Here is a 57671-nt window from a genome sequence, read left to right as displayed (position 1 = left end):
TAATTTCTTCTAAATATAAAATTTCTGAATTATCTACTACTTCTCTAAGCTTTTCTAAACCATTTTTATCACTTGCTATTTCTGCTGCCAATAAAAATAAATTATTTTGTATAGTATTTAAAATCTTTTTAATTTCTTTATTTTTAATTAAGGAATATGCCACTCCTATCATTGAATTTAATTCATCTATTGTTCCATAACAGCTTACTCTTAAGTCATCTTTAGAAATTCTAGTACCTCCATACAATGCTGTTTCTCCATGGTCACCTGTTCTAGTATATAATTTAGTCATTACATCACTTCCTTATTGATTTACTTCCAAATGGTCTACAATACCTACTATTGCTTTATCTGTAGGTATATTCTCATTTTCAAATACTTGTCTAGCTGAACTACCTGCTGAAATTAAAACGATTTCTCCTGCTCCAGCTCCAACAGAGTCCACAGCTATCTCTATCTCTCCAATAGGATGACATTGGGCATTAACTTGTTGCACTATCAATAACTTTTTTCCAATTAGACTTTGATTTTTTTGAGTGGAAACAACATTTCCTACAACCCTAGCTAAATACATATTTATCCCACCTAATCAAATTTCCTCACAATTTCTATTCCAGTATCTCTAGCAAGCTCTTCTGCCAATGAAGTTATAATACAATCCTTTCTAACAAAAACTTTCTTTTTTTTATTTTTTAATTTTATTAGATCTTCTCTAGTAATAACTTTTTTATTGAGTTTACAACTTGAATCATCCTCTAATTGCACCGCAAATTTATTACGTATACTAGAATTTATAGTAGTTTTATAAAGTTGATTAGCTCTGACTAACTTTATACCATAATCCTCCAATCTTTTAAGATGATTTTTTATCATATTTACATAAGCTTTAGGGGCTTTACTAAAACTAAAAGAATCTCCTACTTTGCATGAATCTTTAGCTGCTATTATTGGAATTCCTTTAATTATAGCAGAAGATATTATATATGTTGTTAAGCTATCTCTTATTCCCATAGCAATTTTAGCAGCAGTATTAATAGTTAATATTGGAACAATAATAATTTCTATATCATTTACTAAATTATTTACATCTTTAATATCTATATCTGTTAAACCACAATCTATTCCAAGCTTTCTTTTAATAAGTTCCGCAGTTAGAAGTTTTTCTGCTCCCCTCGATAACAAAACAGTTAAATCCCAATTACTTCTAAGTAATTTCTTAATTTGATCGTTAGCTTCTTTAAACCCTATACTCCCTCCAGTATATATAACTAAGCCCCTCTTAGGCTCATTTTGAAGTCTGTTTAACACTTCTTTAACCAAGAAATTAACTAATTGCTCATAATTCAATACGTTCACCTCACTTTTCACAGCTTTGAGCTATACCCAATGGAGTAACTAAGAGGGGTCTTTTGGGTTTAACTGTCTCTATTCCCAATTTATTAGAAAATATATTTTCGAACTGGGCAAAACTACATGCACCACCTACCACATAAATCTTGTCAATTGAATATCCTTCTATATGTTTTTTCACAATAGATACCATTTTTTCAATTACTGGTCTAACTACATGAAATATTTCCTTCTCCCTTCTACGGTCTTTTTTCATTTTTTCAGCCTCATCAAAAGAAATATTATAACTACCAGCCAATACTAGACTCATATGAACCCCGCCTGTTGGTTCATCTGCTGTATGGATTACTTTACCATCCTTTAAAATACTTATACCTGTTGTTCCTCCCCCTACATCTACAACTACACCATCCATAATTCCTAGAACCTTGGCAGCAGCTGTAGGTTCATCTATTATTTTTATAACTTCCATTTCAGCAGCCTCTATAACATTAGCAATAACTTTAGCATTTCCATCAATTGTTCCTGGTGGAACAGCTGTAGCTGAATATTCTAAATTGACCCCTAACATTTTTTCTATTCTCAACTTTAATTTTTTTACTATTTCTACAGCTTTTATATAATCAACTACCAAGCCATCTCTAACAACAGATGCGGGGTATAACATCCCAGTAATCGGTTTATTATTTTCATCTAACACTGAAATTACTATATTAGCAGTTCCTAAATCAACACCTACTTTCAAGTTTTGTGATAAATTTTCTATTTTTTCTTCTTTATTAATTAAACTGTAAAAACTTTCAATATATTCATTTACTCTTGATACGTCCATTTTAGATCCCCTTTAATTTTTAAGTATTTTTACTTTATCACCATTGCTTAATCCACAACAGTTAGCCTCATCAATATCTATATGCATTTCCAGATTGTATTTATCTGAAACTCTAATTAAAACATTATGAAAGGTAACTTTTCTTATATTGTTATTTATTACACTAACCATTTGCTTATCCTTAAAACCAAATTTTGCAGCATAATCTTTTGGCATATGTATATGTCTTAATGCTGCTATTACCCCCCTTTTTAACTCAACAACTCCCTTTGGTCCTTTAACAAAAATTCCTGGAGTATTTTCTAAATTTCCTGATTCTCTAACTGGTGGCTTAACTCCTAACTTAAAACCATCATTTAAGGAAATTTCTACTTGAGTGTTATTCCTTAACGGTCCTAGAATTCTTACATTCTCAATAATACCTTTAGGTCCTATTATGGTCACTGTTTCTTTTGCTGCAAACTGACCTGGCTGGTTTAAATCCTTTAATTTTGTTAATCTATACCCTAAACCAAAAAGTAGATTTAAATCTTTTCTACAAAGATGAATATGTCTATTTGAAACTCCTATAGGAATATAATTATTACTTTCATATTTTTTAATTTTTTTTAGAACTTTTTTGGTAACTTCATTAACTATCTTCTCATCACAATAACTCATATTTTTTATTTCCCTTCTTTAGTAGTTTTTTTATTATCTCCTTGAGGTAATATTTTTTCAGTGTCCATATGAGGTCTAGGTATAACATGTACTGAAGTTAACTCCCCTACTTTATCGGCAGCTGCTGCCCCTGCATCTGTTGCTGCTTTTACAGCTCCTACATCTCCTCTTACCATCACTGTAACAAGACCTGAACCAATCTTTTCATAACCTATAAGTTCTACGTTCGCTGATTTAACCATAGCATCACCTGCTTCAATAGCGCCAACTAAGCCTTTTGTCTCAATCATACCTAAAGCATCACCCATTATTTACTCCCCCTTCTTTTTTAAAATGTATACATTTTATTTTTAACTCACCCTTTTTTCTTGGACATTTTGGATCACCACATAGGTTGCAAATTTCATTTGATTTATTTGCATCATTCAATTTATTTTGTTCATTTTCTAGTTCTTCCTTATTGGCACCTACTTCAACTTGTTTTTTTGTGATTTCTTCTTTATTTTTAATAGTTAAATTTGTGCACTTTTTATTTTTTTTAGTTAAACCGATAGTTTCTTTAGTTTGTATAAGTATGCTTAATTCTTTATGAGGCCTAGGAATAACCTTTTTACTCCATACTTTATTAACTCTTTCTGCCGCTTTAACCCCTGCTTTAACTGCTGCATTAACAGCTCCTATATCTCCTTCTATTTTGACTGTTACCAATCCCCCACCCCTTGACAACTCATATCCTAGGAGTTTAACATTAGCAGATTTAACAGATGTATCTGCTGCTTCGATTGCCGCTGCAAGTCCTACAGTTTCAATTATGCCTAATGCTAATTTCAATGATTATCACCTCCTTTGAGGTACTTTTCTTGAGGTCAATTTATCAATTCTTTTTAATGTAATAGTTTTCTCTTTTTGAGAAAGAAGAATTTTTAATGCTTTAACTTTTTAGGACTTTAAACGGAACCCCTTTAACCAATCTAGCAGCATTTGATCCCAAAATTCTTAAAATATTAATATTATCCTTTGTATCTATGTTAAATAATGGCTTTTTCAGAGGTAATTTTGCATAATGAACTACAACCTTTTCATCACATCCAATACCTATTCCAACATTTAACTGTGAACTTATGCAAGCTTCATACCCAAGCTTTACAGCTGATGTCTCTGATTTTTTTACTATTTTATATGGTATTCCTTCTTCTTCAATTCCTAATAACAATTGTTGAAATTTTAAAATATTATTTAATTTTGTTGAATAATATATATTTATGCATACTTTATTTTTGGTCATATGAATAAATCCCTTCTTTATAAACCAATATTAACCCAGTAGCAACTGCATTTCTAGGTCCTTCTTTCCCTCTTACATTTGCTCTACCTGCTACTATTCCATATCTTGATAATGCATCAGTTACTAATTGAGGAATTTCAAAATCTAGAGCTGATCCCCCCACTAATACTACATATTCAATATTTTTAATATTACCGGTTGGTGATACTTTCTCTAAGGCCCTAATGCAATTAGTAACAAAAACTTCTTCTTTTGCTTTTTTCCTTACTGATTTAATCTTTTCTATAGAAATTTCCTTAGGAATAGGTATCATTTTATCTTTTTTTAAAATTATAACCTTTGCAAATACCTCAGGTGGAAGAGGTTCTTCAAAGAATTGTATTGAACCATTCTCATGTCTTATGTGAAATAAACTTTCAACTTTAGCCAATGGATATTTTTTAATATTTTCAGCTAATTCTATATCTTCCAATCCTAATTCTGTATTAATAATCATGGTGACCATATTCCCAGCTCCAGCTAAATGTATTGATTGAATTTCTCCATCTCTATTTATTAAAGATGCATCAGTTGAACCTGCTCCCATATCTAATATAGCTAAAGGAACATTGCTACCTGGAGTAGTTAAAGCACCTCTTATAGCCATATCAGCTTCTACTCCTCCTACTTCAACCTCAATATTTAGTTTTGACTGCAATATATCTGCAATCACTTTCATTTGTAGTCTATCAGCCTTTACCATAGCTGCAATCCCTACAGCATTTTCCATAGAAAATTCTCCAGCAAGTCCTCCTTTAACTATCTGAGGAATGAAAGTATCAACTGCTAATAGATCTTGTATTTTAATTGAATTAGGATGTTGTTTTGTAAGCTTTGACATCACCTGTCTTACACGTTCTAACATTCCACCTGCATTTGTACCAGGTTCACCTTTTATGTCGATAATTGGAGAACATGTTTTTAGTATTTTCATTATTGTACTAGCACCATCATCAACATTAACTGATTTTCTCCTTTTTTGTCCAATAATATGTATTTTTCCAGAAGGTATTCTTCTTTCCTTAACATCACCTTTAGGGGTTTTTATAACAACTGCTGATCTATTCCCAATAAGTGCTCTAGCAATAGGTACTACCATTTTGGTTTCTGATGAATCAAGATCAAAAACTGTTGCAATGCCATAGGGGTTAGATAAAACTTCAACAACTCCACCAGTAGGGGCTACTTCTATTGCAGCTTTCATTCCTATGGGAACTTTTTCAATTAGTTCTACTTCATCAACTATAGGAATTTTTCTTTCTATTCTATTACTAATAAGTACTCCGTCATCTTTTTGTACTATTGCACCTTGAATATCTATTCCATGCTTAAAAGCTTTATTTAAAATTCTCGCTGCATCACTAAAATCAATATTTTTTGATATAACCACTATGTATGAATCATTACCTTGCTTATTTATTAAATCCTCTATTCTAATTGTGCAACCTACACCAAGTCCCACACCACCAGGTGTAGAGGGATTATGCCCAATCATTGTAGATTCAGTTATTATAGTTTCTGTTATAGTCTCCATTGCAACATCACCTATAACTGGAGCTGCTTCATTAATTCTGATCAAGTCAATATCTGATATTTTTAGATTAGCTTTGTCAACTACTTGCTTTAATGAAGAAAATATTCCATGTATATTTTCTTTTGTTCCTTTAATACCAGTTGTCTTAACTATGCCACTTGCAAGAAAACTAACATTACCAAAGTCATCTATTTTAGCTAACGATGTCTCAGTTGTGTCATTTCCAATATCAACTCCTGCTATCAGTTTCATGTTTATACCTCCTGGATAGTAATAGTTATTCCAGTTTTTCTACTCCTTTTTTAATCTGTTCCTTTTTTCATATATTTCTGCAGCTTCTCTAATAAATTGACTATTTATTTTAGCATCATACTTTTCTTCTAATTCATCAGCTATTTCCATTAATTCCTCTTTAGTAGAACGGTAGGGTCTTAAAGCATTATATATTTCAAGAATTCTTTCATCAGGAATCTCTATTAATTCAGCTGCTCTTTTTAGATTCCTAGCAAATGCATCTCTACCTACACTTTCAGCTATTTTAGCTTGTAACTGTAATGTTTCTTTTGAAATTCTTACATCTGTAGGTCTTATATTTCCATTTAAAATCCCTTTTATAGTAATTTCATCAAGACTTTTATTTGTAGGGGTTTTTATTAAGTCAGGTCTTTTAGTTGCTAAAGGATAATCTCTTTTTGCATCAATATTAGGCTTTTCTTTGATTTTTCTTTTTGGATGTTCCATAGTTTTCTCTTGTGCTTCATTATCTGTCATTGACTTTAATACTTCCCTTACAATTTCCTCTATCCTCTGCTCTTGAATCATAATATTCACCTCCATTAATCAAGATTGAAGTTCAATTCTATCGGTTTTTTTTCAGGGTCAACATATTGAGTTTCCTTTATATGTAATAAGGCTGCTATGGCCTGATATTTTGGTCTAGCCATTTGGTCATTTTTTGTTGGTACAGGATTAGGTGATTCACCCTTTGCATATTTAGCTGCATTTTTACCTATCATCCTATAAACTTCTTTACTTAATAAAGGTGCTTGAGGGAAAAGTTCTAAATTACTTAATAATAAAAGGTCCTTTTGATGAATTACTGTTGTACCTTTAGATTGTAATCCTATCCCTATTCCTGACCCACTTAATTTAGATGCATCATGGGCTATAGCTGCTACATCTGATGTTCTTAAAATTCTCACAACTCTTGCTTTTAATCCTTCTTCTTCAATACCAGCAATAACTTCCCTTAGTACATCAGTGTGAGGTAAACCTATAATTGTTTTATTCTGATATTTTCCAAAGGCTGGTGCTATACCTATCACAACTTCATCTTTTCTTTTTCCCTTTTTAGCTACTCCTACTTCCTTTAGTTGAAAATTACTTTTTCCTCCATAATTTTTCTCTAATTCAATTTCTGATCTCTCTTCCTTTTCCTTGTCATTAAACTCTGTTAATACTTCCTCAACAATTTGACGAATTAATTTTTCATCAATTTTCAAACTATTTTCCTCCTTTCTAATCGCTTTTTATTCAAAATCAGTTGCGCTTTTCGCATTTGGGATATCTTTTATTTCCTTCCATCTTTCTTTGCTAATTCTATATCCTGTACCTGGTCCCTTATAATCATTACAATCATTAACTGCACTTATAACATTAAAATCCTTATCTATAATAGCTGATGTATGAAGATAATCTCCTGATATCCTTTGTTTAAGCATATTTAGTATATTTTCTGCTACATCTTCAAATCCATGTTTACTTAATGCTTTAACGACATCTAATCCAGTAATGCCTTTATTCATCATATCTTCAGCTGCCTTAAGATCTTCAATGACATTTCTCTCAGGCATATCTTTACTTCCATGAGCGTATGTAGCAGCTTCTACTTCTTCATCTGTAATAGGAGGTAATCCTAATTCATCGAAAACAACTTGTAATGCTTTCGCAGCTTTATTTCTTATTGCAATAACTTCTTCTTCTGTCACTGGTTTTAATCCACCATCCACCATTAAATCTCTTTGCAAGATGTTGTAGTCATCAAAATCTTCAGCATCAAAATTAGAACCAGCAAACATATTATCGTAGTTTGGAACAGCACTATAGCCTGAAAAAATAAAATCAGTACCTGGTAACATCTGCATAAGCGTCCTAGCTGTTCTTCTAATGTCAGAGTGTGAAAATGTTTGGTCATTACCAGAGGCTACTTCAAGATCTAACATTGTAGTTATAAGATTTTCAGCTAGTACTGCCCTAATTCCTGATGGAACTGCACCTGGTACACCAATACAACTTATTGATCCGTTTTGAAGTCCTTGAACACCAGCTGCCTTTGTAATATAAATACATCTAGCTTCTAAATAAAGCATAGATTTACCTTCTGCAAATCCCATTAATACTTCAGATCCTGTTCCTGATGTAAACCTCATCTTTAAACCTCTTGATGCATATGCAGAAGCTAAAAATGCTTTTGACCAAGGTGTATCGTCTCCATCTATAAATACTTGTTCAGTTCCATAGACAGATACGGTTTCAGCATAAGAAGTAAGTCCTCTCATCCCTAATAATAATTCAGTAGCTTCTTCAATTGCACATTGGGTAAGAACCCCTCCCCGTCCAACTTGAGAACCAACAAGTAGAGCTAATGCATTAAAAGGAGCATATCGAACAATACCAACTGTAGTTTCTTGTTCGTCAAAACCTCTTATAGCAGCTTCTGCTGCATCGGCTGCTATTTGAACTGGATTATCTTTTAAATTAGTAACATGACATTGATTAGATGGTGTTTTCCTAGCTCTCATTTTTTGAAGTGCCATCATCATCTCAACTACATTAAGAGAACTTACAACCTCTACAATCTTAGCAGGTGTCATTGCTGTAGTTAGTTCTATTATTTTTTCTCTTGGAACATTTATATCAACAAGCATTTTTGCTAACTCGGTAGAATCCATTTTAATTACTTCTTCAGCTATATCTATATTAATTCCATAATCAGCAATAAAACGATCTATCATATCAAATTCTTCTCTTTTTTTTCCGTCTAATTCAACAATTCTACCATTTTCAATTTTAATACTAGGTTTAGGGTCATTAGGGCTATTCATAGCAATCATGCCAACTTCAGGCCATTCTTTAACAAAGCCATCTTGATTTACAGGACGTTTTTCTAATATTTCAAAACGTTTAGATCTCATATAATATTCCCTCCTTTTTCTTTATTCTCTAAATATAAGGTTGTGTTAGAGAAGGAGCTTTGCCTCCAAGAGCTTCAAGCAAAGGTTTGCCTATTTCTCTAGCTGCTATTAGTGACTGTCTTACTGCTCCTGAGTCTCCACTAATAAATAAAATAGCCTCATTTGTAAAACTAGTTCCATTACCTGGAGATGCATAACCTATAACCTCAACATTAGCAGCTTTAACTGCTGTATCAGCCATTAAAACTCCTATTGCTGCTGGAGCACCTACTATTAATCCAAAAGCTTTCCCTATAGGAGCTTTAAAGGCTTTATTACATGCATAACTTGCTCTTGCTGTATATTGAAACTCTAAATGACCTGCTTCATTTGCATATACATCTCCAAATGTCCTTCCTAACTCATCTAATGCAACTTCAACAGCTCTCCTAGCATCTGAAACATCTTCTGCTCCGAATATAATTAATGATCCATGGCCAGCACCACCTTTTGTGTCCCTTGGAAGCTCAATTGCTATTATTTCGGTATTTGTAGCCTTTACAGCTTCATCTGCTGCCATTATCTGAGGACCGGCACCAGTTCTTCCACCTATAATTCCTATTGAACGAAATTTTTTATCTAGTTTCATAAATTCATGAAGATTGTAGTCAACATTTGCAATTACAAGACCAATGGTATCTCCTATAGCTGTTCCCACAAATTCAGTTATTCCACATTCTTTATTTTCAATAGTTATAGAGTTTTCTTCTGTATTTTCTTCATTTATTTTTGTCTCTTTAACTTTTTTCATTACTTCCTCCATAATCTTTTCCATTAATTGTTCTTGCATTATAACACCTCCAATTAAAATTATTTAGGTAATATGTCTTCCACTTCTTTATGTGGTCTAGGAATAACATGTACTGATATAATCTTACCAACCTTTTCAGCTGCAGCTGCACCTGCATCAGTTGCAGCTTTTACAGCTCCAACATCTCCTCTTACCATAACAGTTACTAATCCTGATCCAATTTTCTCGTAACCAACTAAAGAAACGTTTGCTGCTTTTAACATTGCATCAGCTGCTTCAATACATCCTACTAGTCCTTTTGTTTCAATCATACCTAATGCTTCATTATTCAATATGATCCCCCCTTATTTTTAAAGTTGTATCCTAAAATTTAGAAATGAATTTAATTAAAATAGGAAATAAATCTAAGATATGTATATATTTAGAAATGCAGTTTTGGGTAGAGTCTTTATGTTATTACAAATTTATTAGATATCTACTCATTATATATCGAATATTTGCTATACTAATTTATTTAATTGATGTAAATATTTAAAATAATTTTTTGTTTTATCTATAATTTTTTGCAAAATAAAATTAGCGGCTATATTAAGCCGCTAATTTTATCAAAAAATATTTATTGCTTATAAGTTTATTAAAAATAAATTATATAGTTTTGTAATATTTTTATTATACGTAGTATTTTTTATTATTAAAAATATATCTATTAGTCTGTAATCTGTTATATTTTTTTGTCATTTCCTTTCTAACCTTTTTTCTATATTGTGAAGGGGTTAAGCCCACTATCTTTTTAAACACTTTTGTAAAATAATTGGGTTCTTTAAAAGATAATTCTAATGCTATGTTAGATATTGGCATATCTGTGTTAGCTAACAAATCTTTTCCCTTTTCAATCTTCCTTTCAGTAACATAAGTTATAAAATTTATTCCCAGTTCTTTTTTAAATAACCTACTTAAATAATAAGGGCTTAATCCAATATAGTCTGCTACTTCTTTGAGAGTTATTCCTTTATGGTAATTTTTTTCAATATAATTCAAAACAGCAACTATTTCACTGTTACAATTGTACTTTTTATTTTCAATTAAATCATCAAACATTTCATACAATAACTTTAATAACATTTCCTTTTGTAACCATTCATTTTTAGTCTTAGATATTTTCTTAATATAATCTTTTTCTTTTATTTCTAACATCATATCATCTGCTATTTTAATTAATTTAAATGCTATAAACTGAATATCATTTTTTAATTTCTTCCTATTATCCTGATTAATTAAAAACAAATACTTTAAAAGTGAATTTAGTTTTTCTTTTGAGGATTTATATTGCTTAAGCTTAATACTTTTCTCTAAATCATTTAATTTTCTACTAAAAATACTCTCTTTACTACTAATTCTTTTTGTAACTTTATCTATAGATGTCATGATTTGTTTTGGAGTTGCAGGTTTTAATATGTAATCATCTACTCTAATTCTTAATGCTTTTTGAACTAGTGCAAAATCATCATATGCTGTAATAATAATAATAGCTATATTGTTATCTTTTTCTCTAATCCTTTCAGCTACTTCTATACCATCAATACAAGGAACTTTTATATCTATTAACATAATATGAGGGCACAATTCTTTATATAAACTAATAGCTGAACTTCCAGTCGTAGCTTCTCCAGCAATTGTTATTTCATTAGATTTTTCACTTAAGATTAATTTTAAAGCCTCTCTTTCAAGATACTCATCTTCAACTATTAATACTTTATACATTTATTACTCTCCTCTTTCCTTTGGAATCAAAAGCTCAACCGTAGTTCCTTCGTTTATTTTACTTTTAATTTTAATTTTATAATCTGGCCCAAAATAATGTATCATTCTTTTATTAGCATTACTTATACCTATTCCATTTAAACTACTATTTCCATTCCTATTCATATTCTCAGACATTAAATTTTGTAACTTTTGTTCCGAAATTCCTACACCATTATCTGAAATTATTATTCTTGCATGTTTTTCAATTGAATATCCTTTTATTTTTACATATCCTTTCCCTTCTTTTGGTTCTAAGCCATGAATTAATGAATTTTCTACAAAGGGTTGGAGTATCATAGATGGAATTTTAATTGATCTAATTTCATCAGACACATCTATTAAATAGTCTATTTTATCACCAAATCTAACTAACTGAATTTTAAGATATTTTTCTATATATTCCAGTTCTTTATCTATTGAAACCATTTCTTCATTATTTTTCAAAGTATATCTTAATATATCTGATAATGAATAAACTATCTCTTGGGTTTTTATAGCATGTTCCATTAAAGCTAATCTTCCTATTACATTTAAAGCATTAAATAAAAAATGAGTATTAATTTGTGTTTTTAATACCTTTATTTCTAGATCTTTTATCGACTTTTCCAATTTTGACTTAGCTTTCATTTCTTCCATTAGTTTCATATTTTTTTTATTTAATTCTTGTTGTATATAATTAAGCATACCTTCCTCTACAATATAATTTGAAACTAAAAACATCATTTGTGCTGCAGCATTTAATTTATCATAAGGTATTTCGACAATTTCATCATATGCTTTAAATATTTCCTCTTTATTTTTCCAACTGTTTGTTTCTTTTCCAACTATATCAAGTGATTCTAATTTATCTTTTTCTGTTTTAACTTGTCCTGCTAAAAATGACCCTAAATATTGTCCTTTAGCTATTATTGGAACAGCAATATCTATCAATCCACTATGACATCTGTATATATAGGGCTTTCCAGTTCTAGCTGCTTCTAAACCACCATGTGCATCTGATTGATAACATGCCTCTCTACATTTGTTATCATTTCTTAGTAACTTGCAAAACTTCGAAAAATTACTGTACTTTGTCATCGGATTCCCTTTGTAATCTACAGTAACTGCTGCAAGTCCTGTTGCTTGAGCAAATTGGTTTTGTATTTCTTGTAAAATTTCTATATCAATAATATCACTTAAAAGTATTAAATTATCCATTTATTTTCCTCCCAAGTCAATTTTAGACTTGTAAACCTTGCTTAATTTATAAATATTTAACTTCCTTAGGTTATATTCTAAATTTTCTGAACTTTTCTTCTGTTTTTTAATTAATAATTTTTTAGCATAACAATATATCTTTAGGGTATATATAATTTAAATATTTTATAAAAGGAGGATTTTGATGAATTATAATATCTTAATTGGAGGTTCTGCTGGCCAAGGAATAGTTACCTTAAGTCAATTATTGAGTAAAATACTCAAAAGAAAAGGGTATCATATATTTCTTAACAAAGACTATATGTCAAGAATTAGAGGAGGACATAATTTTATTCAAATACGATTTGGAACAGAGCAAATCTTTTCCCATTCTCCTTTCATCGATTTGATTATAGCCCTTGATAAAAATACTGTAGAAATCCATAAAGAAAAACTTAATGAAAATGGAAAGATTATATGTGATGAATCAATAGATGTAAGTTCTGATAACCTTTTTAAGCTTCCTTTAAAGGAAATTGCTAAAGAGGTTGGTAATTCTAAAGTATTCGGTACAGCTGCTATCGGAGCAGTACTTAAACTATTTAGCATCCCATTAAAAGATATAAACAAAATATTTGATGAATTTTTTGATAGTGATTTAAGTAATAAAAATTATCAGGCTTTAATAAGGGGATATGAGTTAATTAATAATCATTTCGAATATGTTGAACCACAGGATAAAAATCATATTATGATAAATGGTAATCAAGCTGTAGCATTAGGTGCTTTAGCTGCAGGGGTAAGTTTTTATTCAGCATATCCTATGACTCCTTCTACAGGAATTATGACTTATTTAGCCCATAAAGAAGAGGAAGCAGGAATAGTAGTTGAACAGGCAGAGGACGAAATTGCGGCTATAAATATGGCTATTGGTGCATCATTTGCAGGTGTAAGAGCTATGACTGGTACATCAGGTGGTGGTTTTTCATTAATGACTGAATCTTTAGGATTAGCTGGTATTACAGAAACACCATTAGTTGTAATTGACGTCCAAAGACCAGGACCTGCCACAGGTTTACCTACCCGTACTGAACAGAGTGATTTAAGCTTTGTGTTAACAGCTTCCCATGGTGAAATACCTAGAATGGTAATATCCTTAAGAAGCCCTGCTGATGCCTTTTATCAGACTGCAAGGGCCCTTAATATAGCTGAAAAGTATCAAGTATTAGTAATATTATTAAGTGATCAATATTTAGCCGATTATGTTCAAACAATTGAACCTTTTGATTTTAAGAAAATTACTATTGAAAGAGGTATAGCAGATGCATCATCTGTCAAAGAAAATGAAGATTATAAAAGATACAAACTTACAGAAACTGGAGTATCTCCAAGACTTATACCAGGCCAAATAGAAAATAAAACTGTCCTTGCTGATAGTGATGAGCATAATGAATGTGGTCATATTACTGAATCAGCTGAAGTTCGTACAAATATGATGGAAAAAAGAATGAAAAAGCAAGAATTGCTCAAAGAAGAAATACAGGAACCAGAATATTTAGGTGCAGAATCACCCGATATATTGTTAGTAGGATGGGGTTCAACCTATGGTCCTATAAAAGAAGCTGTAGAAAGATTAAACAGTGAAAATATCAAAGTAGGTGCCTTAATTTTTGGAGATGTTTGGCCACTACCTAAGGAATCTTTAGAAAAATATGCAAAGAAAGTAAAAACGATTGTAAATATTGAGCAAAATTATACTGGCCAACTTGCAAAATTAATTAGACAGGAAACGGGCATTAAATGTGATAAGAGTATTTTAAAGTATGATGGAAGGCAAATTAATTTTTATGAAATTTACTCAAAAATAAAGAGTGAGGTGTTATAGATGACTACAGATATTAATTTATTTAATTCTATGGATGAAAATGCATGGTGTCCCGGCTGTGGGAATTTTGGAATACTAAATGCCTTAAAAGAGGCATTGTCTGAACTAGATTTAAAGCCCCACGAAGTTCTTATAACATCAGGGATTGGTCAGGCTGCAAAGCTACCCCATTATATAAATGTAAATGGATTTAATGGATTACATGGAAGGGCTGTACCCCCTGCTGTTGGAGCAAAAATTGCTAACAAAAATTTAAAGGTAATAGTAAATACAGGTGATGGTGATTCATATGGAGAAGGTGGTAATCATATTATTCACAATATTAGAAGAAATATTGATATAACGCATTTTGTCCATGATAATCAAATATATGGATTAACAAAAGGTCAAGGCTCACCAACTACTGCTAAAGGTCAAAAAACAACCCTACAATTAGAAGGAGTTAAGGTTGACCCCTTTAATCCTATATCCTTTGCCATAAGTCTAGGATGTAGTTTTGTTGCTAGGGCCTTTTCTGGTGATAAAGAACATCTGGTATATGTTATGAAAGAAGCGATAAAACATAAAGGCTATGCCCTTGTAGATATATTGCAACCTTGTGTCTCATTTAATAAAGTAAATACCTATAGATGGTATAAAGAAAGGGTATATAAACTTGATAAAAATTATGACTGTACAAATAAAGAAGAAGCATTTAAGAAAGCATTTGAATGGGGAGATGAAGGAATCCCTATTGGTATTATTTATAAGGAGAAAAAAAGCACCTATATAGATAGAACCCCTCAATTAAATTCAAAACCTCCTCTAATAAATAGGGAATGGAAACCAGTATATGCAGAAAAATTTATGGAGGATTTTATTTAAATAGTATTTAAATATTAATACAAACTCGTCCTTACATTCCGAAAACGTTTTTGTTATAATATAAATGATTGTGTAATAAAAAAGGGGGGTTAATATGAGTAATGTAAAGGCTTGTATATTTGATTTAGATGGAGTAATAGTCGATACTGCTAAATATCATTATTTAGCATGGAAAAGATTAGCTAATGAGTTGGGATTCGATTTTACTGAGAAGGATAATGAAAGATTAAAGGGAGTTAGTAGGATGGAATCCCTTGAAATTCTGCTTGAAATTGGCCAAGTAGAAGTTGATGAAAAAACTAAGGTTGAGCTTGCAGAAAAGAAAAATGGATGGTACAGGGAATACATTACTAAGATGGATGAATCAGAAATACTACCAGGTGCTAAAGAATTTATTGAGACTTTAAAGGAAAATAATTTTAAAGTTGCAATAGGTTCATCAAGCAAAAATACTATGACAATTTTAGAAAGTATAAATATGGTAGATTATTTTGATGCTATAATTGATGGTAATAAAATAACAAAGGCTAAGCCTGAGCCTGAAGTCTTTCTTTTAGGAGCAGAAGCTTTAGGGATAAATCCTAAAGAATGTGTAGTTTTCGAAGATGCAAAGGCAGGAATAGAAGCTGCTAAAAGGGCAGGAATGTTTGCTATAGGAGTAGGATCCCCTGAGATACTTAAAGATGCTGATAAAATAATCCCAAGTATGAAAAACTTAACATTAGATATATTAGATTTTTAATAAAAAGTTTAAGCGCAGACTAAAGTCTGCGCTTAAACTTTTTATTAAACTTAAATATCATCCTTTCATACCAGTAGTAGATATTCCTTTAATAAAGTTTTTCTGGAAAATTAAGAATATTATAATTGAAGGAATAGAAAGTATCATTACACCAGCCATTACTTGGTCCCAAAATTGATAGTATTGTCCTTGGAAAGAGTTAAGACCTACAGGTAAAGTATACATTTCACTTGATTTTGCTAAAAGACTTGGCCATAGAAAACTATTCCAGTTTCCATTAAAGGTTATAATAAATTGTGTAGCTAAAGCAGGTTTAGCCATTGGCAATACTATTCTAAAAAATATACCAAATCTACCTAATCCATCTATAGTTGCTGCTTCTTCAATTGATTTAGGCATACTTAAGAAAAATTGTCTCATTAAAAAAATTCCAAATAAACTTGTTAAAAATGGAATTGTAAGACCTTTATAGGTATTTACCCATCCTAATTTTGTTAAAAGCATAAATGTTGGAACCATAACTATCTGACCTGGCACCATCATCATACTTAATACTGCAAGAAATAATGCTTTTCTTCCTGGAAAGTTGATTCTTGCCAGTGCATATCCTGCTAGTGAATTAAATAATACATTACCAATACTAACAATAGCTGCTACTATAACGCTATTTAAAAACCATCTCCCAAAGGGGAACTTTTTCCAAAGAAACGTATAATTTTTAAATGACAGTGTTGAAAAATCTATAGAAAAATTATTAACTTCACTTGTGGGCTTTAATGATGTAATAAAGGTCCAAATATATGGTCCTAATGCAATTAAAGCATAACCTATAATTATAAGATAAAATATTATTCTTGAAAATTTAATACCTTTTTTCTTTTCCATTTCTGCACCACCTACATTTTGGTCTCTTCACCAAAGAATTTTTTCTGAATTAAAGTAAGTATAAAAATAATTACAAATAATATAAAACCTATTGCACAGGCGTATCCCATATCAAATTCATCAAAACCCATTTTATATAGGTAAAGTACAACTGTCATTGTTGAGTTTAATGGTCCACCATTTCCGTCTGAAATTACATAAGCTTGGTCAAATATCTGGTAAGCACCTATTAATGAAACTACTAGGTTAAAGAAAATTGTAGGTTTAAGCATTGGTATAGTAATATATATAAGCTGCTGCCATTTACTTGCACCATCTATACTAGCGGCTTCATACAAAGAATCGGGTATATCCTGTAATCCTGCTAGAAATATTATCATATATAAACCAATTGATGACCATATTGCCATAAGCATAATTAATGGTAAAGCCAAATATATGTTATCATACCAAGTATATGGATTTACTCCAAAAAGACCTAAAAACTTATTTAATACTCCATCAGATTTAAAAAGGAACATAAACATTATAGCTACAGCAACAGTTGAAGTTATAGTAGGTATATAGTAAGCAGTTCTAAAGAAAGTTTTTCCCTTTATTTTTGAATTTACTACTAGGGCTAGTGCTAGGGCTATTACTAGCTGTGTAGGTACAACTCCTATTGCATATATTGTTGTATTTAGTAATGCTTTACGAAATACTGGGTCTTTAAAGGCCCTAATATAATTACTAAAGCCTACCCATTCTGCATCTAGTATTGATCCATCTAAAAATGAGTACTGCTTAAAACTTAGTAAAAAAGCTACAATTAAAGGTCCGATAAAAAACACTAATGCTGATATTACAAATGGTAATGAAAATAACCATCCATCTATCGCTTCTCTTATTTTAGCCTTTTTAAATGTATTTTGAGTTGGACCTTTCCCTTTCATATCATTTTTTTGTATTTCAGTTTTTGATAAACTGGGCAAATTTCACACCTCCAATAGATATAGGAAGCACATTTGTGCTTCCTATATTTACTTAAGATTGTCTGCTGCTATTTTTAGAGACTTAAGTGGATCATTTTCAACACCTTTTTGTAGCCTTTGACCAGCATTATTTAATTCATCTATTATTTTTTGTGATTTTACTCCAAATTGATAAACCTTTGAATATTGAACCATATCAACAAGAGGCTTTCTTTCTGGATATTTCTCAGTAAACACCTTGGCCATTGATTTTCTAGATGGTATTGCAAGTCCACTTTCTGCTACCATTTTTTGAGCTTTCTTACCTGTTAAAAACTTAATAACTTCAGCAGCTGCTTCTTTATGTTCAGTGTTTTTACTCATAACATATGCAACTGTAAATGCTAAATCACCATGTTTTTCTCCCTTTGGTAACTTAGCAATTCCATAATTAACATCTGGACCTGCTTGTTTCATAAATGGTATCATCCATCCACCTTCAATACACATTGCTGCTTTCTCTTGAGCTAAAGCATCGCCGTTCCAGCCTACACCAAGATTTTGTGGCGTATCTGCATATCCCTTTTCAAATAATGAATAATAGAAACCTAGTCCCTTTGCCGCTGCTTCACTATCAAAGGCTATGTTTCCATTTTTGTCAAGTACTTTTCCTCCAGCTTGATATATAAATGGTATAAACCTTGCAGCATCATTGCTTAAAACAATACCTTTAACTCCATCTTTAGTTAATTTTTTAGCTGCTTTTTCTAGTTCTTGCCAAGTTGTAGGAACTTCAACACCAGCTTCTTCAAACATATCTTTATTATAGAATAATGCTAAAGTATTATAATCTTTAGGTAATCCATATATCTTTCCATCTTTCATAAAACCATTTAGAAGGTTTTCTTCAAAGTCCTTAACATCTTCTTGATCAAGGTATTCATCAAGAGGTAGTATTACTTCCTTCTCAATAAATGCAGGTGCTTGATAAACATCTAAATAATATACATCTGGTTCTGTTTTTGCAGCAATATTTGCTTGTAATTGTTGCATATAATCATCTGTATATACTTCCTTTTCAATATTAATGTTTGGATGAGTCTTTTCAAACTCTGCAATTTGGTTATCAATTAATTCAGTTTCAGCTGGTGAAGATGACCACATACCAAGTTTAATTGTTACAGTTTCCTCCTTTGACTCAGATGAAGTATCTTCACTAGCTCCACCACCACATCCAACTAGTAAACTAGTTGTTAATAATAATACAACAAGTAAAAGTGATAATTTTTTCATAAAATTTTCCCCCTTTAATTAATCTTTTATTTAAATAATTTAATTATTATAAGCTAAAGCTTTTATAGTTAAATCTTTATTAGGCTCTACAAAATACTCTTTGTCAAAAACCTTTATTTTCACATTGTCTGTACTATTTACTCTAATATCTTCTTGAGTAATTGCAATATCTAAAATTGCACCTCTCCAATTAATTTTGAAAGATAACTCTTCCCACTTTTCTGGTATCCAAGGCTTTAAGGATAGACATTCATCCTTATCAACATATAGTCCTCCAAATCCAAATACAGCACACTGCCATGATCCACCTGTAGATGCAGCATGTAGTCCAAGTCCTGCATTTCCTTGGTTATCTTCCAAATCAGTTAATACTGTCTTCATGAAATATCTGTAAGCATTTTTGGTATCTCCAACAGTTAGTCCCATTATTGAATACATTGATGGACTCAATGATGATTTGTGCATTGTCCTTTTTTCGTAGTATTCATAATTTTCTTTTTTAGTTTCTAAGTCAAATTCATCCCCTAATACAAGCATTAACATTACAACATCAGGTTGCTTTATAAGCTGGGTTTCTCCAAGTTTACATCCTTCCATATCAGGCCATTTTGGCATTCCATTTTCATCATATTCTTTTATAGTAATATCCTTAAGCTTGAAATATCCTTCAAATTGTTCAATTAGCTTACTTTTTTCATCTTTAGGAATATATATTTTTGACTCAATTTCTCTCCATTTATTAATATCATCTTCACTTATATCTAGTTTGTTTAATAATTTTTCATAAATATTAGTATCTTCTTTTTTAAGCCATTTAGCAAGTTCAATTCCTTTTTTTATGTTCCATTTTGCTAAATAATTTGTATAAACATTATTATTTACATGCTCATGGAATTCGTCTGGTCCTATTACCATGTTTATTTCATATCTATCAAATTCTTCATTGTATTCTACTCTACTACTCCAAAATTTTGAAGTATCTAATACTATTTCAATTCCGTAATTCATCATAAAATCTTTATCTTTTGTGGTTCTGTAATACTCCCATACTCCAAAGGCTATATCAGAGCTTATATGAAATTCTTCATCTCCTGTCCAAATTCTAACTGGATTACCGTCATAATCAACTCCCCATTTAGGAGTTACTTCTGTTCCATCATCTGCAGCTTCCCAAGGAAATTGAGCTCCTTCATATCCGTTTTCACGTGCATTTTTCCTAGCTCCATCGATAGTATTATATCTATACATTAGTAATGTTTTAGCAACTTCAGGGTTTGTATATATGAAAAATGGAAGCATATAAATTTCAGTATCCCAGAACACGTGACCTTTATAACCTTCTCCATGTAGTCCCTTTGCTGCAATACTTATTCTGTCATCCTTTTCATAAGCTGAAGATGATAATTGAAAAAGATTAAATCTTATGCCAGTCTGTGCTTTTTTATCTCCTTTTATTTTGATATCAATCTTGTCCCAAAGCTCTTTCCACTTATCTCTATGTAGATTAAGTTCTTTCTCTAGTCCCTTTTCAAGATATGACTTAATATCTTCTTCTAAAAGATAATAAGGGTCTTTATCTGTGTCTCTGGATGTATAAGTTACTCCATACTTTTCTATAGTGTAATCTTTACCTTCTTTAACCCTCATCTCGTAGATTTCTCTTACCTTTTCTCCGAAAACTCCATATTTTCTATTTTGTAAAATATCTCCTATACCTCTTACAACTGTTCCCTCTACTATTTCAATCCCTTTATCTTTAGTAACTACTTTTATTGCAATTCCTGTATCCAAATCGTATCCCTTTTTAACATCTAGATGTTTTACCTTTTTAATAGGCTCAAATTCATTGTTTGTTATGCTGCCATCTATTATATTTTCAATAAAAAGTTTACCTGAATAGTTAATAGGAGTTATAGTGTATCTTATACCCCATCTATGTACATTACTTCTACTTACGAATCTTTCAGAAGCTATTTTTATAATTTTTCCTTTTTGAGTTTTTAGTTTAATTTCTGAATAGAGAATGCCTTCCTTCATATTTAATTTTCTTGCAAAATCTAATACTACACATCTGTCAATATCTAATTTTTCATTTTCAGTATAAATATTAAATACTAATGGGTTGGGACAATTTACTAATTCTGTAGTTTGGCTATCAGCTTTATCAAATACTCCTGCAATTAAGTTTCCTGGAAATCCATAATTTGAGAATTCTAACCAACCTCTAAGTCCCCTATATCCATTGGCTAAAGTAAAAACTGTTTCATATTTTGGGTTTTCATATGCCTTGTAATTACTTTGTTCCACAAACCACAGTTTTTCATCCATCATTTGCAACCCCCATTTGTTATTTTCGTAAACGTTTTCGTATGTTTTCATTATATAATTATATACCCTTTCTTTCAAGATTAAATTCTAATTTTTTATATTTTTTTGAAAAAAATTAATTTGCCTTTAATTCTCCATTAAATTGTTAACAGTTTGTAGTAATTAGACAAAAAAGCTGTAGCAGAGATTTTATCTCCACTACAGCTTTTTTTGTTTTCTCACTTTTATACCTTAATTTTTTGTACTTTGTCTTAAAACTAATTCTGGTTCTAAAATAATTTGATTAATATTTTGACCATTTATAAGATTAATTAAAAGTGTGGCTGCTGAAACACCTATTTTATAAGAATTTTGTCTTATAGTCGAAAGTTTTGGTGTAATATATGCACTAAGATCTAAATCATCAAAGCCAATTATTTCAACATCATCTGGTATTCTTTTTCCCATCTTCTTAAGCTCTTTAATTGCCCCTATAGCCATAAGGTCACTTGCAGCAAAAATTGCTGAAATATCCCTATGTCTATTAAATAATTCCCTTACACCTTCTTTTCCACTTTCTTCTGTAAAGTCTCCAAAATAGATTAATGTTTTATCTATTGTTATATCATTTTTCATTAAAGATAAATAATATCCATCAAGTCTTTGAAGACTAACATATGCATTTTCATGGCCATTAATAAATGCTATTTTTTTATGTCCATTTTTTACAAAATGTTCTATAGCTAGACTTGCTCCTTTTATGCTGTCTGTACCTACAAAACCTATTTTTCCCCTTTTAATTGGAATATCAAATAAAACACAAGGAAATTCTCCCCTTAAAGCCTGTTTATAAAATTCATCACTTAATTTTAATCCTACTAAAAAGACACCATCTAGGTGATAATCCTTTAATATTTGGACTAATCTACTTTCTTGATATTTTGATAAATTAGGTAAAAAGACTACTTCATATCCTCTTTCTGAGGCATATTCCATAAACCCAACAAGTATTCTATAAGTAAAAGAATATGTGGGTTCATTTTCATCATAATCCTCAATAGCAATGCCTATTCTATTGGCTTTTTCAGCCCTCATACCCCTAGCTAGTATACTTGGTACATATCCTATTTCCTCAGCAATTTTAAATATTCTTTCACGGGTTTCTTTATTAATATCACTATATCCGTTAAAGGCTCTAGAAACTGTACTTACAGATACACCAGCTTTTTTAGCTACATCTTTAATTGTAACATTCCTATTCTTATTCATTGAAAACCATCCATTCTTAACATTTAATTCTTGCATTCAATTAAATTATATAGATAAATAAATATATATGTCAAATTTCGAAAAAAGTTTCACTAAAACGTTTTAGTCTAATTATACTATATAAGCTTTTTTATTGCAACAATTGGTAGGTACACTTCTTAATACCTTTGCTGCTTGTTCTGGTGCTACTGTATTAATATACATACCTGAACCAAGTTCAAATCCAGCCTGATTAGAAAGCCTAGGAGCTATTTCCATATGCCAATGGTAAGTTTTATTATGGTTTTCTTCATCTTTAGGAAGAGTATGTAAATACATATTAAAAGGAAAATCACCTAATAATCTACCCATTCTATTAAAAATATCAAATAGTAGAATTGCTAGTTCTTCAATTAATTTATTATTAATTGTTTCAAAATTTGATTTATGTTCCTTAGGTATAATTTGAGTATGGTAACTATAAATAGATGCATATGGAGCTAAAACTAGAAAGTTTTTAGTTTCAGTTATAATCCTCTCATTATTATTTAGTTCTTCTTTTATTATGTCACAATAAATACAGTTTCCTTCTTTTTCAAAATAGTTTTTGCTTCCATGTAGCTCTTCTTTAATTAATTTGGGCACAAGGGGTAAAGCTATCGCCTGTGAATGGGGATGTTCTAATGAAGCACCTGCTTCTTTTTTATAGTTTTTGAAAATACTTACATATTTTATTCCCTCTAAATTTATTAAATCTTTATATCTCTTTTTATACATTTTTAACATATATTCAAACTCTTTAATATCCATATAAAAAAAGCTTTTATTATGTTCTCTACTTTCTATTATTACTTCATGTTTCCCTTTTCCCTTTTCTTTTTTAAATAGTATTGAATCGTTTATATTACAAGAACTTTCCATTGAAACTGCAGGGTATTTATTAGGTACTACCCTTACAGTCCATTTATCTCTTCTGTTAATTCTTGAAATCTCAGGTGGTGTTTTTTCTTCATTACCTGGACAAAAGGGACATGAATCTTCAATCTTTTTTACTTTTTTTTCTGGTAAAACAGATTTTAAATCTGTAGGTCTTTTTCCCCTTTCAGTTGCTATGATAACCTGATTACCAGTTACAGGATCTGTTCTGATTTCAGTCATCAACTATCACCACCTAAATATGTTTCTTTTAACCAATCTAAAGACACTGGTTCATTGTTTAATGGTTCTTTAAAAAATGGATGTATTTTTAATTTGTTAAATTTCTTTCCCTTTTTCATCTCATTTAATTTTCTCTTTATAACTTCTATATATCCTTTGGCAGTACTATTCCAAGTATATTTACTGAATACCCTCTCTAATCCTTTTTGTTGATATTTTTTATAGGTTTGTTCATTTTTTAATACTTTTAGCAGTCCCTTAGCTATATCTTTTGGATTATTGGGATCAACTAATACGCCAAATTCCTCTCCATTTTCAGATAATACTTCAGAAGGACCTCCATTTTTAGTAACAACAGCTGGTAAACCACATGCCATGGCCTCAATTGGAGCTAATCCAAAGGGTTCATAAAGTGCTGTTAATGAAAATACAGATTTTCTTTTTGCAAATTCCCTATAGCAGGCTGCTAATTGCTTTTGACTATTTAAGCTAAACATACTTACTTTACCTTTTAAATTATACCCATCAATTATTTCCATTATTTCATCTAGTATAGTTTTTTCTTCACTCTTAGCCATGGAATAATCCTCAAATGGATTATCTATACCCCTTAATGTTATAACTAGATTGCACTTTTTTTGAAGCTCTTTACACTTAGCATATGCTTTTACTAATCCTATATGATTCTTTTTAGGGTCTAATCTACTTGCAGCAATAATAGCTGGTAACTCTTGTCTATTTTCATCTAAATCTCTTTTAAAAACCTTATTTATTTTTTCCCTAACTACTTCTTCTTGGTCATTTTCTTTTTCTTTATTAAATAGTTCAGTATTAACTCCTGGAGGTATTATAGCAAATTTGGAATCATTATTTACATCTACTGCTCCCTTATATCCTTTATGACTATATTGTTCATATCTTTCTTGACTAGTACTAACTATGTTTACTGCTGAGTTAGCCATACTGATTCTTTCAGCCATTAATCTTAATGAGAAGTTATACTTTTTATTTAATTTTTCTATATTTTCAGTAGATACATTTAGTTTGTCCATTTTTTGAGCACCTAATGAATGTCCAGTAAATGTAAAAGGTATTCCTGTTTTTTCATAAAGAATTGCTCCTGCTATTCCACCATCTCCATAATGGGTTGTAAAAAAGTCTGGCCAAGTATTTTCTTCTTCATAAAATTTTATAATTTCATCTACATATTTATATATATATGACCATAATTTTTCTTTATTTAAGAATTTTTCCCCACCAAAGGGCAATCTTACTATTCGTACTCCATCTACTCCTTCATACTCATCAAATTTTTCCTCAAACCCCGGCCATTCATCATCAATAATCTGTCTTGTTATAATATCTACTTTGTGTCCCTGTTTTGCCATAGCTATAGCAACTTCCTTTACATACACTAACTGTCCTCCAAAATCGGGATGTTCTGTCCAGTATAAATCATTTTTATCAAAGTTTCCCTGTGGATTTAAAAAAGCTATTCTCATAATCTAATCCCCCTATATTCTATATTTTTTTTCAATTTCTTCAACTCTAGGTAACTTAACTACTGCTCCAACCTCTTTTAGTTTACAGGCTGAAACAGCACTTCCTAATAAAGCTGCTTTTCTTATTGTCTTCCCCTTAAGAATTCCTGCATAAAACCCTGACCAAAATGCATCTCCTGCACCTGTTGTATCAACTACTTTTGTAGCAAGTGTAGGTATTCTTATGGTCTCTTCACCATTAGAGACTATTACACCATCTTCGCCAAGTGTTAACATAACAAGTTTTACACCAAATTCTAGAAACTTATTTATATACCCTTCCGGAGTATCAGAACCAAATATATGAAATGCATCATCCTCTGAAGGTTTTACCATATCAACATCCTTTAATAATTCTTTTATAAAATCAACACCATTATGTCCTTTTTCCCACAAAACCTTTCTATAATTGGGATCAAAACTTATTATTTTCCCATTATCTTTAGCATATTTTATTAATTCAAGAGTAGTCTTTCTTGCTGGTTCATATGATATGGGCCATGAAGTAAAATGGACAATTTTTGAATCTTTAATTAGGCTTATTAATTTATCATTTAGTTTAAGGTTCTTATCTGCATCTCTATAGGCTATAAAACTTGGGCTCTTTTTACTCTTTGAAACTACAACAATAGATGTATTGTGCTCATCATCTATTGTTATACCATCTACATTTACTGTGTTTTCCTTAAGAGTATTAATTATAAACTTTCCAAAACTATCATTCCCTATGTTACTTATTACTGCTGACTCTCTTCCCAATCTTTTTAGATTAATTGCTAAATTTCCTGGAGAACCCCCAAAATATTTATGGAAAGAACTAAACTTAAAATCATCATCATAATCGTGTGATATCATATCAATTAGTAATTCACCTATTGTAACAACATCTATATTGCCCTCAGGAATTTTCATATTATTATCTAGTCTGAACATAATACCATTCCCCCTAAGAACTTAAAACCTTGAAAATTCACTTGATTGAATTCAATTAATTTTCTAATTTATTAGACATATATAAATAAATTATACTTAGTAATTTAAACTGAAAAACATCATTAAATACTCTTAAGTCAAATCCAATATCCTTTTTAATCTTATCTAAACGATAAATAAGAGTATTTCTATGGACATATAATTTCCTAGCAGCTTGACTTATGTTAAGATTGCAATCTATAAAGGTATTAGCTGTTTTCAATTCTTCTCCACTTAATTTGTCAATTCCTAAATCAATTGCTTGTCTATAAATTCTTTTTATCTCATTATCTGATAAAGATAAAACCAGTCTAAAGATAAATAGATCCTCATAAAAAAACATATTTCCAGGTAATTGAAATTTAACACCAATATCTAAAGCTTGTTTACCCTCTTCATATGCCGTTTTTATTTTTTCTATTGAATGTGGTTGACTTACACCTATTTTTATTCTTTTAAGTAGTTCAGTTTCAATTGCATCAACAATAAGCTTGGGAAAACTTAATGTTTCCTCACCATTTTTTTGGTATATTATGCATATTAAATCTTCATCAATTTTTACTGTAATAGCCCTTTGGGAGTCTATATTTTTTACTAAAGAGTCAATTTCTCTAATATCATTATCTTCATAGGATTTTAAAAGAATTACTACAATATCTTTATCTTCTAAAAAACCAAAATTACCAAATATCTCTTTAATCTTATCTTCCTTAATATCATCAAATAATAACCTTCTTATTTTTTTCTCACTAATATCCGAATAATAGTTGTCTTCCTTTGATGTTATTTCCTGAATAAAAAATTTTATTATGTTTTTTTCCCTTTCTGTTAATGTATTACTAGGATCAGTAGTTATAATATACTTTTCACCATTTATACTTATATGTGTAGTGTTATCACTTACATTAGTTCCATTAGTTATATTTAAGTCAAAACCAATTATCTTGCTTAATCTATCTGAAAGATCCTCTAATTTATAATTTTTACTCATATTATCACCCAGTTATTATTATAAAATATTTCTAGAAAAAAGCAGAAGAAATACTGAAGTATTTCTTCTGCTTTTGTTTTAGTTTACTATAGCCATCTCAGTATCTTTGTCAAATAAGTGCATTCTGTTCTTATCAAAGGCTAATTCAATTTTATCTCCTGGATTTACTTTAGTTCTAGCATCTACCCTTGCTATTACATTGTTACCTTCAATATCAAGATATAAGTACGTTTCTGAACCCATCATTTCTGTAACATCAACATATGCATTAACAACACTGTCTTTAGATGATTCAATAAATACTTTTTCACTATGAATATCCTCTGGTCTTATTCCTAAAATAACTTCTTTTCCAAAATAGCCTTTTTCTTTAACTATTTTAGCTTTACCCTCTGGCAACTTAACCTTAGTATCTCCAAATTTTAAGTGGCAATCTTCTATACTTTCTCCTACAACTTTCACATTAATAAAGTTCATTTGAGGACTTCCTATAAAGCCACCAACAAATACATTAGCCGGTTTTTCATAAACTTCTTGAGGTGTAGCTGCCTGTTGTATACGTCCATCTTTCATTACTACAATCCTATCTCCCATAGTCATAGCTTCTGTTTGGTCGTGTGTTACATATATGAAAGTTGTTTGTAACTTTTTATGTAATTTTATAATTTCAGTTCTTGTTTGTACCCTTAATTTAGCATCTAAATTTGATAAAGGCTCATCCATTAAGAAAACCTTAGGTTCCCTTACTATTGCTCTACCTAATGCAACCCTTTGTCTTTGTCCCCCTGATAAAGCCTTTGGTTTTCTATCTAGTAATTGCTCAATACCAAGTATTTTAGCTGCTTCCTTTACTTTTCTATCTATTTCGTCCTTTGGAACTTTTCTAAGCTTTAATCCAAAGGCCATATTATCATAAACAGACATGTGAGGATATAATGCATAATTTTGGAAAACCATTGCTATATCCCTATCCTTTGGAGCTACATCATTAACTAATTTATCTCCAATATATAATTCACCCTTTGATATCTCCTCTAAGCCTGCCACCATCCTTAAAGTTGTAGACTTTCCACAACCTGAAGGTCCTACTAATACTATAAACTCTTTATCTTCAATTTCTAGATTAAAATCTTCAACAGCAGTAACATCACCTGGGTAAATCTTCCATATATTTTTAAAAGTTAAACCTGCCATTAAATTTTCCCCCTTTATAGTTAATTTATGGTATAATCTTTTCCTATATATAAGTCTACTATATTAATCCATTATTTTCTATTAGCATTATGTCCAAAATTCTGAAAACGTTTTTAGTTGTTTTGCATAAATATATAAAAAATGAAACGAGAACTAGGGTCCCGTTTCATTTTTAAGCTTAATGATTATCATATAATATTTATTTTGACAACCTACTTTTTGTTTTATTAGCCCTATAATTTAAATAGCCAGCCATTATAATTAGGGTTCCTCCCAATATGCTTAAAAAATCAGGAATTTCCGCCCAAATTATTAAACCTAATATTGTTGAAAAGATTATGTTCATATACGTATAAATTGCCAATTCACCAGCAGGTGCATATCTATAAGCATGGGTCATTAAAAATTGGGCAGTTGTAGCAAAAACTCCAAGACTAATAAGTTTTAGTAGTTCTACAGGGCTAGGTATAGCAAACCCTCCAAATATCATAAAAGGTATCATTGTAATAGTAGATATTACAGTAAAGTAAAACACTATAGTTTCCGGGCTATCTGTGTGTCGTAAATATCTTATGGTTGTATATGCTGAACCTGCAAAAAAAGCTGATAAAAGTGCTACTAAAGCTGGGATTACTGTATAATTAAATTCAGGTCTGATTACAAACCCTGCACCTAAAAGGGCTAATATTAAAGATACAAACTGAAGTTTTTTTATTCTTTCCCCTAAAAAGATTGCAGATAAAACCATAACGAAAAATGGAGACATCTTGTTTAGTATAACTGCATCTGATAAAGCTATATTTGATAATGCATAAAAGTAAGCTGCAACCCCCATTAAACCAAAAAAGCTTCTTAAAAAGAGAAATTTACGATTATTTCCTAAAATAGGCTTTTTATTTTTTATAATTATATAAGTAGCAACAATAAATCCAATTAAATTTCTAAAAAATATCTTCTCATAAACTGGAATATTTCCTAATGACTTAACAGTTGCTGCCATAAGGGCAAAAAATAGTGCTGAAAGTAATATTAGTATAATACCTTTTTTCCTATTTTCCATATTTTGTACCTCCTCATTTTGACATACACATTTAGTTTACATTAAAATAAAATTATAATAAAGTCCTTTAAGAAATAAAATTCTTATGGTAAAATATGAAAATACGTTGTATCATGTTAATATATATAAAAGAAAGGAGATGATTTAATTGAAAAAATCTTTAATAGCAATTGCTGTAGTACTGTTACTTTTAATTGTTATACCATCCGTTACCCTAATAGGAACATATAATAATTTAGTTCAGTTAGAAGAGAATGTTAATTCAAAATGGGCTCAAGTAGAAAATCAATTAAAAAGAAGGGCTGACTTAATCCCTAATTTAGTAAACACTGTAAAGGGATTTGCAAATCAAGAAAAGGAAGTTTTAATAGGTGTTACTGAGGCTCGAAGCAAATTGCAAAAGGCAACCACTCCAAAGGAATATGCTGAAGCTAATGCACAAGTAACAACAGCTTTAGAGAGATTAAATTTTGTAGTTGAAAGATATCCAGAACTAAAGTCTAATGAAAACTTTATTAGACTACAAGATGAACTAGCAGGAACTGAAAATAGAATAGCAGTGGCAAGGAGAGATTATAATGAAGCTGTAAAAGGGTTTAACAGTAAAATCAGGAAGTTCCCTACTAACATAATTGCTAATATGTTCGGATTTGAAAATAAAGAATATTTTGAAGTAGACCAAAAAGACAAAGAAGTTCCAGAAGTAAACTTTGAATAGGGTGTTTTAAATGAAAAATAAAATAAAGTTTTCTCTAATTTGGATAATAGTTTTAATTTGTATTACAAATTCCTATGTGATTGCCGATGACTTAAACCTTCCACAGCCAAGTAGAGAATTTTATGTATATGATGAAGCAAATATCTTAGATGAAACAGTAGAAAATTATATAGTGGAAACTAATGAAAGTTTACATAGTAAAACTGGAGCTCAGATAGTAGTTGCTACTGTTAATTCACTACAGAATAGAAGTATTGAAGAGTATGCCAATAGACTTTTCAGATATTGGGAAATAGGAAGTAAGGAAAAAAACAACGGCATTCTCTTTTTAATTGCACCAACTGAAAATAAGATGAGAATTGAGATAGGGTATGGACTAGAAGGGGCAATTCCTGATGGAAAAGCTGGAGAAATTAGAGACAAGATGATAATCCCTTATTTTAAAAAGGGGAATTATAATAAAGGTACCTTAGAAGGTTTTAAAGCATTAGTTAAAGAGGTTAAAATAGAATATAATATAGACTCAAATTCAAATGAGCATAAAAGGTTTATTTTTGAACCAAACAATGAACATTCTCCACAAAAATCTAAAGAGGGTATAGCTAATCTATTTGATTCAGTAAAAAAGATTATTATTATAATTGGAATAATTATTTTCTTGATAATTGACTTTACTTTCTTTGATGGATTCTTAACCTTCACCTTTATAAGGATTGCCTCAAGGGGAGGCTTTAACTTTAATGGAGGTGGAAATGATAACCATGGTGGGGGAGGTTCCTCCGGTGGTGGTGGAGCCAGTGGAGGCTGGTAATATTTTCTTTAGTTTTAAGGGGATAAAAATGAAAAATAGCTTTATTGACTACTCTAAAAAGAGTTTTAGACTAATCTTTGATAATCCTATTTTATTTGTACCTGCTTTAATTCAGATTTTTTCGTTATTGATAACAATTTTACCCTTAATAAACTATATTGGAGATAATAACTCTTTTAATACATTTACACCTGCTTATTTTCCTGCCCTATTAATTTTAATTTTCTTTTTAGTAATTATAAATCTATTAATTGAAATAGGAGTATTATTTATGATTAAAGAGGTTGTTTTATATAATGAAACTAGTATAAGAAGTTTATTTAAAGGGATAAAGAAATATTTTGTAAGAATTTTCTTTGGAAGTATAATAATAGCTGTGGTTTTTGGAATTTTAAGCGCTATTATTGCAGTACCATTATTTATTTTAACAAATTTAAGGATTCTTTCTTTTATTGTAATTTTTATATTTATTTTAGCTTTATCCACATTTATTTATATGTGGGAAACTATTTTAGTTTATGAGGATTGTGGCGTATTTAAGTCTATTGACTTAAGTTTTAGGTTTGCAAAGATGAATTTTGGTCTACTTTTTCTTGTAAACCTACTAGATGCTATTTTAACTGGGGATAATAAATCAAAATTAAATAGTAATCAGCAGCGTAAACCAATTAACATTGACCTTCCAACTCCCTTTTTTATAGATTTAATAAAACCTTTATCTATTACTTTAATAGTATTACTATCACTTATATCAATAGTTTTAGATTTATTTTTCCTTACTCTTGCCTTTGTAATTTATGATGATAGAAGAGATATGTTAAGGTCAGAAATAGAATTGACAAAAGAGTAGACACTTTGTCTACCCTTTTGTGGCCATTTCATATACCCTCTTGTATAATGGATTATCTCCCATATTTGCATCCATGTAACTTAAATACATGTTAATATCATTTCCTGCATACTCAATTATTTTTTCTGCTAGAAAATCTATTACTTCAGGTTCTTCACATTCAGATACTACTTCAAATATTTCTGCCATATTGTTTGCCAATTGAGATTCTACGCTGCCATTATTTTCATAGGAAGGTTGTATATTATTTCTAACCATCGTATCAAGGGCATCACATAAAACCCATCCTGTTCCCTCAACTGTTTTTAACAAATTAAAACGATGTTTATGTTGATCCATTATCTTAATCACCTCTTTAAATAGTTTTTCAAAAATAGTATTTGTAATTATCTAAATAATAATTAATAAACCAAAAAGATTTTTTGTAATACTTAAATGTACTTCTACCTTTTCGACATTTTTCCCAAGTTATGCAAATCGGGACGGTTCTCTTTTTCACCATTTATTTCCATTTAGGTGTGGTAAGATTCTATTTAATCATAAAAAATGCGTTCGTAATACGAACGCCTAACATTCAAATTTATATTTAATTTCATAATAAATTTATTTATTTAAATTCCATAACTTTTCGGCCATTTTTGCCCATTCCTTTGATATCTCTTGGCATTTTTGGGTTAAATTATCTACAGATTCATTATCGATTAATTGGGTTGACTTAGCCTTTGAATTATGTACCATTTCTCTTAATTTATCTGGATTATCTAATAGTGGACATGGTCTTAAGTGATTATCATTAAAGGGCATCATTTTTTTATACTGCATAAATAAAGGAGACTTTAATGCTTCTAATAGGCTAACCTCTTTTATATTAACATTAGCATAATGAATAAATGCACATGGTTCAACATCCCCATTTGCATTTATATGTAAGTATTTCTTTCCTCCAGCAATACAACCTTTAGTATACTCACCATCATTCCAAAAGTCTAAAACAAATATAGGCTTTTCTTTTCTCATTTTCCTAACAAAATTATACATATGAGCCCTTTGTTCTGGTGTTGCAAGTAAATCCAAAACAGCATTTTTCCCTAATGGTATATATGTAAAATACCACCCAAATAAACAACCTTTTTTGACCATAAAATCTAAATACTCTTCAGAACCAACAACCTCAGTATTTTTTTTATGATAACAGGTAGAAAATCCAAAAATTATTCCTTCTTTTTTAAGAATATCCATAGCTTCTAAAACTTTATTATATGTTCCCTTTCCTCTTCTTAAATCAGTTTCTTCTTCAAATCCCTCAATACTTAGCGCTAATGCAAAATTACCTACTTTAGCTAACTGTTTAGCAAATTTTTCATCTACTAAAGTACCATTAGTAAAGGCTAAAAACATACAATCATTATGTTTATGGGCTAAGGCAATTAAATCTTCTTTTCTAATTAATGGTTCTCCCCCTGAATAAATGTACATATATATTCCCAGTTTCTTACCCTCTTGAATAATCCTATCTAAAGTTTCATTGTCTAAAAAACTCTCTTTATCATATTCAGAAGCCCAGCATCCTTTACAATTTAAGTTACATTTTGAAGTAGGGTCCATTAAAATAGCCCATGGTATATTACAATTATGTTTTTTTTTCATTTTCTTCTATTATAGGTATACCAACAAGAGTAGAATTAACAAAAAAATTAATTAAAGATTTTTTTCTTACATTATTATTAATATCTTTAAATATTTTATTAATTAAAATGTAACCATTTGAATTAGAATCATCGACCATTTCTTTTAAAAGGTTTATTGATTTCTTATGATTAGCTTTTTTAGCTAATTTTTCAGACCAGTTAAGTAATTTTGAAAGATTGTTCATAGGGTCCTTTTCTAAATATGTTAAACATTCATTCAATAGTACTGAACTAATTATTTGTTTTGCTTTCCCCACAGTGCCTCCCCCTCAACATATCTTTTATATAGACATATTCCTTTTTATTGACATATATGTCAATAAAAAGGAAACTTAATATTTTAATCCATCAACTAGTATATTTATTACACTAAAATGCTTCTTTGTATCAATATTTTTATCTATTGATGCTTGTAAAAGGGAAGATTCTATTAATCCATATAATACATATGACATCATTTCTTTATTAATTGGCTTAATTTCATTTAAATTTTCAGCTTCTTCTAGAAGAGCTTTAAATACTTTTCTTAATTCTAATGCATGTTCTTGAATTTCTTGTGCTATTTGATTATTTTCCCTTTTCAATATTAGCCATAAATCTATCAATATAAGTAACATACTATCCTCATTGTATTTTGTTATAGTTTGATATATAATCTTTTTTATTTTTTGTAAAGATGAAATTTTAGGGTCTTTTATAATTAAGTTTAAGTCTTTTTTTATTGTTTTTATTGTGTATTTGATTACATAATGAAATATTTCTTCTTTATTCTTAAAATATTGATATAATGTAGTCCTTCCCATTCCACATTCTTTGGCAATATCAGATAGTTTAGTATTGTAGTAACCTTTTTTTATAAATATTAAAATCGCTTTTTTTATAATTTCTTCCTTTTTTTTATCATAATCAATGATTTTAGGCATCATTTAACCCCTTTTCTCTAAAGTTTTATATTAATATATATAGAACTAATATAAAAAATATGCTTTATAAATGTGTTATAAAAAAGGGTAGCATCCACTTTATGGATGCTACCCTTTTTTATAGTTTGATATTAAAAAATTTATTAAGGTTCTATTTCTATTACTTTCATACTATTTAAAGCGTTCTCTATTAATTTTTCACTATCTAATAATGACTCTGATTCCTCAATTTTTTCTAATTTAGGTCTTGTAACAGGATGTTTTGGTAAAAATACAGTACAACAATCTTCATATGGTAGTATTGATGTTTCATAGGTCTCTATGTCTTTTGAAACCTCTATTATATCAGTTTTATCCATTCCTATTAATGGTCTAAATACCGGTATGTCTACTGAAGAGTTAGTCACATTAAGTGATTTTATAGTCTGACTTGCAACCTGTCCAAGACTTTCTCCTGTAATCAAAGCATCAATCCCTTCTTTTTTAGCAATCCTTTCAGCTATTTTCATCATAAACCTTCTTGATATTATTGTAAGTTCATCTTCAGGACATTTCTCATTTATAGCTTTTTGTATGTCTAAAATATTTACACTATATAATTTAAAACTTCCACTATATATTGATAATATACGAGCTAATTTTTTTACTTTCTCTTCAGCCCTTTCACTTGTAAAAGGGTAACTATGGTAGTGAATTGCATCTAATTTTATTCCTCTCTTGGCCATCATAAATCCTGCCACAGGACTATCTATTCCACCTGATAAAAGAAGAAGTCCTCTCCCATTTGTTCCTACAGGTAACCCGCCATATCCTTTAATTTTTTCAGTATATATGTATGCATAATCATTTCTTATATCTACATAAACATAAAGGTCTGGATTATGAACATCAACCTTAATATTATTTACATTTTTTAAAATGGTACCGCCTAACATTCTTGTTACTTCCATTGAGCCTATTGGAAAGCTCTTATCAGCTCTTTTTACTTTTACTTTAAATGTCTCAATATTTCTCCTACTTTTAGCTTCCTCAACTGCTAATATTGCCTTCTTTTTTATATCTTCAATATCTTTGTCCATTCTAAATCCTGGTCTTACTTGAATTATTCCAAAAATCTTTTTTGTTCTATTAACTAAACTATTAATATTATCATCTGTAGCTTCTATAAAGATTTTGTTCATATCTTTATATACTTTCGGACTACCTAAATCATTCACTGCCCTTTGTATATGATGAAGAAGCTTGTTCTCAAAGTATGACCTATTTTTCCCTTTTAAGGCTGCTTCTCCTAAACTTATACTTATTATCCTGTTCACCATCTATCACCTCATAGTTATTTTTCTTATTTCTTTAACATGCTTTTGCAATCTATCTACAACATAATCTATCTCTTCAACATTATTAGAATAGGCAAAACTGAATCTCACTGTTCCATCTATCTCGTCATGTTTAAGACCTATAGCCTGTAGTACATGGCTTTTACCCTTATTTTTTGAAGAGCAAGCCGAACCTGTAGAAACATATATTCCATCTTCTTCTAAGTAATGTAAGAGAACTTCTCCTCTTACACCTACAAAAGATATATTTACTATATGAGGAGCAGAATGTTCATCTATAAAGCTATTGATTTTTATATTATCAATATTCTTTTTTATTTTATCAATAAAATGCTTCTTTAAATTTAAAATCTTTTTAATTTCTTCATCAAAGTTTTTATTTATTAATTCCACAGCTTTACCTAAGCCTACAATTCCCGGAACATTTTCAGTTCCAGACCTTATACCCCTTTCTTGGTTACCTCCAAAAATAATAGGAGATAGCTTTAAATCCTTTTTAATATATAAACCTCCTATACCTTTAGGGCCGTGAATTTTATGTCCACTAAAAGAAAATGTATCAATACCTAATTGCTTTAAATTAAATTTAATTTTACCAAAGGCCTGTATACCATCTACATGTAATTTTACATCTTTGTTTTTTCTGTTAATTATTTTTTTTATGTCTTCTATTGGCTGAACAGTACCTAGTTCATTATTTACTAACATTATGGATATAAGAATAGTATCATTATTTATACTTTCCTCTAACTGTTCTAAATCTACCAAACCCTTTTCATCTACATCAAGATATGTTACTTTAAAGCCTTTTTCTTCATAGTATTTAAATATATTTAAAACAGAAGAATGTTCTATTTTGGTTGTAATGATATGTTTTCCTCTTCTAGAATATCTATTCACTATACCCTGTATTGCAATATTGTTACTTTCAGTTCCCCCTGAAGTAAAAAATATTTCATCTGGTCTTACTGATAAAAAATTACTTATAATCTCCCTTGATTTTTCAACTTTCTTTTCTGCTTCTAATCCCATTCTATGCAATGATGAAGGATTACCGTAAATTTCCTTTAGCATAATATTCATTTCCTCTATAACTTCGTCCCTTGGCCTAGTAGTAGCACCATTATCCAAATATACTTCCATTATAATCACCTCTTGTATATAGTAAGGTTTTTCATAAGTATTATTCTTTAAAACATTCTTTTTTATAATAAGTATTTAATCTAATTAGTATCCCAACTCTTCATTTATAATATAGATATTTATTTCAATGTCACCCATAGGTTTACTTTCCAAAATTACAGTAATATTACACATTCTATCCTTTCCTTTACAATCATAGCATTTACCTTTATATCTACAGGGTGTATCTAAGTCTAATCTTTCTGAATTCTTAGGGCATGCAACTGTCTTTATTCTTTCAAGTGCTTTTTCTATATTCTTAGTAATCTTATTAACACCACATAATATATATACCTTTTTATGTCCATAAAACATTGAAGCAACTCTGTTCCCTATACCATCTATATTAACTAATTTCCCATCTTCTGTTATTGCATTACTGCTTGAAATATATACCGAAGCTCTACTTGCTTTTTCTCTTACTTCATCTCTCTTTTCAGGTTCTACAAGCCAATGCCAATGTACTTTATTACCTCTATCAATTAAGTCTTTATGAACCTCCATCTGATAAATAGTCATTGAGCCACCAATACCTACATCTTCTTTTACAGATATATCATCTAATAACTTTGACTTAGCTTCTTTTTTAGTATTAAAAAATTCTACATTAAACCCATTATCAACAAGTTTCTCAATTGTAGCTAAAACCCTTTTATCCAAATTATTCTCCCCCTTAATTTTTCAAAACAGTAATTTTGCAATATTTTATTTTAACTTATTTCACCATAAGTTTCTATACTTATTATATAAAAATTTATACTATCTTAAAAGTTTGTAATAAAATCATTGCGAAATTTGTCGTAATTTGTTATAATTTAAGTAAAGTTATCCCCCTGTAAAAGTATAAACTTTTACATTTGCACCTTAATAGGTGCAACTAAAAAAGAAGCTTCTTTCGAAGCTTCTTTTTTATTCTTTTTGTTTTATTCTATTATTATGTTGAAGGCTTTCCCTAGTTAAAGCAACCAAATTATCCTTTCTATAACTTTTGTATCTACAAGCTGTATATATTTTTGAAAGCTTTTCGTAATCTTCTAATAATTTATTTCTTTTTATTCTTTTATCCCTTGTAAACAAAAATATTTTTTCATACATTATACTCAACCCTTTTATTGAAATGTCAATTATAATACCATCTATCTTGTATTAGTTTGGAGATATTTCAATTTTGTTACATAAAAAAATTTAATGTATGTTAAAATTATATATGATATATTATTTAAATGATTTCATAGGGGGTTTTTTAAATTGTCTAATAAAGTTGCTGTTATTTTTACAGGTGGAACAATCTCTATGAAAGTAGATCCAAGAATAGATGCTGCAATACCTGCTCTATCTAGTGAAGAAATAATGGCTATGGTAACAAATATAGAAAAATATTCTGATATTGAAATAATTAATTTTGCTAGGATTCCTGGTCCACATATGACACCAGAAAGAATGATGGAATTGTCAAGCCTAGTTAAACAGACGATTAATAGGAAGGATATTACTGGGGTTGTAGTAACACATGGTACAGATACATTAGAAGAAACTGCTTATTTACTAGACCTAACAATAAATTCAGAAAAACCAATAATAGTAGTTGGTGCTATGAGAAATGGTTCTGAACTTGGATATGACGGTCCTAGTAATCTTTCTGCTGCTATATGTACGGCTATATCTAAGGAAGCCATGAATAAAGGTGTCCTAGTTGTAATGAATAATGAAGTAAATGCTGCATCTGAGGTTACTAAAACAAATACTCTATCATTAAATACATTTAAATCCCCTGAATTTGGGCCTCTTGGAATAGTAGATAATGATGAAGTAATTTTTTATAGGGAAATAATAAATCGTTGCCATATTAATACTGAAAAAATTGAAGCAAAGGTTGCTTTAATTAAATGTGCAGCAGGAATGGATTCTGATTTAATTAATTACTGTGTTGATTTAGGATATAAAGGGATAGTTATTGAAGCATTAGGTAGAGGAAACGTGCCTCCTAATATGCTAGATGGTATTAAAAAAGCTATTGCAAACGATATGCCAGTAGTAATAGTTTCTAGATGTCCAACTGGTCGTGTTTTGGATACATATGGTTATTTAGGTGCTGGTAAAAATCTTAGAAAATTAGGTGCAATTTTTGGGGATAACCTTCCAGGTCAAAAAGCCCGTATAAAATTAATGTTAGCCCTTGGAAAAACTAGAGATATAGAAACAATAAGAAGCATTTTTGAAAAAAATGTTTACACAAAAAGTTATAAAGTTAAACTAGGCGGCTAATATGCCGCTTTTATCCCTTGTTATTATTTATCTTCTGGAAAAAGGACCTCTTCTTCTTCTTAGAAAATTTTCAATGTCACTTATTCTTTCTTCTAAATTATTAATTTTTTCTTTACTGGGATCTTCTTTTTCTTCATTTAATTTTTCTATTTCTTTTTCTAGATATTCTAATCTATGTTCTATTTTCTTAATCTTATTTTCAAGTTTTTGAAATTTAATGTTCAATTTTTCATATTCGTTTGATTCCTCTAACTTTTCAATCCTATTCAAACTCTTTTCATCCTCCCTTCTATCTTCTTCTAGATTTTCATTTTTTTTTTAAAGGCACTTCTGTTGCTTTATTTAATGGTCCAAATCCTGTAAAAGTAATATTAGGGTGTCCTAGACCATAAGAATAGTTAAATTTAAATTTTCCTTTTATTTTTTCGTCATTAGTAGAAAACTTATATCTTAAAAAAATATTTTCTTTAGTATTTTTCCATCTGTAAAGTGGACTCCAAGATTTACCCATATCAGAAGAATATCTACTTATTACATAATCATACTCAGTCCATATTGTCCATAATTTGTTATTGTAGATAGCTAAAGTAGGAAAAGAGCAATTGGCTGGATTTGACAAAATTCCTCTTTTTATTTTTCTAGTTTTATTATTATACAATCTGTGTTTCTCATAATTTATTGTTAGATTACCGTTTTTATATTTACTATAAACTAAATGTAATACTTCCTTATTTTCTGCCAATATATCTAAATACAATTTTTTATCAAAGTTAGATGTTAGTTGTATACTATTTGCCCAGTTTTCTTTTTCTAAATCATATTCCTTTATAAAAATTTGTTCAATTCCATCAACTATGTTGTAGTAACCTAATATTAATTTATCTTCTTCTTTGATTACTTGTATAGGGTTCAATATTTCTCCTTTTTCTATTTTATCAACTTCTTTTATAAACCACTCATTGTTTTTAAAGTAATAATGATATATACCATATATATTGCTGTCTTCTATTTGCTTACAATAGAAAGTATGTATTTCATCACCGTGGACTACTGCATTTACATAAAATAAATCCTTTTCATTATCTTCTAAAATAGCTTTTTTATCCCATTGTCCTTCTATTCTTGTTAATAAGACTAGTTTTCCATCCTTTTTAACATATACCATATAAATATTATTTTTTTCATCTATTAGTCCATCAAATTCCATATTACAATTTGTATCTATATTGCGTTTTCTTACCTGTTTTATTTTTTTATCGAAAAAAATAAGTTCAATATTGCCATTATTCCAAAGAAAATTATACAAGTTACCAAGTCCATCTGATAATAAGCAGCTTTTCTGGTTAGAAAAACTCACAAAATCACCACCTTATTTATATATAAATATTTAAAATTTAGCTACTATATGTCAATATCTAACTAAAACCTTCTAATAATGTACTCGTATTAACCAAAATTTAATCCCCTTGTTACTCCAACCTAAATCCCAGGGTACTCTATACCTATCTGTATTATGGCAATTTACAAGTGTATAACCCTTTGAATCTGCTCCTGTTACTACAGAAATATGAACAACCTTACCTTTTTTTTCATATGCTACAATATCTCCAGGAAGTAGCTTATAACTAGCTTTATAAACTTGATTATATGTGCCATAAGCAATTTTAGAACCTCTACCACTATACAATATATAATTTTTAAATGCATGAGCATTTACCCATGCTTTACTTCCCCTTCGTTTATAATTCCATGCATAGGTTTTTGGAAATTTCCCACCTTCGTGTAATATTTGTGAAGCAAAATTAGCGCAATCTCCTCCCAGTGAATTGTAATTAATATACTTCTCATTGTACTTGTATCCATTTTCCCCGTTATCTGCTGCTCCACAGTATTTATCTGCATATTTAACTGCACCTTTTCTCCTATCACTTATATTAGAGAAATCTCTAGGGCCTTTAGAAAGAATATATTCCTTAATCTTTTTAGAATTTATTTCATTAATCTTTAACGAATCTCCAAATGGATCTTTATACCATTCCCTTGTGATTACATATTTTTCGTTCTTTTCAACGAGATCTAATAAATGGTATGTGCCTATTCTAAAAACATTTACTACATCTGGTTCATTTTCATATACATATCTATATTCTGTAGATGCTATAAGATTAATTTGAATCCCATTTTCCTTATCCTTTGTGTATCTAATTATAGGTGTGGTTTTAATATTAATAAATTTAATTCCTTGTTTTTCTGCCCATAACTTTAAATATCTCATCCTCTTCAGTTCATGCTCATATGCCCATATTCCATATTTAGTGCTAGTATCATATAAAGACTTTAACTGTTCTTTATTCTGTTTTAACATTGCATTACTTCTTATTGTAAACAGATTCTTCACTAAACTAGTTATTTCTTCATTACTAGATATAGAAACATGCTTCTCTTTCATATAACCAAATAGTATAATGCTTAATAAAATAATTAATACTAAATTGAAAACTGTAACTATCCATCTCTTTCTAAGTATTATAAGCATAAAACTACCCCCATTTTTACTAATACAATTATATGTATTGAAACTACAATATAGAATTAAAAAAAGTAAATCTCCTTCTACTAGGGAAATCTAGTTTTCCTTTCTAATGTTTATCCCTTTTATCTTTAATTTTTATCACATTATGTATTTAACTGTTCATATAATAAAACAAAGTATATTATCTAAATACACCAATAATGTGTAATATCTAATTTTATTGTATTAATATTACTCCTTTGAAATGATTTATTTAATAAATATCATTTGTTTCTTAGATAAAATTTGACAATTTCTTTTTTTGCTTGTAACACTTGTCACACATATAGAATATATTAACAATGAGAAGAGATATTCTCAATCCAATTAGAAGGGGGAAAAATAATGAAGAGTTGTAATAACCAGACTAGTCCTATAGATTTATCACTTCCAGATAGATGTTGTAATGGTACTACAGGCTGTAACTTTGATGGTTCATTAAGAAATGTAAAAGCAGAATCAATATACGTTCAAAAGGTTTATGATGCAGCATTATTTAATTTACAAGGATTACAAGAAGCAATGAATGTTGACTTATCACCTAATCTAGGACAAGGAGCAAGGATAGTTAGGGTATTAGATATAAGATGTAAAAAATTCTTTGATCCTGAAGATGTAAAAAACCCAAAAAACTTTAGAGTAAAATCTATAACTAAGGATATCTCAGGTGGAAGCTTTGTTAAAAAAGGTGGTCATCCTATTGAAGTAGTTGGCCCTGATGGAAAATTTAGTGAAAAAATAATATTTGCTGATACTCAAGATTGTGATGAAGAAAATAGAGGTACTCCTATATTTGGAACTCAATTAGTAAAAATTTCAGGAAAGGTAAGAGTAGAAATTGATGTAATATTTGTTGATGATTGTGACAAGAAATGTAAAGCAACACTAGTAGGAAATGTAGAAATTGCACCACCAAATAAACCACTTGTTTTAAGAAACTTCTTTGAATTATGTATACCATCAACTGAAGATACAGCATTCTTACCAAGATTCGCAGAATTCTGTAATGCAAGTTGTGAAGCAAGATTAGCAACAAATAGTATTATGAGAGACTTTGATATAGATGCTCAAGGAAATGTAACAGCTGATATAATAGTTGCTATTTGTGTAACTTGTGAAAAGAAAATAATAGTTCCAGTTCAACTATGTGTACTATCAACAGGATTCCCTCAACTAGCAGCTGAAGTTTCACCAATTTGTACAGAATTCCCACCACTATTCCCAGAACAAATAGACGAAACTAGAAGGGATGATCGTAAAGACTGTAGTATAGAAGCTGCAGAAGAAACAGAAGGAAAAATAGAAGAAATAGATGATCTTTAAAACAAAAGGAAGGCTTAAGCCTTAGTAGGCTTAAGCCTTAGTAGGCTTAAGCCTTCTTTATTGTCTAAGAAAGTATATTTCTATAAATTGCTGAAACAAAGACGAATACTGTATTTAAGGTTCCCCTAGCGGAAGCAAGCTTTGCTCGCTTTTTTATTTCATCTTTAGTATTCTTAATCTATTAATAGCTGCAGCTACTTCATAAGGTCTTGGAAGTGCCAAATTACCTTGTGGAGCATTTGGATAAGATGATATTATCTCTAAACCCTTTTCTTCTATATCACTATACACCTTTTCAATAATCTCCTTCAAAGTTTTCTTATCATCTACATAATTTCTATGGATATATTTAAGAATATTAGCAATAGCTTCAGTTTGGCTAGAATCTACAAGCTGTTCAACATATGATAAATCTATAGCAGATCTACCATATAATATTTTATGAAGTCCTTTAGTTTTAACCTTCTTTTTACCCCTTAATGTTAAACTTCTTTTTTTAGGAACTCTACTTAGTATGTTTTCAAAGCCTTCTTTACCTTCTTTCTTTCTCATACTTCCAAATTTATTACTAATTTCTTTAGCTTCATCAGTTACATCATGTGGTTTATAAGTTTCCATCATAATTACATGATCTGCAACATCAAAATAATCTCCTGAACCACCTACTACTAATATAGATGAAATATCCTTTTTTTCATATAGTTGTCTTACTCTATCTATAAAAGGAGTGATTGGTTCCTTATCCTTTGATACAAGGGCCTGCATTCTTCCATCTCTTATCATAAAATTAGTAGCACTTGTGTCCTCATCTAATAGTAAAAGATTAGTCCCTATCTCTACTGCTTCAATAATATTAGCTGCCTGTGATGTACTCCCACTTGCATTTTCGGTAGAAAAATCATCTGTAGAAATTCCAAATGGTAGGTTAGATATAAACGGGGTAATATTAACTTTTTCAACCTTTCTTCCATCTTCTGCCCTTATTTTTACAGCATTATCTACTGTTAATACAAATTCTCTACCATCACCAGGTATATGATTGTAGACTCCCCTTTCTATAGCATTTAAAAGGGTAGACTTACCATGGTATCCACCACCAACTATTAATGTAACCCCCTTTGGTATACCCATACCTTTTATAATTCCCCTGTTTGGTAGGTTAAATTCAACCTCCATGTTTTTTGGTGACCTAAATGGTACAACCTTTTTAGATTTCATAGGTTTATCACTTATACCACTTTCTCTAGGTAAAATTGAATCATTAGCCACAAAGGCTATTAAATTTCTTTTTAACATTTCTTTTCTTAAATATTCCTGGTCTTCAATAAGCTTAACATATTCTGTCATCAACCTTTTATCAAAATTTTCATATACTATTGCATTGTTTGTGATTTTTGGAATTTCATAAAAAATCATTTCAATAGCCTGACTACTAAGTATTCTTCTTCCCCTTGCTGGAAGTCCTATTACAAATCTTACCTCTACATATTGTTTATTTATTTCAACTGAAGTTCTATCAATAATCTGTTGACCACCAGTATCTATTTGTATAATTCCACTTTTACCACTACCTCTATTTCCCTTTGCAATTCTTTTAATCTCTTTATCAAAGCTTCTACTTAGGAAATCCTCTAAAGCAATTTTTTTATGTTTTTCATCAAAAGCATCATGTGTTATTCCACTTTTTTGTAAATCCATCCTAACTCTAACTCTACTTGGTGAAGCAAAAGGATCACCTTGGACATGATCTATATAAAAAATATAATCATCAAAATTATATGTACCCTGTATACTTTTATATGCCTTATACCCTCTATTATCAATTTGCTTTAGTTTCTTTTTAAGAAAATCCTTATCCTTCATTATATTCCTCCTCTTGCTTAACGATTTTACCAAAAATGAGAGGCTAAGCCTCTCATTTTCTATTATGGTAAATATTAAATAATTTATTATTCCTTAACTTCTTTTTTTATTTCATTATTGGATTTTATCAAAATTTTATCTATATGTCTAGCTACAAGACTTGTAAGTACAACTGCTATAATAATTCTAAAACCTAAAAGCAACCAGCCATTTGCACCAATAGCAACAAATATTAAAGTATCTTCTATTACTGAATGACAAGCAACCAAAAATATAATTAATAGATATAAATCTCTTTTTCTTAAATCTCCGTCTTTAACACTTTTTATTATAACCCCTGCCCCATATGCAAGGCCTAAGAAAAGCCCAATAATTAGTGGGAATGTAGATTCCTTTGAAATACCTAATATTTTAGATATGGGTTTTAAAAAATCAGAAAGTTTATCTAAAACATTAAGATCTTTTAATACTTCCATAACTATCATAAGTGGAATTACTATTTTAGCAATAGTAAAAACAGATTCCATACTACCCGTAAAAGCTTCTTTAAATATGGATAAAAAATCCAACATAATACCTCCTATAGAATTAAATTTAATAAGATTCCTGATATTATTGCCAATGAAAATCTGATTAATAGTACTAATACTACACTTATACCAGTTTTTTTAGCAACTGCTGACTCCATAAAAAGACTATGTGAAAATGAAAGCATTACTGCAATAATAGTACTTTGTTTAGCGGTCAGAGAAAGGGATGCTATAGCCCCTATTGCTGCATAAAGGTTAATCACATTGCCCAAAACTAATGCTATGGCAGCTTCACCTGGTAAGCCAAATATTTTCATTAAAGGAGCACATTTAATTGCTATCCAATCTAACAAAGGTGTATATTTCACAAAAGTTATAATAAAATAAACTGTAACTATAATTTTAGCCAATGTCCATGTTGTGTTTAAGCCACTTTTGATACCATTTTTTAGAGTTTTAATTGTTATCCCATTAGACTTTGTTTTGGTTTTTACTGACTGATTTTCCATATATACATCCTTTCTTTATGAATTAACAATATAATTATAGCATACAGATATATTATTAATAAGAAATTTGGTAAAATTTTAATATTATATATAAAAAATAACTACCTAGTATATAAGGTAGTTATTCTATGCTAGTTGCTGATTATCTTTATTTAAGGTATTAGTCCATTTACCACATTTATCTCCATATCTAGCCACTATATCTTTACCTGCTACTATTTCAATAACCTCACACATATTTGCACAATCGTTACATTCAAATCCCTTTACTTTATATTTAACTTCGACAATTTCAAATCCTTTAAAATTAGTTCTTCCCTTTTCTTCTACCTTCTTTTTAGCCTGTATTGCTGCTCCAATTGCCCCCATTACATCATGATGTGATGGAACATGTATCTCTGTGTTAAGTGCCCTCTCAAAAGCTTTCTTTATCCCTACATTAGCAGCTACTCCACCTTGGAAAACAATTGGAGGTTTTATTTCCTTTCCTTTACCTACATTATTTAAATAGTTTCTAACTAATGCCTCACAGAGTCCATTTATTATGTCTTCTTGGTTATGGCCTAGTTGTTGCTTATGTATCATATCAGACTCTGCAAAAACTGCACACCTACCAGCAATCCTTACAGGACTTTTAGATTTTAAAGCAAGGTTCCCAAATTCACTTATATCTACTCCAAGCCTTGCAGCCTGCCTATCTAAAAATGAACCAGTTCCTGCAGCACAAACTGTGTTCATTGCAAAATCTTCAACAATTCCATTTCTTAGAATAATTATCTTTGAATCCTGTCCACCTATCTCTAATACTGTTTTTACATCTGGTATAAAATTTATGGCTGCTACAGCATGTGAAGTTATTTCATTCTTTACTATATCTGACCCTAAAATCATACTTGCCAAATATCTACCACTTCCTGTAGTTCCAACTCCTTTTATCTTTATATTTGAAAATTCATCTTTTAATTCCTTCAATCCTTTTTGAAGTTTTATTATTGGCTTGCCTTGAGTTCTAATATATTTTTTAGCAACAACATTATTATTATCATCAATAAGTACTATATTAGTACTAACTGATCCAACGTCAACTCCCAGATAAAATTCCTTCATTTACCTTCTCCTCCCTTCGTTTTCTTAAAAGGTCAACAAAAGCCTCAAGTCTTGTTAAATATCCTGCTTCACCTGTTAACTCATCAACTATTAATGTAAGGATTGGTATATTATAATCTTTTTGGACTGTAGGTAAAATACTTTCAGCAACAATTTCTGGCATACAAGTAAAGGGTAAAAGCTGTATTATACCATCATAGTTTTCTTTAGCATATAAAACTGCACTGCCTACTGTTTCCCTTCCATGACCACCTACTAAAGTACTTAAATATGGTTTTGCAGCTTTCCATACCTTCTTTTCTTCACTTAACCCTAAAGGTCCATAGATAAGATTATGATTTACCCACTTAGTAGGAGTTAAAGACTTGTCAACTAAAACTCCCATATGTCCTAACTTTTTTTCAATCTCTAGATTAACAAAAGGCTCAATAACAGTGTAGATTTCACCAACTATTCCTATTTTGACAATTTTTTTATTTTTATTTACTTTGATTCTTCTTAATTTACTTTTGGTATCTTTAATCAATTTCATTGTTTCTGTAACTCCGTGAACTTTTTCTATATTTTCATAAAAACCATTCATAATTGAATCTATTTCAAAGGGATTGTTAGCATAAGCTCTCTTAGTGTTAGACAAATCAACTAAGTTATCTACTTCTTCCAAAACTTTTCTACCTTTTTGGAAACTCCTTACAATCTTAAATACATTTTTAGTCCCCGCTGCCTTCATAATTCTTTTTGCAAGTTCAAGAGGCTTACCATCAGGTGGATCAAATACTATTATTTCTACATCATATCCTAAATCTTTTAAAATCTCTTTCTGAATAACTGAATAATATCCAAATCTACATGGTCCACAGCTTCCTGTGATTAATATAGTTTCTGCACCTTTTTCTATGCTTTCTATATAGTTTCCAATATTAATCTTTAATGGCAGGCATATAGTTTCTGGAGAATACTTAGTACCTATTTCAAGAGTTCTTTTACTACATTTAGGTGGCACTACTACTTCATGCCCTAAATCTTCAAACATAGCCTTTACAGCCACATAAGTATTACCCATGTGTGGGAATGTTATTCTCATTCTTAACCCTCCATTTAATCATATCGGTAAAAGCCTCTATTCTAGTGTTTATTCCCGCCTCTCCTGTATGTTCATCAACTGTTAAAAGTGTAAAAGGTACTTTTAATGCCTTTGCTTTTCGTTGTACTAAATCTATTAGAATTGAGTCTAAACCACATCCAAAAGAAGAAACATATATAATCCCATCAACTTTTTGTTCTTCCATAACACTAAAGGCTGAACCAACAATTTTCCTTCCAAAGCTCCAAAACATTCTTTTTGGTAGTTTAGAAGCATAATAATTAATTTTATCTTCTTTAATCATTTCAGGAGTAATAACATTAATATTATCTTTTTTAAGTTTTTTGATAAGTCTCATGCTTAAATACTCGTCATAAATATTATAAGGATGTCCTGACACCATTATCCTTAAGGAATTATCATTCCTATTCTCAACATTATTTATACATTTACTATAAACTCTAATTGCCTCCATAGGAATTACACCTTTTGTTATTAACCTCTTATAGTCAGTATAGTATTTAAATGCTTTTTTATAGGCAGAATTAATTTTAAAAAAGTTATAAGTAAAATGCCTTCCAGTTTCAAAGATAGCCTTCATTAGTTTATAATTAGATTTCCTTAAATTTATTTCAGTATCTATAATAGGTGGTAAATCTTTTATAGAATTCTTTATCATCTCTGGCAATCCAAGAAACTTTGGACAAATAAATTCTCTTTTGCGGATACTTATAAACTTTGGTATGAATATATAATCAACCTTATCCTTTAAATCTTCCACATGTCCATGAAAAACCTTTACTGGTAAACAAGCCTCATCAACACATGCAGAAACCCCTTTATCTAATATTTCTTTATTTGTTTTAGAGGAAAGAACAACTTCTACTCCAAGTTCTTTAAAAAATTCTTTCCACAAAGGATAGTAATCATAAAAAAGAAGTCCTTGTGGAATTCCTAATTTACATGCCATTTTATTCCCTCCTATCACATCTATATTATGGTCAAATAAGTACTAATATATAACTTTAAAAGGATAAAAAAACAGCCACTTTTAAAGTGACTGTTTACCAAGTAATTAAAACTATTCATATTTTTCCATAACATGAGCAACTTTATCCATAATAAACATAATATCCTTTTTGGTAGTATGTAACTCAATACTGTTTTTTAAGTAGTAAAAGAATTCTTCAGGTCTTTCAAATGGAAATTCTAAAACCGATAATAATCTTCTCATCCTAGCTTTTCTCTTTATATTAGACATACCTTTTATATTTCTATCAATAAATTGAATAAAACTATCAATAATATGTTGTACATAATCATTTTTTGTTTTATAACTTTTTTCTAAAAACAACAATTCTTCTTTTTCAAGATTATAATCATTTATATAAATTAATAACTTCTTCGTTTCTAAAAGTTTTAAATTTAAATTCTCTTTTAATTTTAATTTTTTCTTACTATACTCTTTATATATTTCTTCTAATAATTTATTATTATTATTAATTCTACTCTCTGCCTTATTAATTTTATTATTACACAAACTAATTATTTCTTCTTTTATATTTGGTTTACTTTCCCTTTTATACTCTATCGCTTTTTCTGATAATTCTTCAATTTCATCAAGTTTTATATTTTGATTATTTTCTAAAGCATAAGCTAATACTATAAATCTATTTATTAATTGTCCCATACCTCTAATCAAAGTAATTATACTGTACAATTCCATGAGAACTTGTAAACTTTCCTCTTCAAGATTTTTTATTTCTTGTATTTTTGCTTTTTTAAAGTCAAATCTTTTAAATTCTTGAGCTTTTCTAAAGTATATATCAAATTTTTGTCCATATTCTACTACCATTGCTCCATTGAATATTGATTTATACCTTTCAATAATAAGGTTTATTTGTTTTTCTGATAATCCCTTTAAACTCTTTTTTAGATCATTTCTAATTATTTCATAATATTTAGTTTTCGTAATCCTTAATGGTATAACTTTAACAATATCTGATATTTTATCAGGTAATTTGTTCATATCCTCTATGAGAAATTTATATACATCATTATAGAAATCCTCTAAATTTATTTCCTCATCTACTATTATCTTTTTAAAACTATCTTTTTTTATAATATCATTTGATATTTCATTAACATACGATATTTCAGTAATATAACTAGATAGAATCATTATTAAGTTTACTATATTTTTCCTTAATTCTTTTAAATTATCTATATCCATGTTCACATTACTGCCCTTTTGGGCTATATTTAATATGATATTTTCAATTTCTTCATATATTCTTTCTAATTCTTTTCTCTCATTTAATTTCTCTATTTTACCAAAATTTTCTTTATATGCATTTTCTATAACAATTCCTTTTTCAAAAATCTCACAAATAGCTAAATGGCAAATATTCCATATCTGTTCTTCATTTATATCATAAATATATTTTTCTAATTCTTCTTGTGTCATTTCTTTTATCTTCTTCATCATAGTTATCTCCTTTCAAAAAAATTTAAAAATAAAATTCCTCCCAATATGGGAGGTTAAAAAGTCTTTTTATACTCATTTACTGCCTCATTAACATAATAAATTTTATCAAATTTTTCTATATCGCTCAATTTCACCCAAATATAGTCACTATGTTCCTTACTTAAAGTAACTTTCCCAGATTTGTAAGTACATAAATAAACAATAGTAATATATTGTTTATTTCTCTCTTCATTAATACCTGAGCTTACTCTAATAGGTTCATGAATATCAACCTTTAAAGAGGTCTCTTCATAAACCTCCCTTATTAAACTTTCCTTTGGGGACTCACCAAATTCTAATTTACCCCCTGGTATATCCCAAAGTCCACCCCCAAAGGAGCCTTGTTTTCTTTTTAATAATAGTATTTTATCATTATCTAATATCAAAGCTTTTGTAAGTACTCTAAACATATAAATCTTCCCCTTAGTCTTTTGTTTATTTACTTATTTTTAACTAGATGTTTCCATCTTTTTTATTAATATTTTTTTTATACTACCCTTAAAATCTTTGTCAATTTCATTTGAATAGGCTACATACTCTTTATTATTCTTAATACTATTCCATCCCTCCTTAAGAAGGACTTCTGCTTTATCAAATTCGCCCATTTCCATTAATAGATATGCTATGTTCATAATAATCTTTTTTTGTATTTCTAAAGGTGCATTCTCAATATCTTCATTTTCTACAACATCATTATATAAACCTAATGCTTTTTCTAATTCACCATTATTTTTATAAAGTTTTGATTTTAGAAAAACTATATTATAAAGCTCTTCATTGTTATCAGTAATATTGTACCAATAATCTATTGCTTCTAAAAGCTTTTCTGTTTCCTCTAAATATTTATCTGCTCCTGTAAAAATAAGAATTGACTCCATATCCTTTAAATCATCTCTATTTAAGTATTCCTCTAATATTTCATTATATAGATTCTTTTTCTCTGCATTGGATAAATTTGCAAATTTAATTAAGTAATAGTTAACTCCAATAATATTTTCATATCCTTTATCCTTTAATTCTTTTAATGTTTCTATAGGATTATCATCATATAAATGTTGTTCCTCATAAGGAATATAATCAGTTAATGATTTATATTCTAAAGTTGATATTGCCCTTTTGTATATGATATCTTCTTTACTTAAGTCTCTATTTTCATAATCACCAAATAATACAAATTTATTATCATTCTCAGTACTTATTAATTGTATATCATTCATATAATTTCCTTTTAAAAATTCCATATCAAAATATATCCTTTTCATTACTGTTACAGCTTCTGCCCTTGTTATATTAGATTTGGGTTTAAAGGTATTATCGTCGTAACCTTCTATAATACCATTATCAGCTAACATCATTATTTGATCATAGTATTCATAATCATTACTTATATCATTAAACTCCTCTTTTTTATCCTCTATAGGTGGAGTTGTAAAAAAACTTGATAGTATTACTGCTTCTTCTCTAGTTATTTTTTTATTTGGCTGAAACTTATCTCCTGGAAAAATATCCTCAAATTTAATTTCTTTATTTTGTTTATTTATATAGGTGTATATGGCTTTTATTTCATCAAAGGCCCAAAATTCATTATTTACATCTTCAAAAGGTAATTCTTTTTTCTTTTCTTCTACATCTTTATCTTCTATATTATTTTCATTAGGATTAGCTATTTTATTGACTGAAGTATTTTTATCTGTTTTAGAGGTTTGCAATTTAATGTTTTCTTCACTTTCTAAGTTATTTATAACTTCCTGTTCATTAGCTGTCCTAAATAACAGAGTTATATATTCACTTCTAGTTATATTGTTATCTGGTCTAAATGTTCCATCATCATATCCTTCTAATAATTCTACTTCATTAGTTGCCCACATAATTACATCTTCTGCCCAATGTCCAAATACATCTAAATAAAATTTGTCTGCATTTACTATAGATATATTTGAAATTAATAAAGATAGAATAATGAAAATTGATATTAATTTTCTCATTATTATCACTCTCCCAAAAGAGGACATATTATTCTGTTAATAATACTTCTACCCTAAAACTATATATATAACCACACTATTTCAATTATAACATAAAAAAAATAATACCCACCACCTAAATATAAGGGGTAGGAAAAAGACTAAAATTATTTATTGTATTCATCATAAACACCTAAAGCAAGAACTTTTATCCCAAATCGTTCCATATGCTCTTTTATCATTTCTCCTAAAGCATTTTCATCCCTTTTTATAGTCTGACAAGTTATATCCATTCTAGCTAAAACATCTTTTACATATTTCCTAAAATAAAGAGTAAAATATCTTTCGGCAATGTATTCAAACATATTACTGTATAAATTGTTAGTATCAATATAATCTACTATTTCATTTATATTAACATCTTTACTCTCTTTTGTTAAAATATAATCTAAAAAATTACTATTTTTTTGAATAGATTTTCCTTTTCTATACATACTCCAAGCTAATCCAAGATACATAGTACATAAAACCTGTATTAATTTATAATCTAAGACGATACCATCTAATTGAAATTTCTTTATATCATATTTTATCAAATCAATTATTTTATTTTGGCTTTTTTTATGAAAATTACAAATTACAAGCATTGTATCATTTTGAAATTTTTCAACACATATTTTTTCAGCTAAATTTAATTTATAATCCACTAAATTCAAAACAGTCATTAAATACATCTCCTAAAAAACAGTTTAATTTACCTTATTATTAATAATATTGATCTCTTCATCATTTAAACCATAAAGCTTATAGAAATATCTATTAATTATTTCTTGTTTGCTTTTTACAAGGTTTTCTATTTCTTTATTATTTCCTTTTTTAATCTTTAAATAATGTATCATTTCTTTTACACTGTCCTCTATTAAATGTTTGTTATCTCCTACTTTAATCTTTAAATTCATTATTTTGTTTGGATAATAATCATACATCTTAGAGCTTACTTTTTTGGCTACAGATTTAAAGTAAAACTCAAAAAGTGAAGAATTTAAAAATCCTAATAAGTATTCTAAAGACAGTTGAGCAGAGTTGTTATTTGTTAAGATATAAACATCAGCACTACAAAACACTCCATCATAATCTAAAGTAAATCTACTTTTATTTGCCTTGAATGGAAAGATAATTTTAGGAGATTGGAAAATATCTAATTTTCTTCCCCACTGTAAATGGTACCATTTCCTAATACCCTTTCTACATTCTCTTCTTTTTTCTAATCGTATTTTATATGGCATAATATGCTTTAAGATATTAGGGTATTTTGTAATATCATCAATTAAATCTGTATATAAAAGATATTGAGTTGTATTGTCTTTTATATACTTACGTATATTACTATTTTTTATCCAAGGTCTTATTATATCTTTCTCTAAATCTTCTTTTTTTATAGTATCTTTGTCAACTATAAAGGCTTTATCACATCCCGTTATTATTCCCTGATTACAATTACACACTTCACTTAAAAAATAGTTGCCTTGAGAATGTATTTTATCATACAAGTTTTTCTCTTTTTCATCTATTAGTATCCATCCATTAATATTTAAACTGTTTTGATTTATAGTAAATCTATTAAATCTATTTTTATCATTTATATTTAAAGCTTTTTTATTTTTATATAATTTTAGTTTAACATCATCCTTTAATTTATAAATATGTATTCTATTATTATCTAATTCTCTTTTATAGCATTTTATTATTACAGGGCTAATTCCAGCATTTTTAAAAACTTTCTCACCATAAAAATCAATAATAGTATCTAAATACATATGCTTTTTCATAAAATTCCTTAATCCTTTAGCAGATGGAGCTTCTTGAAAATATCTTGATGTTATATAAACTAACCTACCGTCATCTCTTAGTAACTCATAACCCCTTCTTATAAAACAATATGATAAATCTGATTTGTCTGAAAAAACGTCGTAATAATAATCTTTTATTTTCTTTCTATAGTCTTTATTTATTTTTTTATGACCTATATATGGAGGATTACCTATTACTAAATCAAAAGAGATATCATTTAAGCTATCTATATCATTTTTAGAATACAAATTTAGTAAATTGGTTTTTCCCTCTAATAATATATCTTTCTTAAATATATTAGGATTTAATTTTCTATTATTTTTTCCTTTTAAAAGTAGCGTAACAGTTGTCATATAAACAGCAAACTCGTCTATATCTGCTCCCCATAGGTTATTTTTTATTATAAATCTATGTATTCCTTTTTCTAATTCCTTTTTAATATCAGGATTACTTTGAACTATTTTATTATAATTTTTTTCTAATATTTCTTTTAATCTATTATAAATTTCTTCTAAAAAATATCCTCCACCACAAGCTGGGTCTATAACCTTCAAGTAAGGATTTTCTATAATATCTTGATCTTTTATAGCCATTGAAATCATTAGTTTTACTATACTATAAGGTGTATATACTTGACCTAAATATTTTCTTTCCCTATTTGTAATTAATGACTGATATAATTTGCCTAAAGAAAACCCTAAAATATATTTATTTTCTAAATTTAGAATTGTATTTAGTACCTTTTCTTTATTATTCGTACTTAAAATCTCATTATTATACAGATACCCAATTTCTTTAATCCCTATAGGTAGGGTATTACAATTTTTAATATTATCAAATTCTTTTTTATTTATAATCCCATCTTTATAATTTTTTAAGCCTAAAACTAAATTCCCAGTATAATATAATACAGATTTAACACTATTTAAATATTTATCTATATTGTTTTTGTCTATATCTTTTAATATAGCCTTAAGTGTATTTAATATTTTCTTATTTTGAAGTTCATCCATTTTAAAACTCCTTTACTTAATATTCACTTTTTATTTTATTTCTTTATCTTTGTTAAAGCAAATAAGTTTTATTTGTTATAATTAAAGTAGATTCTTTCATGGTAATTTAAGGAGGGGAAAAATTGGAAATAATTAAAGATGTTATCCACAAACCAATATATATACCAGAATCTTTAATTGAAAAATTTAATAATAAAAAATTTTGTTTTTTCGATATAGAAACAACAGGTCTTAAAAGAAGTTCTAATAAAATCATTCTAATAGGATTATTGTATAATAAAGATAATTATACAGTTATTAAACAATTCTTTGCAGATAATCTATCAGAAGAAAAAGATATATTAGCTTCTTTCATAGAAGAAGCTTTAAATTTTGACATATTTATCACTTATAATGGAAATACCTTTGATATTCCTTTTATTAATGAAAGATGTGATAAATATGGATATGATTTTAAAATAAGTAAGGAAAAAAGCCTCGATTTATTAAAGATAGTAAGAAAAAATAAAGATCTACTAAATCTACAAAATTGCAAATTAAAATCTGTTGAATTATCTTTAGGAATTAAAAGAGAAGATAAAATCTCTGGAAAAGAAAGTATTAAAATGTATTTTGATTATATAAAAAATAAAAACAGTAATTTAAAAGAAATTATATTAAAACACAACTATGATGATATATATTATCTTCCTAAAATACTTAAAGTTTTTGATCATATTGAGAATCAAAATAAATTGCTTATTCCAATACATGTTAATCTTAAAAAAGTTAAATTAGAATTAAACTTATCTAACTTAAAATTTAATAATGAAATGATTTCAATAAAGGGACATACAAATTGTTTTGATTTTCCAGAGCAAATTTACTATGGCAGTAATTATATGCTTGAATGGAAGCCCAAAATAGGAGACCTTCAACTTAAATTACAAACTTATAAAGGTAAACTTTCTAATGGAAAAAAATGTTTCTATATAAATAAGGAAGATTATGATTTCAATATTAGTTGCTATGATAAATCCAACTACAATGTGCCAGATAAAATTATCTTAGTTAAAGAAGGTAAAAATTTGGTCATTAATAATATCAAAAATTTAGTTAGTGAAATTGTAAAAAATATTATTAAATAAAAACCCCTTCTCTTTTAAGAGAAGGGGTTTTGGTGCCCAGAGACGGAATCGAACCGCCGACACGGGGATTTTCAGTCCCCTGCTCTACCGACTGAGCTATCTGGGCATGTATAAAATACTAAACTATCTATTATGAAATGAGGCCTCTAGCTAACTGAGCTAGGGGCCTAAGTTTTGGTGACCCTACCGGGATTCGAACCCGGGTTACCGCCGTGAAAGGGCGGTGTCTTAACCACTTGACCATAGGGCCATAAAATTGGTGACCCATCCGCGACTCGAACGCGGGACACCCGGATTAAAAGTCCGGTGCTCTACCAACTGAGCTAATGGGTCACATTACAATAAAACTATATGGCTCCTGGGGTGGGACTCGAACCCACAGCCTACCGGTTAACAGCCGGTTGCTCCACCATTGAGCTACCCAGGAATGATTATTAACAATATATTTTATATTAAAACAAAATCAATTGACCATCAAGAATCTTTTCAAGAACTTTTTCTTGGTGCCCAGAGACGGAATCGAACCGCCGACACGGGGATTTTCAGTCCCCTGCTCTACCGACTGAGCTATCTGGGCATGTATAAGATGGTGGGCCCTCAGGGATTCGAACCCCGGACCTACCGGTTATGAGCCGGGCGCTCTAGCCAACTGAGCTAAGGGCCCATCTTATCAA

General features: G+C 29.3%; 58 protein-coding genes and 6 tRNA genes (1 of these 64 running past the window's edge). 9 read left to right on the top strand and 55 right to left on the bottom strand.

Annotation, left to right across the window (positions count from 1 at the left end; all coding sequences use genetic code 11):
• From BET03_RS05900 to BET03_RS05825, 16 genes are all read right to left on the bottom strand, one after another.
• Window positions 1–292, bottom strand: the 5' portion of a protein-coding gene (locus BET03_RS05900) for a cob(I)yrinic acid a,c-diamide adenosyltransferase (RefSeq protein WP_120168300.1). Its footprint begins 695 nt before the window's first position; only the first 292 of its 987 coding nucleotides appear in the window; it begins with the start codon at window positions 290–292; its stop codon lies off the left edge, out of view.
• A gap of 12 nt (window positions 293–304) precedes the next feature.
• Window positions 305–574, bottom strand: coding sequence for a EutN/CcmL family microcompartment protein (locus tag BET03_RS05895; RefSeq protein ID WP_120168298.1), 270 nt, complete (start codon window positions 572–574; stop codon window positions 305–307).
• An 11-nt stretch (window positions 575–585) separates the two neighbouring features.
• Window positions 586–1347, bottom strand: coding sequence for a flavoprotein (locus tag BET03_RS05890; protein WP_183108746.1), 762 nt, complete (start codon window positions 1345–1347; stop codon window positions 586–588).
• A gap of 10 nt (window positions 1348–1357) precedes the next feature.
• On the bottom strand, window positions 1358–2182 hold the full coding sequence (gene eutJ, locus BET03_RS05885) for an ethanolamine utilization protein EutJ (protein ID WP_120168294.1): 825 nt from the start codon (window positions 2180–2182) through the stop codon (window positions 1358–1360).
• Between the two features lie 12 nt (window positions 2183–2194).
• The gene (locus BET03_RS05880) at window positions 2195–2842 is read right to left on the bottom strand and encodes a phosphate propanoyltransferase (RefSeq protein WP_120168292.1); all 648 of its coding nucleotides are present in this window, start codon (window positions 2840–2842) and stop codon (window positions 2195–2197) included.
• Window positions 2843–2847: 5 nt separating this feature from the next.
• Complete coding sequence (pduA, locus tag BET03_RS05875; protein WP_279230354.1) at window positions 2848–3153, bottom strand: propanediol utilization microcompartment protein PduA; 306 nt, start codon at window positions 3151–3153, stop codon at window positions 2848–2850.
• Complete coding sequence (locus BET03_RS14045; protein ID WP_120168288.1) at window positions 3143–3673, bottom strand: BMC domain-containing protein; 531 nt, start codon at window positions 3671–3673, stop codon at window positions 3143–3145. Before BET03_RS14045 ends, pduA begins: the two co-directional genes overlap by 11 nt.
• A gap of 100 nt (window positions 3674–3773) precedes the next feature.
• Window positions 3774–4127, bottom strand: coding sequence for a glycerol dehydratase reactivase beta/small subunit family protein (locus BET03_RS05865; protein WP_120168286.1), 354 nt, complete (start codon window positions 4125–4127; stop codon window positions 3774–3776).
• Window positions 4114–5952, bottom strand: a complete 1839-nt coding sequence (locus BET03_RS05860; protein WP_120168284.1) for a diol dehydratase reactivase subunit alpha — start codon at window positions 5950–5952, stop codon at window positions 4114–4116. Before BET03_RS05860 ends, BET03_RS05865 begins: the two co-directional genes overlap by 14 nt.
• A 39-nt stretch (window positions 5953–5991) precedes the next feature.
• Window positions 5992–6522 carry a diol dehydratase small subunit gene (locus BET03_RS05855; protein WP_120168282.1) on the bottom strand — a complete coding sequence of 177 codons (531 nt, stop codon included), beginning with the start codon at window positions 6520–6522 and terminating at the stop codon, window positions 5992–5994.
• Window positions 6523–6536: 14 nt separating this feature from the next.
• Window positions 6537–7202 carry a propanediol/glycerol family dehydratase medium subunit gene (locus BET03_RS05850; protein WP_120168280.1) on the bottom strand — a complete coding sequence of 222 codons (666 nt, stop codon included), beginning with the start codon at window positions 7200–7202 and terminating at the stop codon, window positions 6537–6539.
• 27 nt (window positions 7203–7229) lie between these two features.
• On the bottom strand, window positions 7230–8894 hold the full coding sequence (locus BET03_RS05845) for a propanediol/glycerol family dehydratase large subunit (protein WP_120168278.1): 1665 nt from the start codon (window positions 8892–8894) through the stop codon (window positions 7230–7232).
• A gap of 28 nt (window positions 8895–8922) precedes the next feature.
• Window positions 8923–9723 carry a propanediol utilization microcompartment protein PduB gene (gene pduB / locus BET03_RS05840; RefSeq protein WP_120168276.1) on the bottom strand — a complete coding sequence of 267 codons (801 nt, stop codon included), beginning with the start codon at window positions 9721–9723 and terminating at the stop codon, window positions 8923–8925.
• A gap of 20 nt (window positions 9724–9743) precedes the next feature.
• The gene (locus BET03_RS05835) at window positions 9744–10016 is read right to left on the bottom strand and encodes a BMC domain-containing protein (RefSeq protein ID WP_120168274.1); all 273 of its coding nucleotides are present in this window, start codon (window positions 10014–10016) and stop codon (window positions 9744–9746) included.
• A gap of 337 nt (window positions 10017–10353) precedes the next feature.
• Window positions 10354–11445 (bottom strand): response regulator transcription factor, encoded by a 1092-nt coding sequence (locus BET03_RS05830; protein WP_120168272.1) that lies wholly within the window; start codon window positions 11443–11445, stop codon window positions 10354–10356.
• A 3-nt stretch (window positions 11446–11448) separates the two neighbouring features.
• Window positions 11449–12684, bottom strand: a complete 1236-nt coding sequence (locus tag BET03_RS05825; RefSeq protein ID WP_120168270.1) for a sensor histidine kinase — start codon at window positions 12682–12684, stop codon at window positions 11449–11451.
• Between the two features lie 184 nt (window positions 12685–12868).
• Between BET03_RS05825 and BET03_RS05820 the strand changes: the two genes are divergently transcribed.
• From BET03_RS05820 to pgmB, 3 genes are all read left to right on the top strand, one after another.
• Window positions 12869–14548 carry a 2-oxoacid:acceptor oxidoreductase subunit alpha gene (locus BET03_RS05820; RefSeq protein ID WP_120168268.1) on the top strand — a complete coding sequence of 560 codons (1680 nt, stop codon included), beginning with the start codon at window positions 12869–12871 and terminating at the stop codon, window positions 14546–14548.
• A complete protein-coding gene (locus tag BET03_RS05815) occupies window positions 14549–15412 on the top strand; it encodes a thiamine pyrophosphate-dependent enzyme (RefSeq protein ID WP_120168266.1) in 864 nt (287 codons plus the stop codon). It abuts the gene before it with no gap.
• A gap of 94 nt (window positions 15413–15506) precedes the next feature.
• Window positions 15507–16154 carry a beta-phosphoglucomutase gene (gene pgmB / locus BET03_RS05810; RefSeq protein WP_120168264.1) on the top strand — a complete coding sequence of 216 codons (648 nt, stop codon included), beginning with the start codon at window positions 15507–15509 and terminating at the stop codon, window positions 16152–16154.
• 57 nt (window positions 16155–16211) lie between these two features.
• Here the strand turns inward: pgmB and BET03_RS05805 are convergent, their stop codons facing one another.
• The 11 genes from BET03_RS05805 to BET03_RS05755 form a co-directional block, all read right to left on the bottom strand.
• Entirely contained in the window at window positions 16212–17039 is an 828-nt protein-coding gene (locus tag BET03_RS05805) for a carbohydrate ABC transporter permease (protein WP_120168262.1), read from the bottom strand.
• An 11-nt stretch (window positions 17040–17050) separates the two neighbouring features.
• Complete coding sequence (locus BET03_RS05800; RefSeq protein ID WP_243096867.1) at window positions 17051–18010, bottom strand: carbohydrate ABC transporter permease; 960 nt, start codon at window positions 18008–18010, stop codon at window positions 17051–17053.
• Between the two features lie 48 nt (window positions 18011–18058).
• Window positions 18059–19282, bottom strand: a complete 1224-nt coding sequence (locus BET03_RS05795) for an ABC transporter substrate-binding protein (protein WP_120168260.1) — start codon at window positions 19280–19282, stop codon at window positions 18059–18061.
• 39 nt (window positions 19283–19321) lie between these two features.
• The gene (locus BET03_RS05790; protein ID WP_120168324.1) at window positions 19322–21610 is read right to left on the bottom strand and encodes a glycoside hydrolase family 65 protein; all 2289 of its coding nucleotides are present in this window, start codon (window positions 21608–21610) and stop codon (window positions 19322–19324) included.
• 231 nt (window positions 21611–21841) lie between these two features.
• Window positions 21842–22858 (bottom strand): LacI family DNA-binding transcriptional regulator, encoded by a 1017-nt coding sequence (locus BET03_RS05785; RefSeq protein WP_120168258.1) that lies wholly within the window; start codon window positions 22856–22858, stop codon window positions 21842–21844.
• A gap of 111 nt (window positions 22859–22969) precedes the next feature.
• Window positions 22970–23995, bottom strand: coding sequence for a galactose-1-phosphate uridylyltransferase (galT, locus tag BET03_RS05780; RefSeq protein ID WP_120168256.1), 1026 nt, complete (start codon window positions 23993–23995; stop codon window positions 22970–22972).
• Window positions 23995–25497, bottom strand: coding sequence for a glycosyltransferase (locus tag BET03_RS05775; RefSeq protein ID WP_183108745.1), 1503 nt, complete (start codon window positions 25495–25497; stop codon window positions 23995–23997). The genes galT and BET03_RS05775 overlap by 1 nt, the downstream gene beginning before the upstream one ends.
• 12 nt (window positions 25498–25509) lie before the next feature.
• Window positions 25510–26469 carry a carbohydrate kinase family protein gene (locus BET03_RS05770; RefSeq protein ID WP_120168252.1) on the bottom strand — a complete coding sequence of 320 codons (960 nt, stop codon included), beginning with the start codon at window positions 26467–26469 and terminating at the stop codon, window positions 25510–25512.
• Between the two features lie 55 nt (window positions 26470–26524).
• Window positions 26525–27499, bottom strand: coding sequence for a PucR family transcriptional regulator (locus BET03_RS05765; protein WP_120168250.1), 975 nt, complete (start codon window positions 27497–27499; stop codon window positions 26525–26527).
• A 78-nt stretch (window positions 27500–27577) separates the two neighbouring features.
• Window positions 27578–28693, bottom strand: coding sequence for an ABC transporter ATP-binding protein (locus BET03_RS05760; RefSeq protein ID WP_120168248.1), 1116 nt, complete (start codon window positions 28691–28693; stop codon window positions 27578–27580).
• Window positions 28694–28892: 199 nt separating this feature from the next.
• A complete protein-coding gene (locus tag BET03_RS05755) occupies window positions 28893–29753 on the bottom strand; it encodes a DMT family transporter (protein ID WP_120168246.1) in 861 nt (286 codons plus the stop codon).
• Between the two features lie 148 nt (window positions 29754–29901).
• On the opposite strand from BET03_RS05755, the gene BET03_RS05750 reads away from it, so the two are divergent.
• The 3 genes from BET03_RS05750 to BET03_RS05740 are packed head-to-tail and all read left to right on the top strand — an operon-like array spanning window position 29902 to window position 32132.
• A complete protein-coding gene (locus tag BET03_RS05750) occupies window positions 29902–30471 on the top strand; it encodes a LemA family protein (RefSeq protein ID WP_120168244.1) in 570 nt (189 codons plus the stop codon).
• 10 nt (window positions 30472–30481) lie between these two features.
• Entirely contained in the window at window positions 30482–31282 is an 801-nt protein-coding gene (locus BET03_RS05745; RefSeq protein ID WP_120168242.1) for a TPM domain-containing protein, read from the top strand.
• Window positions 31254–32132: a hypothetical protein gene (locus tag BET03_RS05740; protein ID WP_183108744.1), complete on the top strand. Its 879-nt coding sequence runs from the start codon at window positions 31254–31256 to the stop codon at window positions 32130–32132. Before BET03_RS05745 ends, BET03_RS05740 begins: the two co-directional genes overlap by 29 nt.
• A gap of 9 nt (window positions 32133–32141) precedes the next feature.
• Here BET03_RS05740 and BET03_RS05735 read toward each other — a convergent pair whose 3' ends face one another.
• From BET03_RS05735 to BET03_RS05705, 8 genes are all read right to left on the bottom strand, one after another.
• The gene (locus BET03_RS05735; RefSeq protein ID WP_120168238.1) at window positions 32142–32471 is read right to left on the bottom strand and encodes an Acyl-CoA dehydrogenase C-terminal domain-containing protein; all 330 of its coding nucleotides are present in this window, start codon (window positions 32469–32471) and stop codon (window positions 32142–32144) included.
• A 264-nt stretch (window positions 32472–32735) separates the two neighbouring features.
• Entirely contained in the window at window positions 32736–33779 is a 1044-nt protein-coding gene (locus BET03_RS05730) for a radical SAM/SPASM domain-containing protein (RefSeq protein WP_279230353.1), read from the bottom strand.
• Window positions 33763–34077 carry a hypothetical protein gene (locus BET03_RS13925; protein WP_279230352.1) on the bottom strand — a complete coding sequence of 105 codons (315 nt, stop codon included), beginning with the start codon at window positions 34075–34077 and terminating at the stop codon, window positions 33763–33765. Before BET03_RS13925 ends, BET03_RS05730 begins: the two co-directional genes overlap by 17 nt.
• A gap of 75 nt (window positions 34078–34152) precedes the next feature.
• On the bottom strand, window positions 34153–34743 hold the full coding sequence (locus tag BET03_RS05725) for a TetR/AcrR family transcriptional regulator (protein WP_120168236.1): 591 nt from the start codon (window positions 34741–34743) through the stop codon (window positions 34153–34155).
• A gap of 143 nt (window positions 34744–34886) precedes the next feature.
• Window positions 34887–36059: a tRNA uracil 4-sulfurtransferase ThiI gene (gene thiI, locus BET03_RS05720; protein WP_120168234.1), complete on the bottom strand. Its 1173-nt coding sequence runs from the start codon at window positions 36057–36059 to the stop codon at window positions 34887–34889.
• Window positions 36060–36065: 6 nt separating this feature from the next.
• Window positions 36066–37223, bottom strand: coding sequence for a cysteine desulfurase family protein (locus tag BET03_RS05715; RefSeq protein ID WP_120168232.1), 1158 nt, complete (start codon window positions 37221–37223; stop codon window positions 36066–36068).
• A gap of 84 nt (window positions 37224–37307) precedes the next feature.
• A complete protein-coding gene (locus tag BET03_RS05710) occupies window positions 37308–37922 on the bottom strand; it encodes a lactate utilization protein (RefSeq protein ID WP_120168230.1) in 615 nt (204 codons plus the stop codon).
• A gap of 249 nt (window positions 37923–38171) precedes the next feature.
• Window positions 38172–38357 (bottom strand): hypothetical protein, encoded by a 186-nt coding sequence (locus BET03_RS05705; RefSeq protein ID WP_120168228.1) that lies wholly within the window; start codon window positions 38355–38357, stop codon window positions 38172–38174.
• 153 nt (window positions 38358–38510) lie between these two features.
• Here BET03_RS05705 and BET03_RS05700 point away from each other — a divergent pair, with 153 nt between their 5' ends.
• On the top strand, window positions 38511–39527 hold the full coding sequence (locus tag BET03_RS05700) for an asparaginase (protein WP_120168226.1): 1017 nt from the start codon (window positions 38511–38513) through the stop codon (window positions 39525–39527).
• A gap of 27 nt (window positions 39528–39554) precedes the next feature.
• Here BET03_RS05700 and BET03_RS05695 read toward each other — a convergent pair whose 3' ends face one another.
• From BET03_RS05695 to BET03_RS05685, 3 genes are all read right to left on the bottom strand, one after another.
• Window positions 39555–39797 carry a hypothetical protein gene (locus tag BET03_RS05695; RefSeq protein WP_120168224.1) on the bottom strand — a complete coding sequence of 81 codons (243 nt, stop codon included), beginning with the start codon at window positions 39795–39797 and terminating at the stop codon, window positions 39555–39557.
• A 37-nt stretch (window positions 39798–39834) separates the two neighbouring features.
• Window positions 39835–40884, bottom strand: coding sequence for a hypothetical protein (locus BET03_RS05690; RefSeq protein WP_120168222.1), 1050 nt, complete (start codon window positions 40882–40884; stop codon window positions 39835–39837).
• A 72-nt stretch (window positions 40885–40956) separates the two neighbouring features.
• Window positions 40957–42063 (bottom strand): amidase domain-containing protein, encoded by a 1107-nt coding sequence (locus BET03_RS05685; RefSeq protein ID WP_120168220.1) that lies wholly within the window; start codon window positions 42061–42063, stop codon window positions 40957–40959.
• 381 nt (window positions 42064–42444) lie between these two features.
• Here BET03_RS05685 and BET03_RS05680 point away from each other — a divergent pair, with 381 nt between their 5' ends.
• Window positions 42445–43422, top strand: coding sequence for a hypothetical protein (locus tag BET03_RS05680; RefSeq protein WP_120168218.1), 978 nt, complete (start codon window positions 42445–42447; stop codon window positions 43420–43422).
• A 153-nt stretch (window positions 43423–43575) separates the two neighbouring features.
• Here the strand turns inward: BET03_RS05680 and BET03_RS05675 are convergent, their stop codons facing one another.
• The 11 genes from BET03_RS05675 to BET03_RS05625 form a co-directional block, all read right to left on the bottom strand.
• A complete protein-coding gene (locus BET03_RS05675) occupies window positions 43576–45285 on the bottom strand; it encodes an ABC-ATPase domain-containing protein (protein ID WP_120168216.1) in 1710 nt (569 codons plus the stop codon).
• Between the two features lie 86 nt (window positions 45286–45371).
• Window positions 45372–45854: a nucleoside recognition domain-containing protein gene (locus BET03_RS05670; RefSeq protein WP_120168214.1), complete on the bottom strand. Its 483-nt coding sequence runs from the start codon at window positions 45852–45854 to the stop codon at window positions 45372–45374.
• Between the two features lie 11 nt (window positions 45855–45865).
• Window positions 45866–46324, bottom strand: a complete 459-nt coding sequence (locus BET03_RS05665) for a nucleoside recognition domain-containing protein (protein WP_120168212.1) — start codon at window positions 46322–46324, stop codon at window positions 45866–45868.
• Window positions 46325–46450: 126 nt separating this feature from the next.
• The gene (locus tag BET03_RS05660) at window positions 46451–47431 is read right to left on the bottom strand and encodes an acyl-CoA dehydratase activase (RefSeq protein WP_120168210.1); all 981 of its coding nucleotides are present in this window, start codon (window positions 47429–47431) and stop codon (window positions 46451–46453) included.
• Window positions 47406–48515, bottom strand: a complete 1110-nt coding sequence (locus tag BET03_RS05655; protein WP_120168208.1) for an acyl-CoA dehydratase activase-related protein — start codon at window positions 48513–48515, stop codon at window positions 47406–47408. The genes BET03_RS05660 and BET03_RS05655 overlap by 26 nt, the downstream gene beginning before the upstream one ends.
• A complete protein-coding gene (locus BET03_RS05650) occupies window positions 48487–49485 on the bottom strand; it encodes an acyl-CoA dehydratase activase-related protein (RefSeq protein ID WP_120168206.1) in 999 nt (332 codons plus the stop codon). The genes BET03_RS05655 and BET03_RS05650 overlap by 29 nt, the downstream gene beginning before the upstream one ends.
• Window positions 49486–49596: 111 nt before the next feature.
• Window positions 49597–51000, bottom strand: coding sequence for a hypothetical protein (locus BET03_RS05645; RefSeq protein ID WP_120168204.1), 1404 nt, complete (start codon window positions 50998–51000; stop codon window positions 49597–49599).
• Between the two features lie 56 nt (window positions 51001–51056).
• Complete coding sequence (locus BET03_RS05640) at window positions 51057–51452, bottom strand: NUDIX domain-containing protein (protein ID WP_120168202.1); 396 nt, start codon at window positions 51450–51452, stop codon at window positions 51057–51059.
• A gap of 39 nt (window positions 51453–51491) precedes the next feature.
• Window positions 51492–53027: an S-layer homology domain-containing protein gene (locus BET03_RS05635; protein WP_183108742.1), complete on the bottom strand. Its 1536-nt coding sequence runs from the start codon at window positions 53025–53027 to the stop codon at window positions 51492–51494.
• A 146-nt stretch (window positions 53028–53173) separates the two neighbouring features.
• Window positions 53174–53731 carry a hypothetical protein gene (locus tag BET03_RS05630; RefSeq protein ID WP_120168198.1) on the bottom strand — a complete coding sequence of 186 codons (558 nt, stop codon included), beginning with the start codon at window positions 53729–53731 and terminating at the stop codon, window positions 53174–53176.
• Between the two features lie 24 nt (window positions 53732–53755).
• Window positions 53756–55870: an N-6 DNA methylase family protein gene (locus BET03_RS05625; RefSeq protein WP_120168196.1), complete on the bottom strand. Its 2115-nt coding sequence runs from the start codon at window positions 55868–55870 to the stop codon at window positions 53756–53758.
• A gap of 122 nt (window positions 55871–55992) precedes the next feature.
• Here BET03_RS05625 and BET03_RS05620 point away from each other — a divergent pair, with 122 nt between their 5' ends.
• Complete coding sequence (locus tag BET03_RS05620) at window positions 55993–56997, top strand: ribonuclease H-like domain-containing protein (RefSeq protein ID WP_120168193.1); 1005 nt, start codon at window positions 55993–55995, stop codon at window positions 56995–56997.
• Window positions 56998–57027: 30 nt separating this feature from the next.
• On the opposite strand, the gene BET03_RS05615 is transcribed toward BET03_RS05620, so the two are convergent.
• From BET03_RS05615 to BET03_RS05590, 6 genes are all read right to left on the bottom strand, one after another.
• Window positions 57028–57103 (bottom strand) — tRNA-Phe (locus tag BET03_RS05615).
• 69 nt (window positions 57104–57172) lie between these two features.
• Window positions 57173–57247: transfer RNA gene (locus BET03_RS05610), tRNA-Glu, on the bottom strand.
• Between the two features lie 7 nt (window positions 57248–57254).
• Window positions 57255–57330 (bottom strand) — tRNA-Lys (locus tag BET03_RS05605).
• A 19-nt stretch (window positions 57331–57349) separates the two neighbouring features.
• A tRNA-Asn gene (locus BET03_RS05600) sits at window positions 57350–57424 on the bottom strand.
• A gap of 74 nt (window positions 57425–57498) precedes the next feature.
• Window positions 57499–57574: transfer RNA gene (locus BET03_RS05595), tRNA-Phe, on the bottom strand.
• Between the two features lie 10 nt (window positions 57575–57584).
• Window positions 57585–57661: transfer RNA gene (locus BET03_RS05590), tRNA-Ile, on the bottom strand.
• Window positions 57662–57671: the final 10 nt, after the last annotated feature.

The sequence above is a fragment of the Thermohalobacter berrensis genome (assembly GCF_003609645.1).
Classification (GTDB): domain Bacteria; phylum Bacillota; class Clostridia; order Tissierellales; family Thermohalobacteraceae; genus Thermohalobacter; species Thermohalobacter berrensis.
This window is presented reverse-complemented; position numbering and strand designations above follow the sequence as displayed.

Bases quoted from the DNA above. Each gene is read 5' to 3' on its own strand.
- BET03_RS05895 (WP_120168298.1), bottom strand. From the start codon at position 574: ATGTATTTAGCTAGGGTTGTAGGAAATGTTGTTTCCACTCAAAAAAAT.
- eutJ (WP_120168294.1), bottom strand. From the start codon at position 2,182: ATGGACGTATCAAGAGTAAATGAATATATTGAAAGTTTTTACAGTTTA.
- BET03_RS05880 (WP_120168292.1), bottom strand. From the start codon at position 2,842: ATGAGTTATTGTGATGAGAAGATAGTTAATGAAGTTACCAAAAAAGTT.
- BET03_RS05865 (WP_120168286.1), bottom strand. From the start codon at position 4,127: ATGACCAAAAATAAAGTATGCATAAATATATATTATTCAACAAAATTA.
- BET03_RS05860 (WP_120168284.1), bottom strand. From the start codon at position 5,952: ATGAAACTGATAGCAGGAGTTGATATTGGAAATGACACAACTGAGACA.
- BET03_RS05855 (WP_120168282.1), bottom strand. From the start codon at position 6,522: ATGATTCAAGAGCAGAGGATAGAGGAAATTGTAAGGGAAGTATTAAAG.
- BET03_RS05845 (WP_120168278.1), bottom strand. From the start codon at position 8,894: ATGAGATCTAAACGTTTTGAAATATTAGAAAAACGTCCTGTAAATCAA.
- pduB (WP_120168276.1), bottom strand. From the start codon at position 9,723: ATGCAAGAACAATTAATGGAAAAGATTATGGAGGAAGTAATGAAAAAA.
- BET03_RS05830 (WP_120168272.1), bottom strand. From the start codon at position 11,445: ATGTATAAAGTATTAATAGTTGAAGATGAGTATCTTGAAAGAGAGGCT.
- BET03_RS05825 (WP_120168270.1), bottom strand. From the start codon at position 12,684: ATGGATAATTTAATACTTTTAAGTGATATTATTGATATAGAAATTTTA.
- BET03_RS05820 (WP_120168268.1), top strand. From the start codon at position 12,869: ATGAATTATAATATCTTAATTGGAGGTTCTGCTGGCCAAGGAATAGTT.
- BET03_RS05815 (WP_120168266.1), top strand. From the start codon at position 14,549: ATGACTACAGATATTAATTTATTTAATTCTATGGATGAAAATGCATGG.
- pgmB (WP_120168264.1), top strand. From the start codon at position 15,507: ATGAGTAATGTAAAGGCTTGTATATTTGATTTAGATGGAGTAATAGTC.
- BET03_RS05805 (WP_120168262.1), bottom strand. From the start codon at position 17,039: ATGGAAAAGAAAAAAGGTATTAAATTTTCAAGAATAATATTTTATCTT.
- BET03_RS05795 (WP_120168260.1), bottom strand. From the start codon at position 19,282: ATGAAAAAATTATCACTTTTACTTGTTGTATTATTATTAACAACTAGT.
- BET03_RS05790 (WP_120168324.1), bottom strand. From the start codon at position 21,610: ATGGATGAAAAACTGTGGTTTGTGGAACAAAGTAATTACAAGGCATAT.
- BET03_RS05785 (WP_120168258.1), bottom strand. From the start codon at position 22,858: ATGAATAAGAATAGGAATGTTACAATTAAAGATGTAGCTAAAAAAGCT.
- galT (WP_120168256.1), bottom strand. From the start codon at position 23,995: ATGACTGAAATCAGAACAGATCCTGTAACTGGTAATCAGGTTATCATA.
- BET03_RS05775 (WP_183108745.1), bottom strand. From the start codon at position 25,497: ATGAGAATAGCTTTTTTAAATCCACAGGGAAACTTTGATAAAAATGAT.
- BET03_RS05770 (WP_120168252.1), bottom strand. From the start codon at position 26,469: ATGTTCAGACTAGATAATAATATGAAAATTCCTGAGGGCAATATAGAT.
- BET03_RS05765 (WP_120168250.1), bottom strand. From the start codon at position 27,499: ATGAGTAAAAATTATAAATTAGAGGATCTTTCAGATAGATTAAGCAAG.
- BET03_RS05760 (WP_120168248.1), bottom strand. From the start codon at position 28,693: ATGGCAGGTTTAACTTTTAAAAATATATGGAAGATTTACCCAGGTGAT.
- BET03_RS05755 (WP_120168246.1), bottom strand. From the start codon at position 29,753: ATGGAAAATAGGAAAAAAGGTATTATACTAATATTACTTTCAGCACTA.
- BET03_RS05745 (WP_120168242.1), top strand. From the start codon at position 30,482: ATGAAAAATAAAATAAAGTTTTCTCTAATTTGGATAATAGTTTTAATT.
- BET03_RS05735 (WP_120168238.1), bottom strand. From the start codon at position 32,471: ATGGATCAACATAAACATCGTTTTAATTTGTTAAAAACAGTTGAGGGA.
- BET03_RS05730 (WP_279230353.1), bottom strand. From the start codon at position 33,779: ATGAAAAAAAAACATAATTGTAATATACCATGGGCTATTTTAATGGAC.
- BET03_RS05725 (WP_120168236.1), bottom strand. From the start codon at position 34,743: ATGCCTAAAATCATTGATTATGATAAAAAAAAGGAAGAAATTATAAAA.
- BET03_RS05715 (WP_120168232.1), bottom strand. From the start codon at position 37,223: ATGGAAGTATATTTGGATAATGGTGCTACTACTAGGCCAAGGGACGAA.
- BET03_RS05705 (WP_120168228.1), bottom strand. From the start codon at position 38,357: ATGTATGAAAAAATATTTTTGTTTACAAGGGATAAAAGAATAAAAAGA.
- BET03_RS05685 (WP_120168220.1), bottom strand. From the start codon at position 42,063: ATGCTTATAATACTTAGAAAGAGATGGATAGTTACAGTTTTCAATTTA.
- BET03_RS05680 (WP_120168218.1), top strand. From the start codon at position 42,445: ATGAAGAGTTGTAATAACCAGACTAGTCCTATAGATTTATCACTTCCA.
- BET03_RS05675 (WP_120168216.1), bottom strand. From the start codon at position 45,285: ATGAAGGATAAGGATTTTCTTAAAAAGAAACTAAAGCAAATTGATAAT.
- BET03_RS05665 (WP_120168212.1), bottom strand. From the start codon at position 46,324: ATGGAAAATCAGTCAGTAAAAACCAAAACAAAGTCTAATGGGATAACA.
- BET03_RS05660 (WP_120168210.1), bottom strand. From the start codon at position 47,431: ATGAAGGAATTTTATCTGGGAGTTGACGTTGGATCAGTTAGTACTAAT.
- BET03_RS05655 (WP_120168208.1), bottom strand. From the start codon at position 48,515: ATGAGAATAACATTCCCACACATGGGTAATACTTATGTGGCTGTAAAG.
- BET03_RS05650 (WP_120168206.1), bottom strand. From the start codon at position 49,485: ATGGCATGTAAATTAGGAATTCCACAAGGACTTCTTTTTTATGATTAC.
- BET03_RS05645 (WP_120168204.1), bottom strand. From the start codon at position 51,000: ATGAAGAAGATAAAAGAAATGACACAAGAAGAATTAGAAAAATATATT.
- BET03_RS05640 (WP_120168202.1), bottom strand. From the start codon at position 51,452: ATGTTTAGAGTACTTACAAAAGCTTTGATATTAGATAATGATAAAATA.
- BET03_RS05635 (WP_183108742.1), bottom strand. From the start codon at position 53,027: ATGAGAAAATTAATATCAATTTTCATTATTCTATCTTTATTAATTTCA.
- BET03_RS05630 (WP_120168198.1), bottom strand. From the start codon at position 53,731: ATGACTGTTTTGAATTTAGTGGATTATAAATTAAATTTAGCTGAAAAA.
- BET03_RS05625 (WP_120168196.1), bottom strand. From the start codon at position 55,870: ATGGATGAACTTCAAAATAAGAAAATATTAAATACACTTAAGGCTATA.